The sequence below is a fragment of the Pseudomonas sp. RW3S2 genome, from assembly GCF_014268955.1.
GTDB lineage: Bacteria > Pseudomonadota > Gammaproteobacteria > Pseudomonadales > Pseudomonadaceae > Aquipseudomonas > Aquipseudomonas wayambapalatensis.
The window spans coordinates 173,015-228,795 of sequence record NZ_JABWRM010000005.1; the positions used below are offsets into that span (position 1 = coordinate 173,015).

The following is a 55,781-nucleotide window of genomic DNA, read 5'->3' on the forward strand; positions in this document are numbered from 1 at the left end:
AACGCCTGGCCAGCCCTGGAAAAACAAGGCCTGGCACCCGGCGCCGCACAAGCGCGGCTGAAGTTCGTCGCCACCATCGAAGAGTGCGTGCGCGACGCCGATTTCATCCAGGAAAGCGCCCCCGAGCGCCTGGACCTCAAGCTCGACCTGCACGCCAAGATCAGCGCCGCGGCCAAGCCCGATGCGATCATCGGCTCCAGCACCTCGGGCCTGCTGCCCAGCGAATTCTACGAGTCGGCCACCCACCCCGAGCGCTGCGTGGTCGGCCACCCATTCAACCCGGTGTACCTGCTGCCGCTGGTGGAGATCGTCGGCGGCAAGCACACCGCGCCTGAAGCCATCGAAGCCGCAAAGACCATCTACACCGCGCTGGGCATGCGCCCGCTGCATGTGCGCAAGGAGGTCCCGGGCTTCATCGCCGACCGCCTGCTCGAAGCGCTGTGGCGCGAGGCCCTGCACCTGGTCAACGACGGGGTTGCCAGCACGGGCGAGATCGACGATGCGATTCGCTTTGGCGCGGGTCTGCGCTGGTCGTTCATGGGCACCTTCCTCACCTACACCCTGGCCGGTGGCGATGCCGGTATGCGTCACTTCATGTCGCAGTTCGGCCCGGCGCTGAAGCTGCCCTGGACCTACCTGCCAGCACCAGAGCTGACCGACAAGCTGATCGACGACGTGGTCGACGGCACCTCCGAGCAACTGGGCGAACGCAGCATCGCGGCGCTGGAGCGCTATCGTGACGATACCCTGCTGGCGGTGCTGGACGCTGTGAAGAACAGCAAGGCCAAGCACGGCATGGCCTTTGGCGACTGAGGAGACTGCGATGCCCGCCCTGATCACCTACCGCACCCCGGTTCAACAGGACTGGGTCGATTACAACGGGCACCTGCGCGATGCCTTCTACCTGCTGATCTTCAGCTATGCCACCGATGCGCTGATGGAGCGCATCGGCCTGGACGCCGACAGCCGTGGCCAGAGCGGCAACTCGCTGTTCACCCTGGAGGCGCACATCAACTACCTGCACGAGGTGAAGCTCGGCACCGAAGTCTGGGTGCAGACGCAGATCATCGGCTTCGACAAGAAGCGCCTGCACCTGTACCACACGCTGCACCGTGCAGGCTTCGACGAAGCCCTGTCGGCCAGCGAGCAGATGCTGCTGCACGTGGACCTGGCAGGGCCGAAGTCGGCGCCGTTCAGCGAGCGCAGTGCCGCGTTGCTGCAAGGGCTGGTGGATGAGCAGCAAGACCAGGCACCCGCCGAGTTCGTGGGCCGGGTGATCGGTTTGCCCGCACGATCCTGAGCCCGCCCAGGTCCTTGTAGGAGCGGGCTTGCCCGCGAACACGGGCTTAGCCCGTGCCAGGCAGCGCGGTGTCTTTTTCGCGGGCAAGCCCGCTCCCACAGAATGAAGTGCCCCCCCGAAAAAAACCCCGGAAGCCGTGAGCGTCCGGGGCTGAGAGCGAGCAACATCCACTGTGCGTGAAGTGAGGGTGACCAAACCCTCGGTGCCGTGAATGACTCCAGTGTGCTCACTTCCCTTCTGCCTGATTTAGCCGGGAACGACCTGTTCTTAGCCAAAGCGGCCATCGCGACGTTCTACCCTTGCGAGGTTGTCGTACTGGTCACAGAATCAGTCGTAAATCACGGCACCAGACAAGGACTACAACCATGATGCATGCGGATTTGATCGACCAGGACGACCTGCTGGGCCACCTGCGCGCACGCGGCTTCGACATTCCGGCCGGGGCCAGCGCCGAGCAGGCCTGCGAGGTGGTGGTGCGCGGGCTGACCGAGCCCAATGCCCGGGCGTTGAAGGGAATGGTGGAGCAGATGTACACCGGCAGCGCGACCATCCTCCCGGCGGTACGTCAGGCGATCGACAAGCAGCTGTTGCCGGCGTTGGCGCAGTTCAGTCAGCGCGCCTGATTCTGAATCTTCATTGAATTCTTCGCGGGCAAGCCCGCTCCTACAAGGCCGATACAGGTCCTGTGGGAGCGGGCTTGCCCGCGAAGAATTCAGCGCTGCCTCAAAGTCTCACACTGGCAAAGGTCGACTCGTTACGCGCCTGGCTCAGGGCCGCCATCGGCCCGCTGTGCGGTGACAGCGCCATGGCCTGCGGAATCGGCATCATCGCCACCTGCTGCGCGGTATTGGAGCCCACACGCTCGTCACGCGGCGGAATACCGAAGTACTCGCGGTAGCACTTGGAGAAGTGCGGCGTCGACACGAACCCGCACACCGACGCCACCTCGATGATCGACATCGGCGTCTGCTTGAGCAGCTGCCGTGCCCGGATCAGCCGCAGCTTGAGGTAGTAGCGCGACGGCGAGCAGTGCAGGTACTTCTGGAACAGGCGCTCGAGCTGGCGCCGCGACACGTTGACGTACACCGCCAACTCGTCCAGGTCGATCGGCTCTTCGAGGTTGGCCTCCATCAGCGCGACGATTTCCTGCAGCTTCGGCTGGTTGGTGCCGAGCATGTGCTTGAGCGGCACGCGCTGGTGGTCCTGCTCATTGCGGATGCGCTCGTAGACGAACATCTCGGAGATGGCTGCCGACAGCTCACGACCATGATCGCGGCTGATCAGGTGCAGCATCATGTCCAGGGGCGCAGTGCCACCGGAGCTGGTGAAGCGGTTGCGGTCGAGGGTAAACAGGCGGGTGCTCATGTTGACCCGCGGGAAGGCTTCCTGCATCGCCGCCAGGCACTCCCAGTGCACGCTGCAGTCGAAGCCGTCGAGCAGGCCGGCACAGGCCAATGCCCAGCTGCCAGTGCACACCGCACCAAGCCTGCGCGACTGACGCGCCTGGGCCTGCAGCCAGGTGACATGTTCACGGGTCACGGTGCGCTGGATGCCAACGCCACCGCAGACGATCACAGTGTCCACCGGCGGTGCGCTGTGCATCGCCGCGTCCGGGGTGATCTGCAGGCCATCGCTGGCCCAGACCTGGCCGCCATCGACGGTCAGCGTATGCCAGCGGTACAGCTCGCGCCCCGACAGCTGGTTGGCCATGCGCAGCGGCTCGACCGCCGAGGCGAGCGAAATCAGGGTGAAGTTGTCCAGCAGGAGAAAGCCGATGGACTGGGGTGCTGTGCGGTTCTGGGTTGGGTTCCCGGAGGTGTACGACGTCATCGCGGTTTCTCCTCACACAATGCAGGGTGTGCCTCAGGCGGGCACCGTTTCTTGTAATGGCCCTGATTCGTATGCAGGGGCTTTGCCAATCTCAACGCAATCGCCGTGCCTGAAATTGAACGGCTATCCAAAAAAACCCAAAAACGACGTTGCCGCGCGAGTTGTAGGGCTTTTCCGAGAGCGCTGGACGATCATCGCAAACAGGCGTGCCAGCGCCTCTGCGTGTAACGGCTGAGCAGTTCGGTAGCACTTGTGGGAAGGCTGCCCAGAAGCGACATTCATAAGTGTCACCGACAATGACACCACTGGTAGCGACAGCCGACAGCCGGTCGGAACCGGCTGCTGCACAATAATGCGGCACAACCGCCGCAGGAGGGCCAGATCAGCGCATCAGCATTCGATGACGCTGACTGCCAACCCGCCACGAGAAGTTTCCTTGTACTTGTCGTGCATATCGGCGCCGGTGTCGCGCATGGTGCGGATCACCTGGTCGAGGGAGATGAAGTGCTCGCCGTCACCACGCAGGGCCATCTGTACGGCGTTGATCGCCTTCACCGCAGCGATGGCGTTACGTTCGATGCAAGGCACCTGGACCAGGCCTCCGACCGGATCGCAGGTCAGCCCGAGGTTGTGCTCCAGGGCGATTTCAGCAGCGTTTTCCAACTGTGCCGGCGTGGCCCCCAGCACTTCGGCCAGACCCGCTGCAGCCATGGCGCAGGCCGAGCCGACCTCGCCCTGGCAGCCCACCTCGGCGCCGGAGATGGAAGCGTTCTTCTTGCACAGGATGCCTACCGCCGCTGCACCGAGGAAGAACTCCACCACATTGGACTCGTCCACCGCGTCGGAGAAGCGCATGTAGTAGTGCAACACCGCCGGGATGATGCCGGCCGCGCCGTTGGTGGGTGCGGTGACCATGCGCCCACCGGCGGCGTTTTCTTCGTTGACCGCCAGGGCGAACAGGTTCACCCACTCCATGGCACTCATGGTCGAGCCGATCACGTTGGGCTTGCCGATCTCCTGCAGGCTGCGGTGCAGCTTGGCTGCGCGGCGCCGCACATTGAGCCCGCCGGGCAAGATGCCTTCGTGCTTGAGGCCGTTGTTCACGCACTCCTGCATGGCGCCCCAGAGCTTGAGCAGACCGGCGCGAATCTCGGCTTCGCTGCGCCAGACCTTCTCGTTCTCCATCATCAATTGCGACACGCGCATGTCGTTTTGCTTGCACAGGCGCAGCAATTCGGCGGCGCTGTTGAAATCGTAGGGCAGCACCGTCTGGTCGGCGTCCAGTACGCCGCGCGCGGCCTGCGCGGCATCGACCACGAAGCCGCCACCCACCGAGTAGTAAGTGTCGCGATGCAGCTCGCCCTCGGCACCTTCGGCCACCAGGGTCATGGCATTGGGGTGGTAGGGCAGGTTCTCGTCGAGCAGCAGCATGTCGCGGGCCCAGATGAATTCGATGGGCAGGCGGCTGTCGAGCTGCAATATGCCGGTTTCGCGCAGGTCGGCGATGCGTGGGGTGATCTGCGTCGGGTCGATTGCGTCGGGCCATTCGCCCATCAGCCCCATGATCGTGGCGTTGTCGGTGCCGTGACCGATGCCGGTGGCCGACAACGAGCCGTACAAACGCACCTCGATACGCCGAACCCGCTCCAGCTCGCCGCTCTCGCGCAGGCCCTGGACGAACAGCGCTGCGGCGCGCATGGGGCCGACGGTATGCGAGCTGGAAGGCCCGACGCCGATCTTGAACAGGTCGAACACGCTGATGGCCATTGTCGAATCACCTCTTGATGGGCTTGTCTCTGCGCGCCATGTGGCGGCGCAGCCAGCTGCTAGGCTGATAGCGGCGAGTTGCCGCGAATGCACGCATCATCGGGCTTTTACCCCACCCCTCGCCGTCTGCAACCGACGTACTTTTGTCCGGCAGCGCCCTGTTGCGACAGCCATCATTTCGCCGCTTTCAGGCGAACCGGTGACGCAAAGACACGGGCCGAGGTGTGGAAAAATCCGTAAGCGACATTGCCCGTACTGGATGCGACCTGTCCTGCACTGGTTACGACTCCACCAGTAGGCGATTGCCGAACGCTGGGGGATTATCGAAAGCGACTCGTATTGCACGGCCACGCAACCTGCCCTCTGCAGGCCAGATCGATCGACGCCCCAGAATGCGACGACGATTACGCGAACCCGAAGAAAAAATCACAGGAGTCCACCCATGAAAGGTTCACCCTCGCTGTTGTTGGTTGCGTTGCTCGCAGCACCTGTGTTCGCCCAAGCGGCCGAACCCGAACAGTGTCAAACGGTTCGCTTCTCCGATGTCGGCTGGACCGACATCACCGTGACCACGGCAACCACCAGCGTTGTCCTCGAAGCGCTGGGCTACAAGACCCACACCACCATGATCTCGGTGCCGGTGACCTACAAGTCGCTGGCCACCGGCAAGGACCTCGACGTTTTCCTCGGCAACTGGATGCCGACCATGGAAAACGACATCAAGCAGTACCGCGACGCTGGCACCGTCGAGACGGTCCGCGCCAACCTGGAAAACGCCAAGTACACCCTGGCAGTGCCCCAGGCGCTGTATGACAAGGGTCTGAAGGATTTCAGCGATATTCCCAAGTTCAAGAAGGAACTGGACGGCAAGATCTACGGCATCGAACCGGGCAACGATGGCAACCGCACCATCCAGAGCATGATCGACAAGAACGCCTTCGGCCTGAAGGACGCCGGCTTCAAGATCGTGCAGTCGAGCGAGGCCGGCATGCTGTCGCAGGTCGATCGGGCCCAGAAGCGCGGCGAGGCCATAGTGTTCCTGGGCTGGGAACCGCACCCGATGAACACCCGCTTCAAGATGCAGTACCTGACCGGGGGTGATGAGTTCTTCGGTCCAGAATTCGGCAAGGCCACCGTACTGACCAACACCCGCAAGGGTTATGCGCAGGAATGCAGCAACGTCGGCCAGCTGCTGAAGAACCTGGTGTTCGAGCTCAAGGATGAAAGCACCATGATGGGCTATGTCCTGGACGACAAGATGAAGCCCGAGGCGGCCGCCAAGAAGTGGCTCAAGGACAACCCCGGCAAGCTGGAGACCTGGCTGGCCGGCGTCACCACCGTGGATGGCAAACCAGGCCTGGAGGCAGCCAAGGCCAAGTTGACGCAGTAGCTGTCGGCTCTGGATGAAAAGTCTTGAGACGAAGGTCAGGCAAGGCGAAAACAGCCGAGGAACGGCCGGGGTCGCGCTCGACTTTACGGGTTTCAAATGGGTACTCCGAGGCTGTTTTCAACGCAGCATCACCGAGTATCAAGGCTTTCCATCCAGAGCCTAGGCACTACCTCGGGGTGGGACCGTGCTCACCCCGGACTGATTTCAATCATTGCAGGTGGAAGCTCGCTATCATGCTTATCGATCAAAAAATACCTCTGGGGCAGTACATCGCCTCATTTGTCGAATGGTTGACCCAGAACGGCGCCAACTACTTCGACGCTATCGCCCAAGGCCTGGAGTTCATGATCCATGGCGTCACCAGTGCCCTGACCTGGTTCAACCCCTTCGTTCTCGTCGCCCTGTTCGCCGCCCTCGCGCACCTGATCCAGCGCAAGTGGGCGCTGACCGTCTTCGTCGCCCTGTCGTTCCTGTTGATCCTCAACCTCGGCTACTGGCAGGAAACCATGGAAACCCTGGCGCAAGTGAGCTTCGCCACGGTGGTCTGCGTGGCCATCGGTGTGCCGCTGGGCATCATTGCCGCGCACAAGCCGATGTTCTATACCGCTATGCGTCCGGTGCTCGACCTGATGCAGACCGTCCCCACCTTCGTCTACCTGATCCCGACCCTCACCCTGTTCGGGCTGGGCGTGGTTCCGGGGCTGATCTCCACCGTAGTGTTCGCCATCGCGGCACCTATCCGCCTCACCTACCTGGGCATCTGTGATGTGCCCCAGGAGCTGATGGACGCCGGCAAGGCCTTCGGCTGCTCGCGTCGCCAACTGCTGACGCGCATCGAACTGCCGCACGCCATGCCGAGCATCGCCGCAGGCGTTACCCAATGCATCATGCTGTCGCTGTCGATGGTGGTGATCGCCGCCCTGGTCGGCGCCGATGGCCTGGGCAAACCGGTGGTCAACGCCCTCAATACTGCCGACATTTCGCTCGGCTTCGAAGCGGGCCTTGCGATCGTGTTGCTGGCGATCATGCTCGACCGTATCTGCAAACAACCGGAACTGCCGGCAAGGAGTGAAGCATGAGCATCATTCGCTTCGAAGATGTCGACGTCATCTTCTCCAGCAAGCCGCGCGAAGCGCTGTCGCTGCTCGACCAGGGCAAGACCCGCGAGCAGATCCTCAAGCAGACCGGCCTGGTGGTCGGCGTCGAAAAGGCTAACCTGGACATCGAGAAAGGCGAGATCTGCGTGCTGATGGGCCTGTCGGGCTCGGGCAAGTCGAGCCTGCTGCGCTGCATCAACGGCCTGAACACCGTCAGCCGCGGTAAGCTGTTCGTCGAGCACGAAGGCAAGCATATCGACATCGCTCACTGCTCCCCGGCAGAGCTGAAGATGATGCGCACCAAGCGCATCGCCATGGTGTTCCAGAAGTTCGCCCTGATGCCATGGCTGACCGTGCGCGAGAACATCAGCTTCGGCCTGGAAATGCAGGGTCGCCCCGAGAAGGAGCGGCGCAAGCTGGTGGACGAGAAGCTCGAGCTGGTGGGCCTGACCCAGTGGCGCAACAAGAAGCCGGACGAGCTGTCCGGTGGCATGCAGCAACGCGTGGGCCTGGCCCGGGCGCTGGCGATGGACGCCGACATCCTGCTGATGGACGAACCCTTCTCCGCGCTGGACCCCCTGATCCGCCAGGGCCTGCAGGACGAACTGCTGGAGCTGCAGCGCAAGCTGAGCAAGACCATCGTCTTCGTCAGCCACGACCTGGACGAGGCCCTGAAGCTGGGTAGCCGCATTGCGATCATGAAGGATGGCCGGATCATCCAGTACAGCAAGCCGGAAGAGATCGTGCTGAACCCGGCCGACGAATACGTGCGCACCTTCGTCGCCCACACCAACCCGCTCAACGTCCTGTGCGGCCGCAGCCTGATGCGCAGCCTGGACAACTGCAAGCGGATCAACGGATCGGTGTGCCTGGACCCGGGTGGCGACTCGTGGCTGGACCTGGGCGAAGGCGGCTCGATCAAGCGCGCGCGTCAGGGGCAGAATGGGCTGGACCTGCAGAACTGGGTGCCGGGGCAGGATGTGGAAAGCCTGGGCCGTCTGCCAACGCTGGTGCACGCCGACATCGGCATGCGCGAGGCGCTGCAGATTCGTTATCAGACCGGCAACAAGCTGGTGCTGCAGGAGAACGACAAGGTGGTCGGGATTCTGGGCGACAGCGAGCTGTATCACGCGTTGCTGGGCAAGAATCACGGCTGAAACCATCGCGGGGCAAGCCCGCTCCTACAAAATACTACGCGGCCTTTGTAGGAGCGGGCTTGCCCCGCGATTGGGCCGCATAGCGGCCCCCTTCACTGATTCAGCGCACCACGATCCCGCGCGACGCCATGTAGGCCTTCGCCTCTGGCACCGTGTACTCACCGAAGTGGAAGATGCTCGCCGCCAGTACCGCACTGGCATGCCCTTCCAGAATCCCGTCGGCCAGGTGCTGCAGGTTGCCCACGCCACCGGAGGCAATCACCGGAATCCCCAGCGCGTCGCTGATGGCACGGGTCACGCCCAGGTCGAAGCCATTCTTCATACCGTCCTGGTCCATGCTGGTCAGCAGGATCTCGCCGGCGCCCAAACCTTCCATCTTCTTCGCCCACTCCACCGCATCCAGGCCGGTAGGCTTGCGCCCGCCATGGGTGAAGATTTCCCAGCGCGGCGTATCGCCTGGGCCAGAAACCTTCTTGGCGTCGATGGCCACGACAATGCACTGCGAACCGAAACGGTCGGCAGCTTCGCCAACGAACTCCGGGTTGAACACCGCGGCGGTGTTGATCGAGACCTTGTCGGCACCAGCGTTGAGCAGGTTGCGGATATCCTGCACGGTACGCACGCCACCCCCGACGGTCAGCGGGATGAACACCTGGCTGGCCATGCGCTCGACGGTATGCAGGGTGGTATCACGGCCATCGACACTGGCGGTGATGTCCAGGAAGGTGATCTCGTCGGCGCCCTGCTCGTTGTAGCGACGGGCGATTTCCACCGGATCACCCGCATCACGGATGTTCTCGAACTTGACGCCCTTGACCACCCGGCCGTTGTCCACGTCCAGGCAAGGGATGATGCGCTTGGCCAGTGCCATGGTTCAGTCCTCAGCCTTGGTAGTTGTCGCAGAAGGCCTGGGCCTCGGCGACATCGAGGGTGCCTTCGTAGATGGCACGCCCGGTAATGGCGCCGATGATGCCCGGGGCCTTGGCGTCCAGCAGGGCCTTGATGTCACCCAGGTTGTGAATGCCGCCCGAGGCGATCACCGGGATCGAGGTGGCTTCGGCCAGGGCCTTGGTGAAGGGTACGTTGCAGCCCTGCATCATGCCGTCCTTGGCGATGTCGGTGTAGACGATCGCCGAGACGCCGTCGGCCTCGAAACGCTTGGCCAGATCGATGACCTGCACCGAGCTCACTTCGGCCCAGCCGTCGGTGGCGACGAAGCCGTCCTTCGCGTCCAGGCCGACGATGACCTTGCCCGGGAACGCCTTGCAGGCCTCGGCGACGAACTCAGGCTGCTTGACCGCCTTGGTGCCGATGATCACGTAGCTGACACCAGCCTTGACATAGTGCTCGATGGTTTCCAGCGAACGGATGCCGCCGCCGATCTGGATCGGCAGGTTCGGGTAGCGCTTGGCGATGGCGGTGACCACTTCGCCGTTGACCGGCTGGCCCTCGAAGGCGCCATTGAGGTCGACCAGGTGCAGGCGGCGGCAGCCACCCTCCACCCACTTGGCAGCCATGCTCACCGGGTCGTCGGAGAATACCGTCGAGTCTTCCATGCGGCCCTGGCGCAGGCGCACGCAGGCACCGTCCTTCAGATCGATAGCGGGGATAATCAGCATCTTGGAAACCTGTTCTAATCGGTGGAGTTCAGGGCTTCTCGAGCGCCCACAGGTCGCTTTCGATGCTCTCGAACCGCTCCTTGAGGTGCAGTTGAACATCGGCAATCGCCCTGTTGTAGTAATGGGGTGCAATTTCCTTGCTGAACAACTCGAGGACCTCGGCCACCTCGAACGAACCGAGCGTCAGCTCGAAGCGCTCTTCAAGAAAGCGCTTGAGCACATCGAGCGCCTCGCGCTCCTGCTCGGGGGCCAGGGTGATGACCGGGGCCTTGGTCTTCGACCTGCTCATTTACCAGCGCCCGTCCCAGGCGACGAAGTTCTGCAGCAGTTGCAGGCCGTGCGTGTGGCTCTTTTCCGGGTGGAATTGCACGGCGAAGCGCGAGCCGTCGGCCAGCGCAGCGGCGAAGTCGACGCCATAGTGGCCACGACCGACCACCTGGCCCGGCTTGCCGGCATTGATGTAGTAGCTGTGCACGAAATAGAAACGCGCGCGGTCCGGGATGTCGTGCCACAGCGGGTGGTCGATGCTCTGGCTGACCTCGTTCCAGCCCATGTGCGGCACCTTCAGGTGCTCGCCGTCTTCCTCCAGGCCTTTGCCGAAGAAGCGCACCTGGCCGGGGAACAGGCCGATGCAGTCGACGCCTTCGTTCTCCTCGCTGTGCTCGAGCAGCGCCTGCATGCCGACGCAGATGCCGAGGAAGGGGCGGTCCTGGCTGACTTCACGCACCAGGCTGTCGAAGCCCAGGCGACGGATCTCGGCCATGCAGTCGCGGATCGCGCCGACGCCTGGAAACACCACGCGATCGGCTTCGCGGATCACCGCAGCGTCGCTGGTGACCAGCACCTTGCCAGCGCCCACATGCTCGAGGGCCTTGGCCACCGAGTGCAGGTTGCCCATGCCATAGTCGATGACGGCGACAGTCTGCATCACAGGCATCCCTTGGTCGACGGCATCTGGCCGGCCATGCGCTCATCGAGCGTCACGGCCATGCGCAGGGCGCGGCCGAAGGCCTTGAACACGGTTTCGATCTGGTGGTGGGTGTTGTGACCGCGAATCGTGTCGATGTGCAGGGTCACCAGGGCGTGGTTGACGAAGCCCTGGAAGAACTCCTGGAACAGATCGACGTCGAAACCACCCACCGAGGCGCGGGTGAACGGCACATGCATCTGCAGGCCGGGACGGCCGGAGAAGTCGATGACCACGCGCGACAGCGCTTCGTCCAGCGGCACGTAGGCGTGGCCGTAGCGGAAGATACCCTTCTTGTCGCCGATGGCCTTGGCGAAGGCCTGGCCGAGGGTGATACCGACGTCTTCGACGGTATGGTGATCGTCGATATGCAGGTCGCCCTTGCATTCGATGTCCAGATCGATCAGCCCGTGCCGGGCGATCTGGTCGAGCATGTGTTCAAGGAAAGGCACACCGATATCGAATCGGGCCTTGCCGGTGCCATCCAGGTTGATCGAGGCCTTGACCTGGGTTTCCAGGGTATTGCGCTCGACGGAAGCCTTACGTTCGACCATCACCAGCTCCGCAAAATCATTGGGCGAAAAGGGCTCCATTATAGGCCCAGAATGCGCCGGCTTGAAACGCGGATGACGTGCGGCAGCACAAAGCATTCGCGGGCAAGCCCGCTCCCACAAGGGCAACATCACCTTGCAGGAGCGGGCTTGCCCGCGAAAGGGCCCTTTCAGGTCCGGCAAATCAGTGCATCAGTGGAACAGCACTGCCGTCTTCTGCAGAGTGATCCACACGCCCCAGGCCAGCGGAATCACCACCACGGCCCAGGCCAGCAGCACCAGCGGCAGGCTGCCCGGAGCGGCATGCCACTCCAGCGCCTGCGCGCCATCGGCGCCCTTGTCGTGGCTCAGCGCGCGCTCGGCAGCGAGCTCGGCGTCGGTCATGAAGTACTTGTCGGCCACCGGGCGCACCAGCAGGTTGCAGATGAAGCCCAGCACCAGCAGGCCGGCGAGGATGTACAGGGTCATGTCGTAGGCTGCCGCGCGCGGCACACCTGCCGCCAGCTGCGATTCGCGCAGGTAGGTGATCAACACCGGGCCCAGCACGCCGGCCGCAGCCCAGGCGGTCAGCAGGCGACCGTGGATGGCGCCGACCATCTGCGTGCCGAACAGGTCGGCCAGGTAGGCTGGAACGGTGGCGAAACCGCCGCCGTACATCGACAGGATGATGCAGAACGCCGCAACGAACAGCGCCACGTTGCCGATATGGCCCATGTTCGGCACCAGGGTGTAGAGGCCTACACCGATGGCGAAGAAGGCGAAGTAGGTGTTCTTGCGCCCGATATAGTCGGAGAACGACGCCCAGAAGAAACGCCCGCCGATGTTGAACAGGCTGAGCAGGCCGGTGAAGCCGGCAGCGATGGCAGCGATCTGCGCCAGTTGCGCGGCGTTCAGCTCGCTGAAGCTCAGGTCGTTGCCCAGCAGCTTGCCGCCGAACACTTCCTGCAGCAGCGGCGAGGCCATGCCGAGGATGCCGATACCGGCCGAGACGTTCAGGCACAGGACCAGCCAGACCAGCGCAAACTGCGGGGTCTTCCAGGCTACGCTGACGTGCACGTGGCGGTCGGTGACCATGGCGTTGGCCTTCTTCGCCGGCGGCGTCCAGCCTTCAGGCTTCCAGCCGGTCGGCGGCACGCGGTACGCCAGGGCGCCAGCGGTCATGAACACGAAGTAGATGGCCGCCATGGCGACGAAGCTCTGCCATACGCCGACTTCCTGGCCGTTGGCGAAGTGCCCCATCAGCGCAGTGGCCAGCGGTGCACCGACCATGGCGCCGCCGCCGAAGCCCATGATCGCCATGCCAGTGGCCATGCCGCGCTTGTCCGGGAACCACTTGATCAGCGTGGAGACCGGCGAGATATAGCCCAGCCCCAGGCCGATGCCGCCGATCACACCCGAACCCAGCCACATCAGCCACAGCTGATGGGTCTTCACCCCGATTGCCGAGATCAGCAGGCCGCCGCACCAGCACAGCGCCGATACCAGGCCGGCCTTGCGCGGGCCGGCGTGTTCCAGCCAGCCACCCAGCACGGCGGCCGAACAGCCGAGGAAGACGAAGAACAGGGTGTAGATCCAGCTGAGCATCGAGATCTGCCAGTCGCAGTCGGCGCTGAACAGGCGGGCGATGAAGCCCATGTCAGGCGAGCAAGCGACCGGTGCGGTGATGCCGATGGCCTGGGACAGGGGCAGCCAGAACACCGAGAAGCCATAGGCCATGCCGATGCACAGGTGAATGGCCAGGGCGGCCGGTGGAACCAACCAGCGATTGAACCCCGGCCGGGCGATGATGCGCTCCTTGGACAGGAAGCCCGGCGCGCTCGCCGCTGCTCCTGCCGTAATGCTGCTATTCATGGATTCGATCCTTTTATAGGTAGACTGCGCTTTCGGACCGGATCCTTGGCTTTTTCGCGGCACACAAGGCGAAATTGGCACCGTTTTCGGCGTCGTTGCCCCGCGACAATAGGTCGCGGTCACTCCGGAAGCTGCGCAAGGTTACCAGCATAAGATGACGGTGAGATCAATCTGACATCGTTATTTTTCATAAAACTGAACCGGTACAGGTCGGATGCGCAACCGTTTGCGATCTGCAGCGACCTTTTCGTAGGCTTCCATGGGAGCGGGCTTGCCCGCGAATGAGGCCAAAGCAGACCCAAGCGTGGAACTGCCCTGACCATAACTGTCGAAGCGATACTCAGAAGCGATGGTCACGGCGCTATACTCTGCCGCTTGAATTCACCTATCGGACTACAAGGACTCGCCCATGAAAGCGTTCGGCAAATTCCTGGGGCTGGGACTTCTCGGGTTGTTGCTGATCATCGTGGCGCTGGGCTTCGCCCTGACCCACCTCTTCGATCCCAACGACTACAAAGACGAAATCCGCCAGCTGGCCCGCAACAAGGCCCACGTCGAGCTCACCCTCAACGGTGACATCGGTTGGAGCCTGTTCCCATGGCTGGGCCTGGAACTGCACGAGGCGAGCATCGCCACGCTGAACAACCCCAAGCAGCCGTTCGCCGACCTGCAGATGCTCGGCCTGTCGGTGCGCGTACTGCCGCTGCTGCGCCGCGAGGTGCAGATGAGCGATGTGCGCATCGAGGGCTTGAACCTTACGCTGCTGCGCGACGAACACGGTCATGGCAACTGGGAGGATATCGGCAAGCCGCTCCCCGACCCGAACGCCAGCCCTGATGCGCCGCCCCCGGCTGCCGATGGCACCCCGACAGCGACCCAAGCGCAAGCCAGCAACGAACGCACGGTGAAACTGGACATCGACAGCCTGACCGTCAACAACGCTCGGGTGCAGTTCACCGACGAGCAGAGCGGCAAAAGCTATGGCGCCGAAAGCATCCAGTTGAGCAGCGGCCCCATCCACGACGGGGTCAACACCCCGATCAAGGCCAGCGCCTTCCTCAGCGCCAGTGAGCCGAACATCAAGGCCCGTACCGAACTGGTCGGCGATCTGCGCTTCGACCGCAAGCTCAAGCGCTACAGTCTCGAAGACATGCGCCTGTCCGGCGAAACCTCGGGCGAGCCGACCGCTGGCAAGACCGTGACCTTCGCCGCCCAAGGCCAGGTGCTGGTCGACCTGGGCGCCAACGTCGCGTCCTGGAGCGGCCTGAAGGTCTCGGCCAACCAGCTGCGCGCCCTCGGCGAGCTGAGCCTGCGCGACCTGGACAAGGCACCACAACTCAGCGGCGGGCTGTCAATCGCCCAGTTCGACCTGCGCACCTTCCTCGACGGCATCGGCCATCCGCTGCCGGCAACCGCCGACCCGACCGCCTTCGCCAAGCTGGAATTGGTCGGCCGCCTGCAAGGCACCCAGAACTCCATCGCCATGGAAGACCTGGCGGTGAAACTCGACCAGAGCACCTTCACCGGCCGCGTCGCCGTCGAAGACTTCGCCAAGCAAGCCTTGCGCCTCCAGCTCAAGGGCGACACGCTCAACGCCGATCGCTACCTGCCGGCCAAGAGCGAAGAAGCCAAGGGTGCCAAGGCCGCACGCCAGGCCGAGGTCAAGCAGCAGGAGGCCAGTGCGATCGCAGGTGCCGGTACCTCGCCACTGCCCAGCGCCCCCACTCAAGTAGCCTGGAGCACCGACAAGCTGCTGCCGGTCGATCGCCTGCGCGCCCTCGACCTGCAGGCCGACCTGTCGTTCGGCACCCTGACCCTCGACAAGCTGCCGATCACCGATGCACAGCTCAAGGCCAACGGCCAAGGCGGCCTGGTCACCCTGGAGACCCTGCGCGGCGGCCTGTACAACGGCACCTTCGAGGCCAAGGGTACGGTCGATGTGCGCCCTGCCGTGCCGCAACTGGGGGTGAACACCCGCATCAACCGGGTGCCGGTCGAGCACTTCATCAAGCGTGAAAGCCCCGATCAGGCGCCGCCGGTCAAAGGCCTGCTGACCTTGTCCAGCGACCTGACCGCCACCGGCAACAGCCAGAAGGCCCTGATCGACACGCTCAACGGCAACGCCAGCTTCACCATCAACGACGGTGTACTGGTCAACGCCAACCTCGAACAGCAGCTGTGCCAGGCCATCGCCACCCTCAACCGCAAGCAGCTCAGCGGCGAGCCACGGGCCAAGGACACGCCCTTCCAGGAACTGCGCGGCACACTGGTGGTACGCAATGGCGTGGCCAGCAACCCAGACCTCAAGGTGCGCATCCCGGGCCTGACCGTGAACGGCCAGGGCGATCTGGACCTGCGCGTGCTGGGCATGGACTACGGCGTCGGCGTGATGGTCGAAGGCGACCAGCGCGCCATGCCCGACCCGGCCTGTCAGGTCAACGAGCGCTACGTCGGCGTCGAAGTGCCGCTGCGCTGCCGCGGCCCGCTCGAGCTGGGGGCCAAGGCCTGCCGCCTGGACCAGGACGGCCTGGGCAAGGTTGCCGCAAAACTTGCCGGCAACCGCCTGAAAGACAAGATCGACGAAAAGCTCGAGGAAAAACTCGGCGACAAGGTGAGCCCTGAATTGAAAGATGCGCTCAAGGGGCTGTTCAAACGATGAGCCCCCAGCAGTTCTCCAGCGCCGTGCTGACGTGGTTCGATCAGCACGGCCGCCACGACCTGCCCTGGCAACAGGGCATCACTCCCTACCGGGTGTGGGTGTCGGAAATCATGTTGCAGCAGACCCAGGTCAGTACCGTGCTCAACTACTTCGACCGTTTCATGCAGGCCCTGCCCACCGTGCAGGCCCTGGCCGAAGCGCCGGAGGACGAGGTACTGCACCTGTGGACGGGCCTGGGCTACTACACCCGCGCGCGCAACCTGCAGAAGGCGGCGAAGATCGTCGTCGCCCAGCATGACGGCGAGTTCCCACGCAGCGTCGAGGCGCTGACCGAGCTGCCCGGTATCGGCCGCTCCACCGCAGGCGCCATCGCCAGCATCAGCATGGGCATCCGAGCGCCGATCCTCGACGGCAACGTCAAGCGCGTCCTGGCGCGCTTCACCGCCCAGGCCGGTTACCCCGGCGAGCCCAAGGTGGCCAATGCGCTGTGGGCCGCAGCCGAGCGCTTCACCCCCATGACCCGGGTCAACCACTACACCCAGGCGATGATGGACCTGGGCGCCACGCTGTGCACCCGCAGCAAGCCCAGTTGTCTGATCTGCCCGCTGCAACAGGGCTGCGAGGCGCACCTGCTCGGCGACGAGAAACGCTACCCAGAACCCAAGCCGCGCAAGGCCCTGCCCCAGCGCAAGACGCTGATGCCGCTGCTGACCAACAACGAAGGCGCCATCCTGCTCTACCGCCGCCCCTCCAGCGGTCTTTGGGGTGGCCTGTGGAGCCTGCCGGAGCTCGACAGCCTGGCGCAGCTCGACGACCTCGCCTACCAGCACGGCCTGCGCATGACCCAAAGCCAGGCGCTGCAAGGCCTGACTCACACCTTCAGCCACTTTCAGCTGGCGATCGAGCCGTGGCTGGTGCGTGTCGACCCGCTCGGCTCGCACGTGGCCGAGCCCGACTGGCTCTGGTATAACCTCGCCACCCCGCCGCGCCTGGGCCTCGCAGCCCCGGTCAAGAAGCTGCTCGCACGCGTGGCCGACGAATTGACTGCAGGAGACCCCCGATGACCCGCACCGTGAAGTGCCGCAAGTACAACGAAGAACTGCCAGGCCTGCCACGCCCGCCCTACCCCGGTGCCAAGGGCCAGGACATCTACGAGCACATCTCGCAGAAGGCCTGGGATGAGTGGCAGAAGCACCAGACCATGCTGATCAACGAGAAGCGCCTGAACATGATGAATGGCGAAGACCGCAAATTCCTCCAGGCGGAAATGGACAAGTTCTTCGCCGGCGAGGACTACGCCCAGGCCGAAGGCTACGTTCCACCCAGCGAGTGAACCCGATCAGGACGGTTGGCTGTACAAAAAACAGCCAACATGCGTAAGCGACGGAATTAATTTAAAAAATTTTCAAAAAGTCGTTGACGCAAGGTCTGAAAACCTTTTTAATTCGCCCCGTCGCCCAGATAGCTCAGTCGGTAGAGCAGAGGATTGAAAATCCTCGTGTCGGCGGTTCGACTCCGTCTCTGGGCACCACCATTAAGCATCGGGTGGTTGCAAAGTTACCCGAAGCGACACAAGAAACCCGCCTAGTGCGGGTTTTTTGTTGCCTGCGATTTCTCCCTCCTCCGTTGATCAAGAGTGGTCTTGCCTAACCGGCCACCATTGACCAGCATCAAAAAGCCACCAACCGCACCGCCCTAAACTGCGCCATGGACACCCGATCCCCGAAAGGACCTCCATGAGCGACGATTCTCCCCTCCCCCTTGCCAACCCCGTCGAAGCTGCCCCGGCTACGCCACTGCGCACACCGCGCCCTCGCAAGCGCAAACCGCAAGCATCCATCACCCGGATCAGCCAGCAACCTGCCGCCCTGGAAGTCGCCAGCGCCCGTAAAGGCAGCAACGAAGACAGCACCAGCGCGCGCCTGCCGGCCAGCTACCCCTATCGCACACGCATGCGCCGCCAGGAGTACGAAAAGGCCAAGCACGCGCTGCAGATCGAGCTGCTGAAGGTGCAGAGCTGGGCGAAAGATACCGGCCAGCGCATCGTGGTGCTGTTCGAGGGGCGCGATGCGGCGGGCAAGGGCGGCACCATCAAGCGCTTCATGGAACACCTGAACCCGCGGGGAGCCCGGATCGTCGCGCTGGAGAAGCCGTCCGAGCAGGAAAAGGGCCAGTGGTACTTCCAGCGCTACATCCAGCACCTGCCTACGGCGGGCGAAATGGTGTTCTTCGACCGCTCCTGGTACAACCGCGCCGGGGTCGAGCGGGTCATGGATTTCTGCTCACCGTTGCAGTACCTGGAGTTCATGCGCCAGGCACCTGATCTTGAGCGGATGCTGTGCAACAGCGGCATCCTGCTGTTCAAGTACTGGTTCTCGGTGAATCGCGAAGAACAGCTGCGCCGCTTCATCTCCCGGCGGGACGACCCACTCAAGCACTGGAAGCTGTCGCCAATCGACATCAAGTCACTGGACAAGTGGGACGACTACACCGCCGCCAAGGAGGCGATGTTCTTCCACACCGACACCGCCGATGCACCCTGGACAGTGATCAAGTCCGACGACAAGAAGCGCGCCCGGCTCAACTGCATCCGGCACTTCCTGCACTCGCTGGATTACCCAGGCAAGGATCACTGCGTCGCCCACGCGCCAGACCCGCTGCTGGTGGGTCGTGCCGCTCGCGGGTTCGAGGAAGAGGAGGCCACGGAGCTGGCCAGCTGAAACAAAAACGCCACCGTCGATACGGTGGCGTTTTCGTTGTGCGATGCCTTGCCTTCAGCGCCAGACAGCAACCAGAGCCTCGAGCTCCGCTTCGCTAAGCAGGCCTTGAGGGTAGCGACCATCCAGAAGGCGGCGCGTATCGGTCTTCCTGACCCGGATGTTTCCATGGTGCTTCAACCATTGCGCCAGCACCTTGAGCGATTCGTGATTGATCGCCATTGGAGACAAAGCCGACTCACTTGCTGCATTCATTTCGACACGTACTCCCCGGGGCCGTGAGCGGCTAAATTACTGTGGGATTGTTACAGAACAGCGTGGACCGCCGCCCCGAAACACCCCAGGGAAATGCAATACAAGAGCTGTGCCAGCGCGTGGAAAAATCGTTCGCGCAAACAAAAAGGGCCTGTCGTTCGACAGGCCCCTCCAGTGTTCGGCGATCAGCGCTTGACCGGTGCCGGTTGCTGCTGGGTGAGGCAGTGGATGTTGCCACCGCCCAGCAGCAGCTCGCGACCTGGGATCATCACCACTTCATGGTCCGGGAAGACCTTGGCCAGAATCGCTCTAGCCTGGGCATCTGCCGGGTCGTCGAAGCTCGGCGCGATGATGCCGCCGTTGACGATCAGGAAGTTCACGTAAGAGCCGGCCAGGCGCACCGACGGGTCACGCTCCTGGCTGCCGGCGACCTGGTCGACCCCGGCGCATTCTTCCTCGGTGGCGAACAGCGGCCCGGGAATGGGCATCTTGTGCACCACGAACTCGCGTCCCTTGGCATCACGGGTGTTTTTCAGCACCTCGTAGGCGGCGTGGCAGCGTGCATAGTTGGGGTCGTTGGAATCATCGGTCCAGGCCAGTAACACTTCGCCCGGGCTGACGTAACAGCAGAAATTGTCGACGTGGCCGTCGGTTTCGTCGTTGTACAGGCCGTCGGGCAGCCAGACGATGGTCTCCACTGCCAGATGCTCGCGCAGCACGTCCTCGATCTGCTCACGCGTGAGGTGCGGGTTGCGGTTGCGATTGAGCAGGCACTCTTCGGTGGTGATCAGGGTGCCTTCGCCGTCCACGTGGATCGAACCGCCTTCGAGCACGAAGCCTTCGGTGTGGTAGCGCTGGCAGCGTTCCATTTCCATGACCTTGGCGGCCAGCTCTTCGTCACGGTTCCAGGGCGCGTACAGGCCGCCGTCGAAACCGCCCCAGGCATTGAAGCCCCAATCCACGCCGCGCACTTCGCCGTGATCGTTGATCACGAAGGTCGGGCCGGTGTCGCGGACCCAGGCGTCGTCGTTGCTGATCTCAACCACGCGGATATTGGGCAGGTCGAGCTGGCGGCGGGCGTTTTCGTACTGGCCCGCAGATACCGCCACGGTGACCGGCTCGAAGCGGGCGATGGCCTTGGCCAAGGTGACGTGTGCCGCCTGCGCGGGCTTGCCGCCCAGGCGCCAGTTGTCAGGGCGCTCCGGCCAGACCATCCATACCTGGGTTTGCGGAGCCCACTCCGCAGGCATGTGGAAACCGTCGGCGCGGGGAGTCGAGTTCAGGGTCTTCATGAGTAGCCTCTGGATGGCCCGGCAGGCTGGTGCCAGGGTTGGTTGTTCAGGTGTCTGCAGGGCCCCTTCGCGGGCAAGCCCGCTCCCACAGGGGCAGCGAATACGACCAATCTAACCGATAGATATCGACTTTTAAAGCCTGAAATAAAATCGAAATAGATATTTCAGGAAATTTAATCGATATAAATCGGTTTAAATCAACTCAGCTCCGTCAGGACACGATCCACGCAATCGACGAAGTAGTCCACGCTCTGGCGCGTGGTGCACATCGGCGGCTTGATCTTGAGGATGTTCAGGTAGTCTCCCGTGGGCTGCATGAAGATCCCCAGGTCGCGCAGGCGATCGCACAGGACCATGGTCTCCTCGGTCGCCGGTTCCAGTGTCTGGCGGTCACGCACCAGTTCCAGCCCCAGGTAGAAGCCCGAGCCGTGGGCGGCACCGGCAAGCGGATGTTTATCGACCAGCGCTTGCAAGCGCGCCTTGAAGTGGCGGCCAACATCGCGGGCGTTGTCCCACAGCCCTTCGTCGCGCATCACATCCAGCACCGCCATGCCGATCCGGCAGCTCACCGGGCTGCCGCCGGCCGAGGAGAAGAAATAGCCCTCGGCCTCCAGCGCCTCGGCGATGTCGCGGCGGGTGATCACCGCACCCAGCGGCTGGCCATTGCCCATGCCCTTGGCCATGGTGATGATGTCCGGCACCACGCCCTGCTCCTCGAAGCCCCAGAAGTACTCGCCCAGGCGACCATAGCCCACCTGCACTTCATCGGCGATGCACACGCCGCCGCGCGCCCGCACCTTGGCATAGGCCTCGCGCAGGTAGCCCTTGGGTAGCGAGATCCCGCCGGCATTACCGTACACCGGTTCGCAGATCATCCCTGCCAACTGGCGGCCACGGGCATCCAGGTCGGCGAGCTTGGCGTCGACATCGCGCAGGTAATCGCTGGCGCTGTCGGCGCCGCGGTAACGGCCGCGGAACGTATTCGGCGCCTCCACCGGATGGACCCAGTCCGGCCGGGTTTCCAACGCCTGCGGATTGTCGGCGATCGAGGTGGAGATGGCATCGGTGGCCACCGACCAGCCGTGATAGGCCTCCAGCACGCTGAGCAGGTCACGCCCGCCGCTGTAGGCCCAGGCCAGACGAATCGCCAGGTCGTTGGCCTCGGTGCCGCTGTTGACCAGGAACACCCGGTCGAAGCCTTCCGGCGCCAGCTCGAGCAGGCGCTCGGAAAACTCGGCGATGGCCGCGTAGTGGAAGCGCGAGTTGGTATTGACCAGCGACCACTGCCGCGCCGATTCGGCGACCATGCGCGGATGCCCATGCCCGAGCACCGCCACGTTGTTGAGCATGTCCAGGTAGGAACGCCCCTGCATGTCGATCAGGTAGTTGCGCCAGCCGCGCTCGATATGCGGCGGCTGGGCGTAGTAGTGCTTCTGCGAGCGGGCGAAGCTGGCATCGCGCCGCGCCAGCAGGGCCTGGGCATCGACCAGCGGCTCGGCATCGCAATCGAAGCCCAGCAGTGCCGTCGGCGACGGGCAAAGCGCCAGCCAGGCCTGTGCCTGGGACGGTTTGGCGAAGAACGGCGGCGCAATGTTCGGATCCAGGCACAGCTGTACGCTCAGGAAGCCACAGGTCGAACCGAGCAGCTGCCCCTTGCGCACCGATTCGCCATCCTCTGGCGCCTGCTCCAGGCCGCTCAGCCACAGCCCCCAACCGGCGATGCTCAGACACCCGCGGCCATCCCCCGTGCTCAGCCAGATACCGGTTTGCGGCGCGTGCAACACCGTACCGCTCGGCAGGTTCAGTTCCACGCCCAAGGCACAGGTGGCAGGCTCGTCCGGGCGGTCAAAATGGGTTTGCGACAGACGGTACTGCCCATGCAGCGTGGTGGCGGGAGCCGGCTGGGCAAGCAACAGGCGCTGGTCGAATCCGGCCTGCTGCCAGTTTCCAGCCTCGCAGTGCGGGCTCAGCACACCGAGATCGAGCCGACCCACGGTCTGGCCGGCCAGGCTCGGCAGCAGTGCTGCGCAGTCGCCGAGGTCCAGGGTGTCGGGGGCAAAACCTGCCGTCTGCAGGATCGCCGCTTCCATCAATGCGGCAGGCACCGCAGTGGCGGTATCGAAGATTTCCCACTCATGGGCGATGTTGTCGCGGGTGTACTGGTTGTCCGGATCGACGGTGAGTTGCTGCTCGCTGCTCAGCACCAGCACTGCGGAACGGTTGAGCACCAGCGGCCACAGGGCGCGCAATTCGGCTTCGCTCAGCGGATTGACCGCCTGGTAGGCCGCAATCACCGGCAGGATGCGCAGCGGATCGCCTTCGGCATGGTGCAGCAAGGCTGCGCAGGTGACCGAGAGGTCGGCGATACGCCAGGTGTGTGACAGATCGCCGAAGTCGATCACACCTTGCGCCTGCCACTGACGTTGCTCGTCAAGCGACCAGACCACGTTGTCATCGGTGATGTCCAGATGCACCGCCTGCGTCGGAAGCTGTCCGACCAGCGGCTGCAGACGCGCCCGCGCCTGACTGGCCACACCCTCGACGCGCTCGCGCCGGGCCTCGTCCTTGATGACCGGCAGCAGGTGCTCGATCAACGCCTCGGCATGCCGCGGATCCCACTGCAGCGTGCGCTCCAGCCCCGGGTGCTCGAAGCCGACCAGGGCCTTGTCGAGTTGCGCGCACAGCGCCCCCAGCTCGGCCATCAGCCGATCCGGCATGTGCTTCAGGCGAGTCAGTGGCTGGCCGTCGATGTATTCGAGCACACGGCAACGCAGGGCCTGGCCGCCGATCTCCAGCGCCAGCAAGCCCTCGCCACCCAGCGCTGCACGCACCGCAGGCACCGGCAGGCCCTGGGTGCGCAGGTAGGCCAGCGCGGCATGCTGTGCCTCGAGCTCGACCTGGGCATAACTGCCGTGGCAGAGCTTGAAGACGAAGCGCCCCTGCTCGCTGTCCAGCCGGTAGTTCACGTCCTGCTGGCTGCCAAGGGGCACCAGCGCGCCGTGCAGGCCGTAATAGGCCTGCAGGGCATGGCTGGCCTGCGCCTCGGAAACCTCGGGACGTGGAAGGCTGGAGCGGTGGATCAGGGTGTGCAACGGCATGGTGCGAACCTCGGCCTCTTTTTTGCTTATATCGCCATTACCACTGCCCGGAAGCAAGGGGGTGAGACGCAGACAGTCGTTGCCAACCTGCAACGATCATTGCCAAAGGCGCGCCCCAGAAGGCCTGGTATCGCCCGCTGTCCATCAGGAGTTCGTTGTCGATGTCCGCTGCACCACTGTTGTTGTCGCCCCTCCCGCACCGGCTCCTTGACGCCGGGGCATCGTCGCGCAGGCTGCATGCGTCAGAAGTTCGTCACAAACGCGCGGGGGCATACGCATGAAGAAGGTCGCCATCCTGCAGTCGAACTACATCCCCTGGAAAGGTTATTTCGACCTGATCGCCGCCGTGGACGAGTTCATCCTTTACGACGACATGCAATTCACCCGACGTGACTGGCGCAATCGCAACCAAATCAAGACTCCCCAGGGCGTGCAATGGCTGACCGTGCCGGTTCAGGTCAGAGGGCGCTACCACCAGGCGATCCGCGAAACACGGATCGACGGGCACGACTGGGCCGCCAGTCACTGGCGGTCCCTCGAAGCGAACTACAAGCGTGCGCCGTATTTCGACGAAATCAAACAGTGGCTGCGACCGATCTATCTCGAAGAGCAGTTCGACCATCTCAGCCCGCTGAATCGCAGGCTACTCCAGGCCGTCTGCCACTACCTGGGCATCGGCACACGCATCAGCCACTCCTGGGACTATCGCCTGGGTGAAGGCAAGAGCGAACGCCTGGTCGACTTGTGCCTGCAAGCCGGTGCCAGCGAATACCTTTCCGGCCCGGCCGCACGCGACTATCTGGACGAAAGCCTGTTCGCCGCACAGGGCATCGCCGTCAGCTGGTTCGACTACAGCGGCTACCCCCAATACCCGCAGCAGTGGGGTGATTTCACCCATGGCGTGAGCATCCTCGACCTGCTGTTCAACTGTGGCCCGGACGCACCGCGCTTCATGAAGCACATACGGTCATCGGCTCCTGAATCCACCGCGCCGACGGGCGCAGCACCCGACATGCGAGTCTCCCCATGAGCAATGCACTAGACAGCTACATCGGCGCCTACAGTGATCGTTTCGGCTTCGCTTTCGACAACGACATCATGCTCAACTGGTATCCCCAGCGGATCATGAAGCTGTGTCAGGAGCACCACTCGATTCTGGAGCTGGGTGTCGGCCACGGTTTCTCGACCAACCGCTTCTCGCGCTTCTTCGCCTCGCACACGGTGATCGACGGATCGCCCTCGGTCATCGCCCAGTTCCGCGAAAACTACCCCGACAGCCCGGTCGAGATCGTCGAAAGCTATTTCGAGCATTTCGACACCGAGCGGACCTTCGACCTGATCGTGATGGGCTTCATCCTCGAACACGTCGACAACCCGCAGCAGGTCCTGGAACACTTCCGCCGCTTCCTCGCGCCTGGCGGCCGGCTGTTCGCCCTGGTGCCCAATGGCGAGTCGCTGCACCGGCGTATCGGCCATGCGGCAGGCAAGCTCGACGACATGATGAAGCTGGGCCAGGGCGATCTGGAACTCGGTCACCAGCGCACCTACTCGGTCAGCCGCCTGACCGATGAGCTGGAGCAGGCCGGCTATCGCATCGTGCGCAAGGAAGGGGTGTTCCTCAAGCCACTGATGACCTCGCAACTGCAGCCACTGGGGCTGTCCAACGAGATCATCGAAGGGATGTGCACGGTCGGCATCGACTACCCCGAGCTCTGCTGTGCACTCATGTTCGAGGCCCAGGTCGAGCCGACATGAGAAGCCTGTTGATCGGCAGCACCTCGGTCATCGGCCAGGCCATCGCCGCCCGGCTTGCCACGCTGGGCGAAGTCAGGACTGCGGGGCGTCGCGAAGCGGACTTCCCGTTCGATCTGGAGCAGGCAGACAACCCGCCCTTCGCTGGCGGGCACTTCGATACCGCGGTGCTGGTGGCCGCCGCCTTCGGCGGGACCTCCAGCCAAGCGCTGATCCAGGCCGAGCAGGTCAACGCGGTCGGTACCCTGCGCGCTTGCGAGCTTGCTGCGCAGAGCGGCGCCCGGCACTTGATCCTGGTGTCTTCGGTGTTCGCAGGCTTTAGCGCCGACGACCCTCACTACAACATCTATTCGCTGTCGAAGCGCCATTCCGAGGAGCTTGCACAGCTGTTCTGCAAGCAACGCGAAATCGCCCTGACCATCCTGCGCCCCAGCCAGGTCTACGATGCAGCCGGTGCCTGCCGCAAACACCAGGGGCTGCTGTACGTCATCGCCGAAACGGCGCGTGCAGGCAGGACAGTGCAGCTGTATGGCAACAACGATGCGCAGCGCAACTACCTGTTTCTGGACGACCTGGCCGAGATCGTGAAACGCGTGGCGCAGCGCACGGTGGTCGGTCGCTTCGACTGCGTGCACCCGCACAGCCCCAGGCTGTCCGAGATCGCCGAAGCGGCCTTTGCTGCCTGCGCCCGCCCTGCCGAAATCCACTTCCTACGGGACAAGCCGGACATCGCCGATATGCCGGCCATGCAGGCCGATGCGCAACTGCACCAGGCCATCGACTATTGGCCAGCCACTGACATCCGTACCGGCCTGCAACTGATGCAGGCTCATCAGGAGACCCAGCAATGACCACGGCAATGGTCACCGGCGTCGGCGCGATCATGGGCTATGGCCTGCTGAAATCGCTGCGCGCCGCCGACCCGACACTCACGTTGCTGGGCACCGACATCTACGACGATGCGGTCGGCCAGGCCTGGTGCGACCACTTCGAACAGGCACCGCTGACCGCCGACCCCAGATATCAGGATTGGCTGCTGCGGATGATCGAGCAGTATCGGGTCGAGCTGCTGATTCCCGGCATCGAGCAGGATGTGCACTGGCTCGACGAACACCGTGACGTGCTGGCTGCCAGCGGCTGCCGGATTGTGCTCAACGACGCCCGACTGATCAGCCTGTCGCGCGACAAGTACGCCATGGACCAGGCCCTGCTGGCACTTGAAGACGACGCCCGCATCCCCAGCTATCTGACCGGCGACTTCGCCTCGCTTTCGCAGCAACTCGGCCTTCCGTTCCTGCTCAAGCCGCGACGCAGCTATGCCTCCAAGGGCCTGGTGTGGGTCCGCGAAGAGCGCGATTTCATACCCTGGGCACCCCTTCTCGGGGAGGTGCTGATGGCCCAGCCGATCATCGGCAGCGCCAGCCAGGAGTACACCGTGGCGGTGTTCGGTGACGGCCAGGGCGGCATCTGCGCCGCGATCACCTTCCAGCGCAGCCTGGCCTCTGACGGCTCCACAGCCAAGGCCAAAGTGCGCCACGACGCCAGCCTGGATGCCGTGGTGCTGCGCCTGTGCCAGCACTTCAAACCGGTCGGGCCCACCAACCTGCAGTTCCGCCGGGCAGACGACGGCACCTGGAAGCTGCTGGAGATCAATCCACGGATCTCTTCCACCAGTTCCATCCGCACCGCTTTCGGCTACAACGAGGCCGCCATGTGCCTGGCCTGGTATCTCCAGGGCGAGAAGCCCCGGCAACCAGAGGTCCGCGCAGGTTTTGCGGTGCGCTACATCGAGGACTACGTGGTTCATGATCGGGATCATTTCTGACATCCACGGCAATTTCGCCGCGCTGTCCACTGTGCTCGCCGAGCTCGACCGGATGGGTGTGGACGAGATCATCTGCCTGGGCGACACCGCCGGTTACTACAGCCAGATCAACGAGTGCTGCGATACCTTGCGCGCTCGCGGGATCTTCTCGCTGATGGGCAACCACGATGCCTACATCGCACTCAACCAGCCCTGCCCACGCTCCAACAGCGCCAATGCCTGTCTGGACTACCAGCGTGAGGTGCTCAGCGCCGACAACCGCCGCTGGCTCGAAAGCCTGCCGGAGCGCGCCAGCCTGCATGGCCTTGAGCTGATCCACGGCGGCTGGAACGACCCACTGGACGAGTATCTCGAGCCCAGCGAGGCCTACTTCGCCGAACGCCCGGGGCGCTTCTTTGCCTCCGGCCACAGCCATGTGCAGTACCTCTGGCAAGGCCGCGAAAAGGCCTGGTGCAACCCTGGCTCGGTCGGCCAGCCCCGCGACGGCGACCCTCGGGCCGCCTTCGCCACCTGGGATGGCCAACGCTTCACGCTCTGTCGCATCGCCTACGACATCGAGGCCGCGCAACGCGCCATGGCACATGCTGGCTTCACCGAGTACTTCTACGAAAACCTTGCCAAGGGCACGCAGATCGGCGGGCGCATCAGCGCGATCCGCAGCGACCTTCCGCCCGCGAACGCTGCAGGAAACCGCCCATGAGCCTGGAAAAGATCCCCTTCAACCGCCCCTACATGACTGGCAAGGAGTTCCACCATATTGCCGAGGCCAACCTGGGCCAGATGCTTGCCGGCGACGGACCGTTCACCAAGCGCTGCCATGCCTGGCTCGAGGAACGTACCGGCAGCGGCAAGGCGCTGCTGACTCACTCCTGCACCGCGGCACTGGAAATGTGCGCGTTGCTGCTCGACATCCAGCCCGGCGATGAAGTGATCATGCCGTCCTACACCTTCGTCTCCACCGCCAATGCTTTCGTCCTGCGCGGCGCGGTGCCGGTGTTCGTCGACATCCGTGAAGACACGCTCAACCTCGACGAACGCCTGATCGAGGCCGCCATCACCCCCCGCACCAAGGCCATCGCCGTGGTCCACTACGCCGGCGTCGCCTGCGAGATGGACAGCATCCTGGCCATCGCCCGCACGCACGGCCTGAAGGTGGTGGAGGATGCCGCGCAGGGCGTCATGTCCAGCTACAAGGGGCGCGCGCTGGGCAGCATCGGGGATCTGGGCGCGTTCAGCTTCCATGAAACCAAGAACGTCATCAGCGGCGAGGGTGGTGCCCTGCTGGCCAACGATCCAGAGCTGGTGATGCGCGCGGAAATCATCCGCGAGAAGGGTACCGACCGCAGCCGCTTCTTCCGCGGTCAGGTCGACAAGTACACCTGGCAGGAGGTCGGATCGTCGTTCCTGCCCGGCGAGCTGACCGCTGCCTTCCTCTGGGCACAGTTGCAGGAAGCCGAAGCGATCACCAACAGCCGCCTGGCCACCTGGGAACGCTACTACCACACCCTCGCCGGCCTCGAGGCGGATGGCCTGCTGCGTCGTCCGATCATCCCGCAGGACTGCCAGCACAACGCTCATATGTACTATGTGCTGCTCGCCCCGGGCATTGACCGTCAGGCTGTGTTGCAGAGGATGCGAGACGAAGAGGTGTATGCCGTGTTCCACTATGTGCCACTGCATTCCTCGCCCGCCGGCGAGCGCTACGGACGTACACATGGCTCGATGCAGCTCACCGACGAACTGTCAGACCGCCTGGTACGCCTGCCGCTGTGGTGCGGCCTGGGCGATGAACGCCAGGACCGAGTGATTTCAGCCTTGAGTACCGCGCTCGCGCGCCGTTGAACCAAAGGCTGTTACGCGCCTGCAGCACAATGCCACCTACCACCAGCAGGATAGTCACACCCCATGCGTATTCTCATTACCGGCGGTGCCGGCTTCATCGGTTCGGCGCTGATCCGCTACTTGATCGGCCATACCGACAACGAAGTTCTGAACCTCGACAAGTTGACCTACGCTGGCAACCTCGAGTCGCTGCGCGGCATCGCCGACAACAGCCGCTATGAGTTCGTCCAGGCCGATATCGTGGATCAGGAGACCGTCAGCGCTGTCCTCGAACGTTTCCAGCCTGACGCGATTATGCACCTGGCCGCCGAGTCCCATGTGGACCGCTCCATCGACGGGCCGGCAGCATTCATCCAGACCAACATCACCGGCACCTATACCTTGCTGGAGGCCACCCGCGCCTGGTGGAGCCGCCAGCCGGAAGATGCGCGCGACGCGTTCCGCTTCCACCACATTTCCACCGACGAGGTGTATGGCGACCTGCACGGTGCCGACGACCTGTTCCGCGAAACCACGCCTTATGCCCCAAGCTCGCCCTACTCGGCCAGCAAGGCGGCATCCGACCACCTGGTCCGAGCCTGGCATCGCACCTACGGCCTCCCGGTGCTGATCACCAATTGCTCGAACAACTACGGCCCGTATCATTTCCCCGAGAAACTCATCCCGCTGATGATCCTCAACGCCCTCGCCGGCAAGCCACTGCCGGTGTACGGCAACGGCCAGCAAGTGCGTGACTGGCTGTTCGTCGAGGACCATGCCCGCGCGCTGCTCAGGGTGGTGACCGCAGGCAAGGTTGGCGAGACCTACAACATCGGCGGGCACAACGAACAGAAGAACCTCGATGTGGTGCGGGCGCTCTGCAATCTGCTCGAAGAGCTCGCGCCCCAGCGCCCCGCCAACATCGCCCACTTTGCCGACCTCATCACCTTCGTCCAGGACCGCCCCGGCCACGACCTGCGATACGCCATCGACGCGAGCAAGATCGAGCGCGAGCTGGGCTGGGTGCCGGAGGAGACCTTCGAGTCCGGCCTGCGCAAGACCGTGCAGTGGTACCTCGACAACCTGGAATGGTGCCGCCACGTCCAGGATGGCAGCTACCAGGGTGAACGCCTGGGCAATTCCGACTTCAAGGACCTGATCGCATGACCAAGGGCATCGTCCTCGCCGGAGGCTCCGGTACTCGCCTGCACCCCATCACGCTTGGCGTGTCGAAACAGCTGTTGCCGATCTACGACAAACCGATGATCTACTACCCGATCTCGGTGTTGATGCTCGCTGGCATCCGCGACATCCTGCTCATTTCCACTCCCCAGGACTTGCCGCAGTACCGCCAGCTGTTCGGCGACGGCAGCCAGTTCGGCATCAACCTCAGCTACGCCGAGCAGCCCTCGCCTGATGGCCTGGCCCAGGCCTTCCTGATCGGCGAACACTTCATCGGCGACGATTCGGTGTGCCTGATCCTCGGCGACAACATCTTCCACGGCCAAGGCTTCAGCGAACAGTTGCTGCGTGCGGTCAACCGCCCCTCCGGGGCGACGGTGTTCGGCTACCTGGTCAAGGACCCGGAGCGCTTCGGCGTGGTCGAGTTCGACGCGCAGGGCAATGCCCTGTCCATCGAGGAAAAACCGGTCGCACCGCGCTCCAGCTACGCGGTGACCGGCCTGTATTTCTACGACAACGATGTGATCGAGATCGCCAAGGGTGTGCGCCCTTCGCCTCGGGGCGAACTGGAAATCACCGACATCACCAACGCCTACCTCAAGCGCGGCGACTTGAGGGTCGAACGCTTCGGTCGCGGGTTCGCCTGGCTCGATACCGGCACCCACGACAGCCTGCTGGAGGCTTCCCAGTACGTGCAGACCATCGAGCACCGCCAGGGCCTGAAAGTGGCGTGCCTGGAAGAAATCGCCTATCAGAAGGGCTGGATCTGCCGGGAAAGGCTGCTGGCCAAGGCCAACGAACTGAAGAAAACCGGCTACGGCCAATACCTGAGCAAACTGGCTGAAGAAACGCCATGAACGTCATCAATACCGCAATCCCCGAAGTCCTCATCATCGAACCCAAGGTGTTCGGTGACAGCCGTGGTTTCTTCCTCGAAAGCTTCAATGCCCGCACCTTCGCCGAACGTACCGGGGTCGATGTCGAGTTCGTTCAGGACAATCATTCGCGCTCCCAGCGGGGCGTGCTGCGCGGTCTGCACTACCAGTTGCAGAACCCGCAAGGCAAGCTGGTCCGCGTGACCCAGGGCGAGGTGCTGGACGTGGTCGTGGACATCCGCCGCGGCTCGCCAACCTTCGGGCGCTGGGTCAGCGCACGCCTGTCTGCCGAGAACCACCACCAGATGTGGGTCCCTGCTGGCTTCGCCCACGGTTTCGTGGTGCTCAGCGAGTCGGCCGACTTCCTGTACAAGACCACCGACTATTACAACCCCGCAGCCGAGCGCTGCATTCGCTGGGACGATCCGCAGTTGGCCATCGACTGGCAACTTGAGTCGGAACCGCTGCTGTCAGCCAAGGACCAGGCTGGGGTGCTGCTGCGGAACGCGGAGCTGTTCCCATGAAGATCCTCGTCTGCGGCCGCAACGGCCAGGTCGCCCAGGCCCTTCAGCAGGCGCTGGCCGGGCTTGGCGAACTGCACCTGCTCGGCCGCGACCAGCTCGACCTGGCTCAACCCGAAGGCATGCGTGAGCCTCTGCGCCAGCTCGCCCCCGACCTGATCATCAACGCCGCGGCCCACACCGCGGTGGACCAGGCCGAGAGCGAAGCGCCGCTGGCCTACGCGATCAACGCCGAAGGTCCGCGCGTGCTGGCCGAGGAAGCCGCACGCCTGGGTACGCCGCTGATCCACTACTCCACCGACTACGTGTTCGACGGCAACAAGACAACCCCCTATGTCGAGGACGACCCGGTGCATCCGCTGGGTGTCTACGGCCAGAGCAAGCTCGCAGGCGAGCAGGCGATTGCCGCAGTGGGCGCCCAGCACCTGATCCTGCGCACCAGCTGGGTGTACTCGCTGCATGGACGCAACTTCCTGCTGACCATGCAACGCCTGCTGCAGGAGCGCCCGCAGCTGAAAGTGGTCGACGACCAGATCGGCGCACCGACCTGGGCCGGGACGATCGCCGCCAGCACCCGCGCCTTGATCGAGCGCTGGCAGGCCGGCCAGGCGGGTGCGTGGGGGACCTATCATCTGACAGCCCAGGGCGAAACCTCCTGGTTCGGCTTCGCCCAGGCCATCGCCGAGCAGTTGAAGGCCCGCGGCCTGCCCTGTGCCGAACTGCTGCCGATCCCCAGCAGCGAATACCCGACCCCGGCCCGCCGCCCGCTCAACTCACGCCTGGACTGCTCACGCCTGACACGCGAATGGCAGGTCAGCCAGCCGCATTGGCAGCAGGCGCTGATCGACTGCCTGAAGTAGCGCATAATTGCGCCAGTTCATTCTGGCGCACTTGGCGATGACCTCGACCCCTATCACTTCACGACGCCCCCGCTGGCGCAGCCTGGCCCTGCTGGCCCTGTGCCTGGCCCCGCTGCTGTGGCCGCTGCATCATCTTGCCGAGCGCTACTACCAGGACCAACTGGCCTCGCAGAACCGCCAGACCCTCGACCTCTACGTCGCCAACCTGCTCGGCACCCTGCACCGCTACGAGACCCTGCCGCAGATCCTCGGCGACCTGCCGGCCCTGCGCGGCGTGCTGGCCGACCCGTTCAGGCTGGAGGCGGTGACCAACGCCAATCGCCTGCTGCGCGAGATCACCCAGCAGACCGGCGCCGAAGTGATGTACCTGATGGACGTCAGCGGCAATACCCTGGCCGCCTCCAACTGGGACAAGCGCGACAGCTTCGTCGGCCGCAACTTCGCCTTCCGCCCCTACTTCATCGAGGCGATGGAAGGGCGCCTGGGCCGCTTCTTCGGCCAGGGCACCACCTCGGCCAAGCGCGGCTACTTCTTCGCGGCAGCGGTGCGTGACGGCGAACGTGTAGTCGGCGTGCTGGTGGTCAAGGTCGACCTCGACCACACCGAAACCCTCTGGGGCCGCACCCCGGAACAATTGCTGCTGACCGACCAGTACGGCGTGGTGGTGCTCACTTCGCGCCCGGAGTGGCGTTTCCGCGCTACCCGTGTACTGAGCGAAGCAGAACGCAAGGCGATGATCGCCATCCAGCCCTACCCGACCCAGGCACCGCAGCCGCTGCGCCTGGAACCCGACGCCTGGCTGACCCAGACCCGCGATATCAAGGAGACCGGCTGGCAGGTGAGCATCCTTGCGCCGCGCATCCTGGTCGATCGCTCGGTGCAGACCGTCATGGCCATCGGCGCCGGTGCGCTGCTGGTGACCATGCTCCTGGCCGGGCTGGTGATGCAGCGCCGCCGCCACTACATGGATCGCATCGAACTGGAGGCTCGTGGCCGCCAGGAGCTGGAAAACCGCGTGGTGGCGCGCACCGCCGACCTCGAATGGCTGAACAATCGCCTGAAGAACGAAGTGCTGGAGCGCGAGCAGGCGCAGCAGGAACTGGTACGCGCCCAGGACGAGCTGGTCCAGGCCGGGAAACTGTCGGTGCTGGGCACCATGTCGGCGAGCATCAGCCACGAGCTCAACCAACCGCTGGCGGCGATCCGCAGCTACGCCGAGAACGCCGAGATCCTGCTCGACCACCAGCGCACCGAGGATGCCCGCGGCAACCTCAAGCTGATCGGCGAGCTGACCGGGCGCATGGCCTCGATCATCGCCCACCTGCGCGCCTTTGCCCGCCGCGACCGCCATGCCCCGGAAAGCGTGGCCCTGCAACCGGCGCTGGACGATGCCCTGGCCTTGCTGGCCAAGCGTCGTCGGGCCATGGCGGTGGAACTGATCCGCGATCTGCCGGATGCCACCTTATGGGTCCAGGCCGGTGAAACCCGCCTGCGCCAGGTGCTCGGCAACCTGCTGGCCAATGCCCTCGACGCACTCACGGAAAAAGCCAACCCTCGCCGCCTCTGGCTGAGTGCCGAGACGCGCGACGACTGCGTCTACCTGTACATTCGCGACAACGGCCCGGGCTTTACCCGGCAAGCGCTGGAGCACGCCAAGGAGCCCTTCTTCACCACCAAGACCCGTACCCAGGGCCTTGGCCTGGGCCTGGCGATCTGCGAAAGCCTGATGCGCGCGCTCGGTGGCGAGTTGCTGATGGGCAACCACCCGGAAGGGGGCGCCCTGCTCACCCTGCAACTGCGCATGGCAGCACCCGGTGCCAACCTGAAACCTTCGGAGGATTCCTCGGCATGACCGAGACACTGATCGACAGTCAAACCCAGGTCATCCTGGTCGATGACGATCCGCACCTGCGCCAGGCCCTGAGCCAGACCCTGGACCTGGCAGGCCTCAAGGTTGCTACCCTGGCCGACGCCCAGGGCCTGGCCGAGCGCATCGAGCCCGACTGGCCCGGCGTGGTGGTCAGCGATATCCGCATGCCGGGTATCGACGGCCTGCAACTGCTGGAGCAACTGCACACACGGGACAGCGAACTGCCTGTGCTGCTGATCACCGGCCACGGCGACGTGCCCCTGGCAGTCCAGGCGATGCGTGCCGGGGCCTATGACTTCCTGGAAAAGCCCTTCGCCAGCGACGCCCTGCTCGACAGCGTGCGCCGGGCCCTGGCGCTGCGCCGCCTGGTGCTGGACAACCGCAGCCTGCGTCTGGCCCTGAGCGATCGCCAGCAGTTGTCGACACGGCTGGTCGGCCATTCACCGTCGATGCAGCGCCTGCGCGAACAGATCGGCGCCCTGGCCGGCACCCGCGCCGACGTACTGATCCTCGGCGAGACCGGCGCCGGTAAAGAGGTGGTCGCGCGTGCCCTGCACGACCTGTCGAGCCGTCGCGACGGCCCGTTCGTGGCCATCAATGCCGGCGCCCTGGCCGAGTCGGTGGTCGAGAGCGAGCTGTTCGGCCATGAACCCGGCGCCTTCACCGGTGCGCAGAAGCGCCGTATCGGCAAGTTCGAATTCGCCAACGGCGGCACGCTGTTCCTCGACGAAATCGAGAGCATGAGCCTGGACGTGCAGGTCAAGCTGCTGCGCCTGCTGCAGGAGCGGGTGGTCGAGCGCCTGGGTGGCAACCAACTGATTCCGCTGGATATCCGCGTGATCGCCGCGACCAAGGAAGACCTGCGCCAGTCGGCCGACCAAGGGCGTTTCCGCGCCGACCTCTACTACCGCCTGAACGTCGCACCGCTGCGCATCCCGGCCCTGCGCGAACGCGGCGACGACATCCTGGTGCTGTTCCAGCACTTCGCCGATGCCGCCAGCCAACGCCACGGCCTGGCACCGCACACCTTGCAACCGGCGCAGCGGGCCATGCTGTTGCGTCACGAATGGCCAGGCAACGTACGCGAGCTGCAGAACGCGGCAGAGCGCTTCGCCCTGGGCCTGGAGCTGGCCCTGGACGGCCAGGTGCCCCCTGCCACCGACAGCGCCGAACCGGCACGTGTCGGCAACCTCAGCGAGCAGGTCGAGCAGTTCGAACGCTCGCTGATCGCCGCCGAACTGAACCAGCCGCACAGCTCCATGCGCAGCCTCGCCGAAGCCCTCGGCATCCCGCGCAAAACGTTGCACGACAAGCTGCGCAAGCACGGCCTGAGCTTCGCCGACGGCAGCAGCCATGACGATCACGAGGAGCCGCGGCCATGACCACCGACAGCCAGTACCTGCAGGCAGTCCTGCACAGCGATATACCGCTGACACGAGAAATGGGCATGCAAGTCATCGACTGGCGCGAGCAGTGCCTGCGTCTGCAATTGCCGCTGGCGCCCAACGTCAACCACAAGAGCACCATGTTCGGCGGCAGCCTCTACTGCGCCGCCGTGCTGGTCGGCTGGGGCTGGCTGCACCTGCGCTTGCGTGAGTTGGGGATCGATGACGGGCACATCGTCATCCATGAAGGGCAGATCAGTTATCCATTGCCGGTGACAGGCACGGCGGTAGCACGCTGCCCGGCGCCGGACGAAAAGGTCTGGGAGCGCTTCCTGACGATGTACCAGCGCCGCGGCCGGGCGCGCCTGACCCTGGAGACGATGGTGAGCAATGCGGGGAGTGAAGAGGCGGCAGTGAGATTCAGCGGGCAGTATGTGCTGCACCGCTGATCAGGCGAGGAGCGAGGCGGCTTCGGTAATTACTGCCCGATAGCCGCTGCAATGACTTTTTGCCGCCATGGCGCCTTGGCCGGCAGCGCCAGGAAGAACGGATTGAGCAGCGACTCCCGCGCCGGATAGCGGAACGCCTGGCCATCCAGCCCGATCACCTCGCCCCCTGCCCCTTCGACCACCCCCTGCGCCGCCGCGGTATCCCACTGCGAGGTTGGCGCCAGGCGCGGGTAGAAATCGGCAGCGCCCTCGGCCAGCAGGCAGAACTTCAGCGAGCTGCCGATATTGGCCAGTTCCAGTTCGCCGACCTCGGCACCGAGCCCAGCCAGCAGGGCTTCCTGCTCGGGGCTGGTATGACGACGGCTGGCAACGACCGTGAAACGCCCATCGGCAGGTGGCGCGTTGCGCACGTGAATCGGCTGGGCGTCACCCTGGGGCTCGACGCGCCATGCACCCAACGCCCGGCCACCGAAGTAGCAGCGGCCATTGGTCGGCATCGACACCACACCGAACACCACCTCACCGTTCTCGATCAGGGCGATGTTGACGGTGAATTCCTCGCTGCCGGCGATGAACTCCTTGGTGCCGTCCAATGGATCGACCAGCCACCAGCGCGTCCAGGCTTGGCGTGTCGCCAGCGGGATGTTGCAATCTTCCTCCGACAGCACCGGAATCTGCGGCGCCAGCGCTTGCAGGCCGTCGGCGATGACTCGGTGAGCAGCCAGGTCGGCGGCGGTCACCGGCGAGTCGTCGGCCTTGTTGGTGACTGCGACGCCAGAGCGCCAGAATGGCAGGATCGCCTCGCCCGCCAGTTGAGCGAGCTTGACCACTTCATGCATCAGTTGCAGGTCGTTCATGCGCTCAGCAGCCCCCGCTGGATCAGCAGGTCACGCGCCAGGTACAACGCCGCCAGCGCCCGGCCTTCACTGAACTGCGGGTGCATGGCCAGGGCCGAGAGCTCGCGCAGGTTGACCTTGTCGACGCGCATCGGCTCAGGCTCGTCGCCCTCCAGGCGCTCTTCGTACAGGTCGCTGGCCAGCACCACCTGGATCTTCTGGCTCATGTAGCCGGGCGACAGCGACAGCTCGGTGAGGTGCTCCAGTTGTCGTGCCCCGAAACCGGCTTCTTCCTTGAGCTCACGATCAGCGGCGGCCAGCACGTCCTCGCCCGGCTCGATCAGGCCCTTGGGCAGCGACAGTTCGTATTCATCGGTGCCGCCGCAGTATTCCTCGACCAGCACCGCATGCTCGGCGTCGAGCATCGCCACGATCATCACCGCACCATAACCGTTGCCCCGACCGACCAGGCGCTCGTAGGTGCGCTCGTTGCCATTGGAGAAGCGCAACTGCACCGCCTCGACCCGGAACAGGCGGCTGCTGGCGACGATCTCGCGACTGAGGACGGTGGGTTTCTGGCGCATGGGTGCGGCTCCTTGGCGTGAACGGGTTACTATACCGTGGCTTGCCGACCGATCGAGAAATTCCAATGCCTGTTCTGCCCTGGTCCACCATCGATACCGTCCTGCTGGACATGGACGGCACCCTGCTCGACCTGCACTACGACAATCGCTTCTGGCTCGAACACCTGCCTCAGCGCTACGCCGAGCTGCATGGCGTGAGCCGCGCGATGGCCGAGCTGGAACTGCGGCCGCTGTTCGAGCTTCATGCCGGCACCCTGAACTGGTATTGCCTGGACTTCTGGAGCCGCGAACTGCGCCTGCCGATCCGCGAACTCAAGCGCGAGATCGCCGACCTGATCGCTCTGCGCCCGGACGCCGACACCTTCCTTGCCGCCATCGGCAAGGCCGGCAAGCGTGTGGTGATGATCACCAACGCCCACCGCGACTCACTGTCGCTGAAACTCGAAAAAGTGCAGCTTGCGCCGTATTTCGAACGGCTGATCAGCTCGCACGACTATGGCTACCCGAAAGAGAGCCCGCAGTTCTGGGATGCCCTGCGCGCCGATATCGGCTTCGAGCCCGCGCGCAGCCTGTTCATCGACGACACCCTGGCGATCCTGCGCAGTGCCCAGCGGTTCGGGGTGGGGCATCTGCTGGCAGTGCGGCAGCCCGATAGCCGGGCGGATGTGCGCGATACGCAGGAGTTCGCGGCGGTCGAGGATTACCGGGAATTGTTGCTGGGACTTTGAGGGCCTCATCGCGGGACAAGTCGGAGCGCCGAATCGCCGCTCCCACAAATATCACCCGGGTTTCAGGCGGGGGAGATATCCCTGTGAGAGCGGCGGTTCGGCGCTCCGACTTGTCCCGCGATGAGCGCAACACCGATCCTCAGTCTGGAATGCGCAGTACCTGCCCCGGATAGATCTTGTCCGGGTGTGACAGCAGCGGCTTGTTGGCCTCGAAGATCTTCTGGTATTGGCTGGCATCGCCATACTCAGCCTTGGCGATCGCACTCAAGGTGTCGCCCTTCTTCACCGTGACGAATCGAGCCGCCTGCGCCACCGGCCCGGTGACGGTGATCTGGTCATCCACCGAAGCCACCCCTGCGATGTTGCCTGCCGCCAGGATGATCTTCTCCTTCTCCTCCTGACTCGCCACCTCGCCCTTGAGGATGACCTTGTCACCCTCTACGGTGGCCGAAATATTCGGATTGCCCAGGCCCACGCTCTCCACGTGCTTCTTCAACTGCTCCTCGGCATTGGCATTGCCGGGGGTCAGCAGATCGATCAACTTCTCGCCGGCTTCCTTCACGAAACTGAACAGGCTCATGACGCGCTCCTTGTTGATGATTCCTCGGAACCTGAGAGTCTAGGCCAGGAATCCCCGGCCCGCTCCACTGCGACCAATCGACGCGGTCTATCACGGCATCGACCCTAGCGATTAGACGCGGCGCGCCCACAAGCCTAGGCTTGTGCTAGTAAAAAGCCGCCGGTGATCCGCCCCGATGAACAGCAAGCCTCCGGTCTGCGCGGCATCAGCACCTCTGTCACTGCCTGCCGCCAGCAACACCTACGATTACGTACAGCTCTGCGACCATGCGAGCGACAGCACGCCCCTGGCCGAAGAAGTCGCCCTGGCGATCGTCTACAACGGCCTGAACCAGGCGGTGATGCTGGTCAGCCCGACTGACCTGGAAGACTTCGCCGTCGGTTTCAGCGTCGGCAGTGGCATCGTTTCCAGCACCGAAGAGATCTATGACGTAAAGCTCTCCGGCAGCGGCTCGGCGCTGTATGCCGACCTGGAGATTTCCAGCCGCGCGTTCTGGAACCTCAAGGACCAGCGGCGTCAGATGGCCGGCACCAGTGGCTGCGGCCTGTGTGGTGTAGAGGCTCTGGAACAGGCATTGCCCGAGCTCGCGGCACTGCCCGGCGCGCCCCTGCCGCCGGTGGAGTGGCTCAAGGACCTGCGCCAGCGCATCGACGCCTTCCAGCCCCTGGGCCAGCACTGCGGCGCTGTGCATGCGGCGCTGTTCATGGACCGCAACGGCGAACTGCTGCTGGGCCGCGAAGACATCGGCCGGCACAACGCCCTCGACAAACTGATCGGCGCCCTGCTGCGCCAACGCATCGACACCTCCGGCGGCCTGGCCATCGTCACCAGCCGCTGCAGCCTGGAGCTGATCCAGAAAGTCCTGCGTGCCGGCATCCAGACCCTGGTCAGCCTGTCGGCACCGACCGGCCTTGCCCTGCAATGGGCACGCAAGCACAACCTCAACCTCATCCATCTGCCCAAACACAGCGCACCGCGGGTATTCAGCCCAGCGGCGGAGTCGTAAAAGCCGTGACCTCCTTCGAGAAACTTCCAGACAACGCCCCCGCTTCCACCCCACGCTACAAGCCCTATCACGGCCCAGCCGGCGGCTGGGGCGCGCTGCGCAGCGTGGCCAAGGCCTGGGTCGGCAGCGACAACGCGCTGAAGAACCTGCGTGCACTCCTCAAGACCAACCAGAACGGCGGTTTCGACTGCCCTGGCTGCGCCTGGGGCGACTCGCCCGAGAGCGGCATGGTCAAGTTCTGCGAGAACGGCGCCAAGGCCGTCAACTGGGAGGCCACCAAGCGTCGTGTCGACGCCGCCTTCTTCGCCCGCTACAGCGTCAGTGCGCTGCTCGAGCAGAGCGACTACTGGCTCGAGTACCAGGGCCGCCTGACGGAGCCGATGGTCTATGATCCGGCCAGCGACCGTTACCAGCCGATTGCCTGGGATGCAGCCTTCGAGCTGATCGCCAGCCACCTCAAGGCGCTGGAGTCGCCAGACCAGGCCGAGTTCTACACATCAGGCCGGGCCAGCAACGAGGCGGCCTATCTGTACCAACTGTTCGTACGCGCCTTTGGCACCAACAATTTCCCCGACTGCTCGAACATGTGCCACGAGGCCAGCGGCGTGGCCCTGGGGCAGAGCGTCGGCGTCGGCAAGGGCACCGTCACCTACGACGATTTCGAACATGCCGACGCGATCTTCGTCCTGGGCCAGAACCCCGGCACCAACCACCCGCGCATGCTCGACCCCCTGCGCGATGCAGTGAAGCGTGGCGCCCAGGTGGTCTGCGTCAACCCGCTGAAAGAGCGCGGCCTGGAGCGCTTCCAGCACCCGCAACATCCACTGGAGATGCTGCTCAACAGCGACCGGCCGACCAACACCGCGTTCTTCCGCCCGGCGCTGGGTGGCGACATGGCGCTGCTGCGCGGCATGGCCAAGTTCCTCCTGCAGTGGGAGCGCGAGGCTCAGGCCAAGGGCGAGCCGGCGATCTTCGATCATGTGTTCATCGCCGAGCACGGCCAGGGCGTGAACGAATACCTGGCAGTGGTCGATGCCACACCGTGGGAGCAGATCGTCGAGCAGTCCGGCCTGACCCTCGACGATATCGAGCTGTCGGCGCGCATGTACTGCAAAGGCAAACGCGTGATCATGTGCTGGGCGATGGGTATCACCCAGCACCGCCACTCGGTGCCGACCATCCAGGAAATCGTCAACCTGATGCTGCTGCGCGGCAACATCGGTGTACCTGGCGCCGGCCTGTGCCCCGTTCGCGGCCACAGCAACGTGCAGGGCGACCGCACCATGGGCATCAACGAACGCCCGCCGGTAGCCCTGCTCGATGCCATCGAGAAGCGCTTCGGCTTCCCGGTGCCACGCCACAACGGCCACAACACGGTCGAGGCGATCCACGCCATGCTCGAAGGTCGGGCCAAGGTGTTCATCGGGCTGGGCGGCAACTTCGCCCAGGCTACCCCGGATACCGAGCGCACCGCCCAGGCCCTGCGCAACTGTGCGCTGACCGTGCACATCAGCACCAAGCTCAACCGCAGCCACCTGATCCATGGCCAGCAGGCATTGATCCTGCCGTGCCTGGGCCGCACCGATATCGACCTGCAGGCCGAAGGCCCGCAGGCGGTCACGGTGGAGGACTCGTTCAGCATGGTCCACGCCTCCAACGGCCAGTTGCGCGCACTGTCCAAGCAGATGCGCTCGGAGCCTGCGGTGGTCGCCGGCATCGCCGCCGCCACCCTGGGCAACCATCCTGTGGACTGGAACTGGGTGGTGGCCGACTACGACCGGATTCGCGACCTGATCGCCGATACCATCCCCGGTTTTACCGACTTCAACCAGCGCCTGAACCTGCCGGGTGGTTTCTACCTGGGCAACAGCGCCGGCAGCCGCCAGTGGAAGACCGCGAGCGGCCGTGCCAACTTCAAGCCCAACCTGCTGCCCGACACCTTGCTCGACGAGCGCGTGCGCGCCAGCGGCCAGGTGCCTGACCTGATCATGCAGTCGATGCGTTCGCACGATCAGTACAACACCACCATCTACGGCCTGGACGACCGCTACCGCGGCGTGCGGGGCCAGCGCGAGGTGCTGTTCGCCAACGAGGCCGACATCATTCGCCTGGGCTTCCAGCCAGGGCAGAAGGTCGACATCGTGTCGTTGTGGGGCGATGAGCACGTGCGCCGGGTGGAGGGTTTCACCCTGCTGGCCTTCGACATTCCGGCGGGGCAGGCAGCCGCCTACTACCCAGAGGTGAACCCGCTGGTACCGCTGGAGAGCATCGGCGACGGCAGCCACACGCCAACCTCGAAGTTCATCGCCATCAAGCTGGAAGCCGCGCGCGGGGACGGTCGTATCATCTGATGCCACCACCGCTCCCATGCGGGAGCGGGTTCGTCCCACGACGGGACAACCCATACAAGAAAACCCGGCTAATCAACCGGGTTTTTTTGTACTTCCGATAACCTCAGGCCTGCACATTTATCACTGACGTAATGGTCAGCATAAGTTCGCTGCGCGTTTCAACTGATAAAGTTGCCAGTTGTGCAGCAACCAGCAAGGACACAGAGTCAAGGCTCCAAAAAACATCGACGCCAGTCGAGAGGGGATATCTGTGAGCACTGTGATCGACGAGTTCAATGATCTGCCGCTAGGCCAGGTATACGTCAAAGGCGATGTCATCGAACGCCCAAGATTTGGCTACAAGCTGAAAGTCATCAACGAACTGAAATGGACGGTAAAGCAAGAGAACGGCAAAAAGTTTCTGGAGGGCGAAGGGACCGACCGCGATCATCAACCGGGAGACACGCTGATAACGCTTGATGGGACGGCAAGCCGCATCAAGGTTGTCAAAGAAGGCACATTCGAACAGTTTGTAGTGAAGAATGCCAATGGCCAGGTAGTGGGCACAACCGCAGAAGTCAGTCAGCCAGGCATCAAGAGTGTCACGCTCATCCGCTCCATCGACCATAACAGCGCGCACACCAAATTGAAGTCTTTCGAATACGACCCAGAGTGACAGGGCATGGCGTTGCGGACTTGAGCCCGCTACCCTGTTCACTTCCTGTGGGAGCAGGCTCGTTTTGCGATAAAGCCATCACCCAACAAAAAGCCCCGAGCAAACGACCGGGGCTTTTTTTCATCTCAAGTAATCTGAGACCAGCAAAAACAGAGAAAGTTTCACAGCAAAATCAGCAAGTTAGGAAATTGTGTACAACTCGTGCTACTCGTCGGATTTCCATTGCCAGCCGCTTCGCTGAGCCTCAAATTCCGCCTCGTCATCCCTCTGAGGCTCTCTTGATGAAGAAGTACTCCTCGATTCTGTTGTTGTCTTTTGGTCTGCTCAGCGGCGCTGCCATGGCAGGCGGCACCACCGAGGCCGGCATTGGCGGCGCATTGGGTGGGGTACTGGGCTCGGTGGTCGGCCAGTCCATCGGCGGCAACACCGGCTCGGCCATCGGCGCAGGTCTGGGTGGCGCGGCGGGCAGTGCCGTCGGTGCCGACAAGCGCCAGCGCGGTGAAGCCGCCATTGGCGGTGCACTGGGCGCGGCGGGCGGCAATGTCGTCGGCCGTCAGGTCGGCGGCAGCACCGGTAGCCTGATCGGCGCAGCCGCAGGTGGCGGTGCCGGTGGCGCACTGGGTAACTACATGGGCAACAAGGCCGACGAAGACGATCGCCACGACCGCGATCGCGATCGGCGCTACCGCCGCGACGACCGTCGCCATTGGGACCACGGCCATCACTACGGCCATCGCAAGCACAAGCGCCACTGGCGTGACTGATCGGCGTCCACTCACCTACGCCTGATACCTAAGGCCCCGCCCTCACCCGGCGGGGCCTTTGTATTCCGACAGGTCGAGGGCGTAAGGGACACCCCGATATGGAGGCAGGTAGCCACTAGCTATCATTTCCCACCGCCATCACAACAGGGGACGCAGGGAATGCGCACGAGCCTCGTCGATCCAACACGCCAGCCCGAATCCGGGGAGGCAGAAGGATGACGGACGATACGCGCCCGCCACACCTCGACCACGCCTGCTTCCTGCGCATCCGCCGACGGGTTTCCCAGGCCACCGGCCTGCAACTGGCAGACGATCGCCAGAGCATGGTTGCCCATCGCCTGCACGCCCGCTTGCGCTTCCACCGGCTGGCAAGCTTCGAGGCTTACCTCGACCTGATCGATGCACACCCCGGCGAACAGACGCACCTGCTGCACCTGCTCATTGCCCGGGACACCTACTTCTTTCGCGAGCATCGCCACTTCGAACAGTTGCAACGCTGGCTCCCCAGGCTCGCTCACCCGGTACGCCTGTGGAGTGCTGCCTGTGCCAGCGGCGAAGAGGCCTGGAGCCTGGCCATGGTCGCGCAACAGAGCACATCCGCCGGCTGGCAGGTGCTGGCCAGCGACTACGACAGCGCCCTGCTGCGACAGGCTGAGGCCGGTGTCTACGACATCGCCCAGGCCCGCTACTTTCCCCACGGCTGGCTGGACTGCCATTGCCTGTGTGGCGCCGACGAAGCAGCCGGTCGTCTACGTATCGCACCGAGCCTGCGCGACCGGGTACGCTTCGAGAAGATCAACCTGATCGAGCCGCTGCCGACCGATCTGGGCGAGTTCGATGTAATCCTGCTGCGTAACCTGCTCGCGGGTTTCGACGCGCGGTGCAAGGCCGATGTCCTGCTGCGCCTGATGCCACACCTGCGTCCGGGCGGGCTGTTGATGATCGGCCACAGCGAGAGCATTCACGGCCTGGACCTGCCCCTGCGGCCACTACTGCCGTCGGTGTTCGAACGCCTATGATGAATAGCACTGCCGCATCGAACGGCAGACAAGGACTGGTCGCGCCCCCGCGCGGCAGTGCGCTTGTGGATCGAGCAGGCCTGCCGCCCCCCTTCCCTTGCGAAACAGGCCTTGACCCATGCCCTGCCGAATCCTGCTTGCCGACGACTCGCCACTTTTCCGCGCCGGCCTGCGCGCCCTGCTCGAACAGAAGAAGGAATACACCGTGGTCGGAGACACCAGCGACGGCATGAGCGCCGTGAGTCTGGCGGAAAAGCTGCGGCCCGAGATCGTCGTGCTCGACATGAACAGCGATGCACTGGATTGTCAGCAGGTGCTGCAGGAACTGTTTATCCGGGTTCCGGCCACACGCGTGCTGATGCTCTCGACACGCTCGGAACTGGAGCATGTGATGAGCTGCCTGCAACTCGGCGCCCAGGGCTTCCTGCTCAAGAGCGCCACCGTGGCAGAGTTCGAGCAGGCGTTGCAGACTTTGCGCAGCGGCGGTCAGTACCTGTCGTCGACGGTGCTGCCGATGGTCATCGGGCAGGCCCTCAAGCACAGTCGCAAGCGCACGCCCAGCCCCGCACAAGCGCCGCTGACCACCCGTCAGCTGGAAATCCTGCGCCTGATCGCCCGCGGCGAGAGCACCCGCTCCATCGCCGAGGGGCTGGGGCTGAGCATCAAGACCATCGAGGCCCATCGCTCGCAGATCATGCACCGCCTGCAGATCCACGATGTCCCGGGGTTGGTGCTGTTTGCCGTGCGCGAGGGGATCATTCGCCTCAACGATTGAGCGACAGCCCCGCCAGGATCAGTTGCAGGGTTTCCGGCAACACCGCCGGGTGCCCCGTGGCGCGTTCGATGAATACGTGCACCACAGTGCCCGCCGCACAGGGCTCGGCCTCGCCCGGCCGGTACAACGCCAGGCAAAACTCCACCGTGCTGCCAGACAGCCGCGTCACCCCCAGGCCGACCTCCAGCACATCGGGAAATCCAGGCAGGGCATAGAAGTCCGCGGCAGAGCTGACCACGAAACCCACCAGATCACCGTCGCGCAGGTCCAGTTCAGCCTGTTCGACGAGAAACGCCTGGATGGCCGTCTCGAAGAAGGCATGCACCGTGGAACCGGCAAGGTAGCCGTTGTGGTCGTTGTCCTGCGGGCGGGTGAGGATGGGGTGGAAATGAGAAAAGGCACTGCGCTTGATGGTCTCGGGCATGGGGTATCCAAGGCGGGTGGCAGGAAAGGAAAGCTTCCCACATCTGATCTGGAAAACCATAGACGCAAACACAGCCCTTGATCGCCAGACATGAAAAAGCCGCCCCGAAGGGCGGCTTTTTCAGTGCGGCCAGTACAGCTTACAGCTGTGGGCCAGCGGCCTTGATGGCGTCGGAAACTTCGAACTTCTTGAAGTTTTCGATGAACAGCTTTGCCAGGCCTTTGGCGGCCTCGTCGTAAGCGGCCTTGTCAGCCCAGGTGGCGCGCGGGTTGAGCAGCTCGGTGTCGACGCCTGGAACGGACTTCGGTACGTCCAGGTTGATGATGTCCAGGTGTTCGGTTTCAGCACCGACCAGAGCACCGCTCTGGATCGCGGCGATCACACCACGGGTGGTCGGGATGCTGAAGCGCTTGCCGACACCGTAGCCACCGCCGGTCCAGCCGGTGTTGACCAGGTAAACCTTGGAGTTGAAGCCATTGATGCGCTTGATCAGCAGCTCGGCGTACTCGCCTGCAGGACGGGCGAAGAACGGCGCGCCGAAGCAGGTGGAGAAGGTCGACTTGATGCCGCCGCCCGAACCCATTTCGGTGGAACCGACCAGCGCGGTGTAGCCCGACAGGAAGTGGTAGGCCGCCTGCTCGTTGTTCAGGATCGACACCGGAGGCAGAACGCCAGTCAGGTCGCAGGTCAGGAAGATGACCGCGTTCGGCTCGCCACCCAGGTTGGCTTCGGCGCGCTTGGCGACGTGCTCCAGCGGGTAGGCGGCACGGCTGTTCTGGGTCAGGCTGACATCGGTGTAGTCGGCTTTGCCGGTTTCGTCGATAACGACGTTTTCCAGCACCGCACCATGCTTGATGGCTTTCCAGATGACCGGCTCGTTCTTCTCGGACAGGTCGATGCACTTGGCGTAGCAACCACCTTCCATGTTGAAGACGACACCTTCGCCCCAACCGTGCTCGTCGTCACCGATCAGGTAACGGCTTTCGTCGGCGGAGAGGGTGGTCTTGCCGGTGCCGGACAGGCCGAAGAACAGGGTCACGTCGCCTTCTTCACCGATGTTGGCCGCGCAGTGCATCGGCAGCACGTCGACTTCCGGCAGCAGGAAGTTCTGCACCGAGAACATGGCCTTCTTCATTTCGCCGGCGTAGCGCATGCCTGCGATCAGCACTTTCTTCTGGGCGAAGTTGAGGATGACGCAACCATCGGAGTTGGTGCCATCACGCTCTGGAACGCACTCGAAGTTGGCGACGTTGAGGATCTGCCACTGATCGCGGCCGGCCGGGTTGAACTGGCCTTTTTCCGGATTGATGAACAGGCAACGGCCGAACAGGTTCTGCCAGGCGGTCTGGGTGGTCATCTTCACCGGCAGGTAGTGCTCGGCTGCAGCACCAACGTGTACGTAGGAGACGAAGTGTTCCTGGGCGTTGTTGAACGCCTCGACGCGGTCCCACAGGGCATCGAACTTGTCGGCTGGGAACTTGCGGTTGATCGGGCCCCAGGCGATGGCGGCAGAGGTGCTCGGCTCATCGACGATGAAACGGTCAGCGGGCGAACGGCCAGTACGGTGACCGGTTTTCACGACCAGTGCGCCAGTATCGGCCAGCACGCCTTCACCGCGTTGCAGCGCATGTTTTACCAGCTCGTCGACGGTCAGGTCGGTGTACACGGTGTTGTTGGCTTGCGTCATGAGATACCCCATCCGGCCCGAGGCCGAGTGCTCCAAACGTTTTGTAGTGGCCTGTTTCAAACTACTACAGCGAAAAAAGTGGCCGGATTATGCCAGAAACGCCCAAAAAAAGTAGGCCCCTCCTGTCGTAACTGCGCTTTTACGCAATTAGACAGGAGAATCTCCTGTAGTGAAGCGTTTCAGTGGCGAGTTTCTGACGCTTCGTCCGTGCCACCACCCGCAAACAATTGCGCTACATCGGTGGCATCGAAGAAATACCGCTCGTTGCAGAACTGGCAATCGATCTCGACCTTGCCACCACATTCCTCGACCAGCGCCTTGGCATCCGCCTCGCCGAGACTGACCAAAGCGTTGCCGGAACGCTCACGCGAGCAGCTGCAGTGGAAGCGCAGCGGCTCGATGTCGAAGAGGCGTACGGCGTCCTCGTGATAGAGGCGGTGCAGCAGGGTTTCGTTGCCTTCGGCCCACTCTTCGGGCTTCAGCGTGCTGGCCATGGCCACTACGTGTTGCCAGCTGTCTTCGCGCTCTTCTTCATCACGCTGGCGGTCGACAGGCAACTGCTGCAGCAGCAGGCCACGGGCCTTGCCCGACGAGGTGTCGAGCCAGAAGCGCGTGTTGAGCTGCTGGGATTGCACGAAGTAGTTGGTGAAGCATTCGGACAGGTTGGCGCCATCGAGGTCGACGGTGCCCTGGTAGCGCTGGCCCTTGACCGGGTCGATGGTCAGCGTGAGGTGGCCACCAGGCATCAGGTCCGCCAGGGTGGCGTCAGCGGCGATCTGATCGGCCTCGTAACGTGCCATGCCGCGGATGTCGCGCTGGCTCGAGCACTCCACCATCAGCAGCGGGATCGGCCCTTGCGAGCGCGCCTGCAGAATCAGCAGGCCATCGAACTTGAGTGCGCCGACCAGTAGCGAGGTGGCAGCCATCAGCTCACCCAGCAGAGCGGCAACCGGCTGCGGATAAGGGTGACGGGCAAGCACTTCGCGGTAGCTCTTGTCGAGCTCGACCCATTCGCCGCGCACATCGCGCTCTTCGAACAGGAAGCGTTGGGTGAAATCGGTATCCGGTAAATCGCTCATGGTTTTGGCTATCTGAAAATTCTGAAAAGGGTGACAAAATGATTACAGGAGCTTACAAAGGCCCGTCGTAAAGCGCGTCCGACGCGCAGAATTTCAGCTGGCAATCGAGGTATTTTATGGATAATCGACCACTGTTCCAGGAAAAGTGGTCCTGGGGACCTCTGGCAGCCTGCACGTTACTGCCCGTCGCTCTACTGTGTTTCTGGTTGTGGCCGTTTGGCCAGATCCTGTTCCTGACTTTCGACGAGTGGCTATTCCGTGCACTCAACGGCCCGCTGGCAGACAACACCACCTGGCGCTACATCTGGACCTTGGGCAGCCTGCGCCCCTTCGACATCGTCGTCGGCCTGATCCTGCTCCTGCTGCTGATCAAAGGCGACTGGGTGTTCAAGGCCGTACAGGTCCGACAGGCATTCTTCGGCTTTTTCGTCAGTCTGCTCCTCTTAGTGGTGGTTCGCGCGCTGTTTTCCAAGTGGGTGGATGCATCTGGATGGCAACATGACAGCCCGTCGATCGTATTCGACGACGCCGTGCGCCTGAGCCACTACTACCCGAACCTCGAAGCCCACTGGGAGCTCAAGGACCGTTCCAGCAAGAGTTTCCCGGGCGATCACGCCTCGGTACTGCTGCTCTGGGCCCTGTTCATGAGCCTGTTCAGTCGCCGACTGGTACAGAGCCTGGTGATCTGGGGGCTGGCCGTGTTGTTCATGCTGCCGCGTCTGGTTGCTGGTGCGCACTGGGGACAGGATGACTACATCGGCGGTCTGGGGATGGCATTACTGGCCCTGGGCTGGACCGTGCATACCCCGCTGGCGGCCAAGGCCAGCGCGGCACTGGTGCGCTGGACCTCACCGCTGTTCAGGGTACTCGGCAAGTTGCCGCTGATCGGGCGCATGAGTGTGATGCGCACGGCCTCTTAAGCGCAACTGAAGGCGCAGGTCTACTCGAAACTGCCATGCAACTGGTGGATCTGCCGCCGTTGCTTCTTGTTTGGCCGGCCGTCGGTGGTCACCCCCATCGCCCCGGCCTTGCGCAGTTCGGCGGCCTGTTCGCGGCGCTTCACGCTGTCGGCGGTTTCCTCGTAGAGAGTCTGCGCCTCGGGCGCCCCGCGACGCACCACCGACAGCGCCTTGACCACCACGGTCTTCTCGTCGAAACCGGTGCGCAGCACGAACTCATCGCCTACCCGCGGCTCCTTGCCCGGTTTGCAGCGCTCACCACGGCAATGCACCTTGCCACTCTCGATCGCCGCCTTGGCCAACGCACGCGTCTTGTAGAAGCGCGCCGCCCAAAGCCACTTGTCCAGGCGGACCTTATCGTCGTCTTCTGGTTTCTGCGCCATCCCTCTACCTCGAATTCTGTCTTTAACGGAACTGTACTACCGTAACTGTCGGATGCAAAAAGTCCGCGCCATGCTTACAGTTCACCACCTCATTCGCAGGGTGTGCTTCGTGAAAACATTTGACCATCTGACAGTGATCGGCCTGCGCGAGTGGATCGCCCTGCCCGACCTCGGTCTCGCCGGGCTTCGGGCCAAGATCGACACCGGCGCCAGCACCTCCAGCCTGCACGCCACCGACATCGAACCCTTCGAGCGCGACGGCCAGTCGTGGGTGCGCTTCACCGCACACCTGGGTTCGGTGGTGCAACTGCGCCATCGCCGCTGCGAGGCGCCGCTGGTTACCATGAAGACCATCAAGAGCTCCAACGGCCACGCCCAGACCCGCTACGTGATCCGCACGCCGCTGGCGTTGGGCGACCGGGTCTGGGAAGTGGAATTCACCCTGGCCTGCCGCAAGAGCATGCGCTATCGGTTGTTGCTTGGATCGAAAGCCTTGGTCCACGGTCAACTGGTCGTCAACCCCGGCCTCAAGTACGTTCAGGACAAACCGGCCTTCCCGGCCACTCTCTCCCCTGTCACAGGTGCTGCATGAAGATCGCCGTGCTTTCGCGCAACCCGCGTCTGTATTCCACCCGCCGCCTGGTCGAAGCCGGCACACAGCGCGGCCATGAAATGGTCGTGATCGACACCCTGCGCGCCTACATGAACATCGCCAGCCACAAGCCGCAGATCCACTATCGCGGCAAACCGCTGGAAGGTTTCGATGCGGTGATCCCACGTATCGGCGCCTCGGTGACCTTCTATGGCTGCGCCGTGTTGCGTCAGTTCGAGATGATGGGCGTCTATCCACTCAATGAATCGGTGGCCATCGCCCGCTCGCGGGACAAGCTGCGCTCTCTGCAACTGCTGTCACGCCGCGGCATCGGCCTGCCGATCACAGGCTTCGCTCACTCACCGGATGACATTCCCGACCTGATCCAGATGGTCAACGGCGCACCGCTGGTGATCAAGGTGCTCGAAGGCACCCAGGGCATCGGCGTAGTGCTGTGCGAAACGACCAAGGCTGCCGAGTCGGTCATCGAAGCGTTCATGGGCCTGAAGCAGAACATCATGGTCCAGGAGTACATCAAGGAGGCCGGCGGCGCCGATATCCGCTGCTTCGTGGTCGGCGACAAGGTCATCGCCTCGATGAAGCGCCAGGCCAAGCCCGGCGAATTCCGCTCCAACCTGCACCGCGGTGGAGTGGCCAGCCTGATCAAGATCACCCCCGAGGAACGCATGACGGCCATTCGTGCGGCCAAGGTCATGGGCCTTAGCGTGGCCGGGGTGGATATCCTGCGATCCAATCATGGCCCGCTGGTGATGGAAGTGAATTCGTCGCCGGGGCTGGAGGGTATCGAGGTCACCACCGGCAAGAACGTTGCCGGGATGATCATCGAACATCTGGAGAAGAACGGCGGGCCGAACCAGACTCGGACCAAGGGCAAGGGCTGATTCGAAACCGTTGCGGCCTCTTCGTGGCTATCCACGAAGAGGCCGCAGAACCTCACACCGCATCGCGCGGCAGCAACAACCCCAGCGGCAGGCGCACCCGCGCCTCGATCCCGCCACCGGAGCGGTTGCGCAACTCGACATTGCCGCCATGCTGGGCGGCGATACGTTTGACGATCGCCAAGCCCAGCCCGGTGCCCTTGCCCCCACGCGCGCGGTCGCCGCGAATGAACGGGTTGAAGATGGTCTCCAGTTCCGATTCGTCGATCCCCGTGCCCCGGTCGAGCACGCTGAGCACCACATACGGCGCGCCCTGCTCACCTGATACATAAGCCGCCACCTCGACGCCCTTGCCCGCATGGTGCAGGGCATTGCCGATCAGGTTGCCCAGCATGCGCTTGAGCGATACACGTCGTAGCGGGAAGGGTGGAATAGGCTCCAGGCACAGGCGCACGCGCTCTTCGGGCTGGTTATAAGGCGCCACCACCTCGCGAATCAGATAACCCAGGTCGACTTCTTCCACCGGCTCGTCGCGGCCATCGCGGATGAAGGCCAGGAACTGGTCGAGAATGGCGTCCATGTCTTCGATGTCGCGCACCATGTCGTCGCTGAGCTCGCTTTCGTTACCCATCAGCGACAGCGACAGCCGTAGCCGGGTCAGGGGCGTGCGCAGGTCGTGGGAGACCCCCGCCAGCATCAGCTCGCGCTCGCGCCCGGCCTGCTCGACATCCTCGGCCATCTGGTTGAACGCCCGGTACACCTCGGTCATCTCGCTGGGCGTATCGCTGATAGGCAGGCGCACACTGCGCCCCTGCCCGAGCTGGCGGGCAGCGAACACCAGGCGCTTGAGCGGCTGGTTGAGCTGGCGCACGAAGATCCAGGCCGACGCGGTGGACAGCAGGCCGATGGCCAGGAACCAACCGAGCACGTTCCAGATCTTCTGCCCCCGCAACGGGTGCGGGTACAACGGCACCTTCAACCACCCCGGCCCCAGGCTCGGCGCATTGACCCACAGTGCCGGCGGCGCGTGGATGCGCAGGCGCACCTCGGTATCCTCGCCCAGCTCGGCCTGCATCTGGCGCTGGTAGATCTCGCTGTACGGCCAGTGCTGCTCACCCTCAGGAACACCCGAGCCGGTCACGCGGATCAGCCCGGCCGCCTCGGCGATCTGGTCCCGGTTCTCTTCATCGGCCGCCCAATAGGCACGCAAGGTCAGCGCCACACCGTGGCTGTACTGGCGGTCGACCAGCACATCCTCGTTCATCAGCAGGTACACCAGCGTCAGCGCCTTGGAAAACAGGACGACGATCAGCACCAGCCACAGGGTGCGGGCGAAGAAGCTTTGCGGAAACCAGAGAGGCGTTTTCATTGGCGACGATTACTGCACGGCGGGGACAAGCATGGCGGGGACCACAGACGAAAACAGGGCGACCCTTGCGGGCCGCCCTGCCGTGTCATGGCAGCGGTTCATTTACCGGCATTTCCGTCCGGCACGAAGACATAACCCACACCCCAGACCGTCTGGATGTAGCGAGGCTTCGATGGATCGGGTTCGATCATCCGGCGCAGGCGCGAGATCTGCACGTCGATTGAGCGCTCAAGGGCATCCCACTCGCGGCCACGGGCCAGGTTCATCAGCTTGTCACGGGTCAGCGGTTCGCGAGCATGCATGACCAGTGCCTTGAGCACGGCGAACTCACCGGTGGTGAGCATGTGCACTTCATCGCCGCGCTTGAGTTCGCGGGTGGCCAGCGACAGTTCGTAGTCGCCGAAGGTGACGGTCTCTTCCTCGCTGCCCGGAGCGCCAGGAACGCTCGGGACCTGGCGCCGCAGCACGGCCTTGACCCGCGCGACCAGCTCGTCGGGGTTGAACGGCTTGGCGAGATAATCGTCAGCGCCCAGCTCGAGGCCCTTGATGCGGCTGAGCTCGTCGCCCTTGGCGGTGAGCATGATGATCGGGATCTGGTTGTTCGCCGCGCGCAGGCGGCGGCAGGCGGAGAGGCCGTCTTCACCCGGCAGCATGAGGTCGAGCACCACCAGGTTGAACACTTCACGGGCCAGCAGGCGGTCCATCTGCTCGACGTTCGGCACGGCGCGGGCACGGAAGCCCTTGCTGGTGAAGAAACGTTCCAGCAGGCTGCTCAGCCCTGGATCGTCGTCAACGATGAGAATCTTTTCGCCTTCAGCAATGTTTGCGGTGCTGGTCATCAATAACTCCTCTGATATCGCGGCGCATTATGGCGTAGCCATTGCGATGCGTGCCGTGTGCATTGTTAGCAGATTTTTCCCCGGGTGCCACTTCCCGTACCAGGAGCATGGCCAAGCGCCATCACCGCAAGCCGGACGCGATGGGTATAATGCGCGGCTTTCATCCAGTGCCGCCGGGCCTGAACCCCCACTGCGGCCCTAGTATTCACTATTTGTCAGGTGGTTCTCATGGACAGCATCAACAGCCGTATCGCCGAGGAACTGGGCGTGCGCCCACAGCAGGTCGAGGCGGCCGTGGGCCTGTTGGACGAAGGCTCGACCGTGCCCTTCATCGCCCGTTACCGCAAGGAAGTGACCGGCAGCCTGGACGATACGCAACTGCGCCACCTGGAAGAGCGCCTGCGTTACCTGCGTGAACTCGACGAGCGCCGCGCCAGCATCCTGGCCAGCATCGAGGAGCAGGGCAAGCTGACCCCGGAACTGGCCCGCGAGATCAAGCTCGCCGACACCAAGACCCGCCTCGAAGACCTCTACCTGCCCTACAAGCAAAAGCGCCGCACCAAGGGCCAGATTGCCCTGGAAGCCGGCCTGGGCGAACTGGCCGACGGCCTGTTCGACGACCCGCAGCGCGACCCTGAAAGCGAAGCCGCGCGCTTTGTCGACGCCGACAAAGGCGTCGCCGACGTCAAGGCCGCCCTCGAAGGCGCCAAGTACATCCTCATGGAGCGCTTCGCCGAAGACGCCGCCCTGCTCGAAAAGCTGCGCGGTTTCCTCAAGCAGGAAGCGGTGCTCACCGCGCGCGTGGTACCGGGCAAGGAACAGGAAGGCGCCAAGTTCCGCGACTACTTCGCCCATGACGAACTGCTGCGCAACGCCCCGTCGCACCGCGCCCTGGCGATCTTCCGCGGTCGCAACGAAGGCGTGCTGAGCGCTTCGCTCAAGGTCGGCGAGGAGCTGCCGGGCACCCTGCACCCGTGCGAGCTGATGATCGCCAGCCACGTTGGCATCGAGAACCGCAGCCGCCCGGCCGACAAATGGCTGGGCGAGGTGGTGCGCTGGACCTGGAAGGTCAAGCTCTACACTCACCTGGAAACCGACCTGTTCGGCGAGCTGCGCGACAACGCCGAAGGCGAGGCGATCAACGTCTTCGCCCACAACCTGCACGACCTGCTGCTGGCCGCCCCGGCCGGCCCGCGTGCCACCCTGGGCTTCGACCCCGGCCTGCGCACCGGCTGCAAGGTCGCGGTGGTCGATGCCACCGGCAAGCTGCTGGACTACACCACCGTCTACCCGCACGCGCCAAAAAACGACTGGGACCGCACCATCTCCGTGCTCGCCGCCCTGTGCGCCAAGCATTCGGTGGAGCTGATCGCCATCGGCAACGGCACCGCCAGCCGCGAAAGCGACAAGCTGATCGGTGACCTGGTGAAAAAATACCCGGCGCTGAAGATCACCAAGGTCATGGTCTCCGAAGCAGGCGCCTCGGTGTACTCCGCGTCCGAACTGGCTGCCCGCGAATTCCCGGATCTCGACGTCTCGATCCGCGGCGCGGTGTCGATCGCCCGCCGCCTGCAGGATCCGCTGGCCGAACTGGTGAAGATCGATCCGAAGTCCATCGGGGTGGGTCAGTACCAGCACGATGTGTCGCAGGTGAAACTGGCGCGCGGCCTGGACGCGGTGGTCGAGGACTGCGTGAACGCCGTGGGCGTGGACGTCAACACCGCCTCGGTGGCCTTGCTGACCCGTATCTCCGGCCTGAACGCCACACTGGCACAGAACATCGTCGCCCACCGCGACGCCAACGGCCCGTTCGCCACCCGGGCGGCGCTGAAGAAGGTCAGCCGCCTCGGCGAGAAGACCTTCGAGCAGGCCGCAGGCTTCCTGCGCGTGATGAACGGCGACAACCCGCTGGACGCCTCTGCCGTGCACCCCGAAGCCTACCCACTGGTGCAACGTATCGCCGCCGACACCGACCGCGACATCCGCTCGCTGATCGGCGACAGCAGCTTCCTCAAGCGCCTCGACCCGAAGAAATTCACCGACGAATCCTTCGGCCTGCCGACCGTCACCGACATCCTCCAGGAGCTGGACAAGCCTGGCCGCGACCCGCGCCCTGAGTTCAAGACCGCCACCTTCCAGGATGGCGTCGAGGACCTCAAGGA

The 55,781-nt window shown here is 63.9% G+C and carries 55 protein-coding genes and 1 tRNA gene (2 of these 56 running past the window's edge); 35 read left to right on the top strand and 21 right to left on the bottom strand.

Features of this window, described 5'->3' with window-relative positions:
* The 3 genes from HU748_RS09375 to HU748_RS09385 all read left to right on the top strand — a co-directional run.
* Nucleotides 1-813, top strand: partial view of an L-carnitine dehydrogenase gene (locus HU748_RS09375; protein ID WP_186710238.1) — the 3' portion only. The gene continues 153 nt to the left of window position 1, outside the view; only the last 813 of its 966 coding nucleotides appear in the window; its start codon lies off the left edge, out of view; its stop codon occupies nt 811-813.
* A 10-nt stretch (nt 814-823) separates the two neighbouring features.
* The gene (locus tag HU748_RS09380; protein WP_186710236.1) at nt 824-1,300 is read left to right on the top strand and encodes a thioesterase family protein; all 477 of its coding nucleotides are present in this window, start codon (nt 824-826) and stop codon (nt 1,298-1,300) included.
* 365 nt (nt 1,301-1,665) lie between these two features.
* Complete coding sequence (locus tag HU748_RS09385; protein ID WP_054891717.1) at nt 1,666-1,923, top strand: hypothetical protein; 258 nt, start codon at nt 1,666-1,668, stop codon at nt 1,921-1,923.
* A 100-nt stretch (nt 1,924-2,023) separates the two neighbouring features.
* On the opposite strand, the gene HU748_RS09390 is transcribed toward HU748_RS09385, so the two are convergent.
* On the bottom strand, nt 2,024-3,130 hold the full coding sequence (locus tag HU748_RS09390; protein WP_054891716.1) for a GlxA family transcriptional regulator: 1,107 nt from the start codon (nt 3,128-3,130) through the stop codon (nt 2,024-2,026).
* A 390-nt stretch (nt 3,131-3,520) separates the two neighbouring features.
* A complete protein-coding gene (locus tag HU748_RS09395) occupies nt 3,521-4,897 on the bottom strand; it encodes an L-serine ammonia-lyase (protein WP_186720173.1) in 1,377 nt (458 codons plus the stop codon).
* Nucleotides 4,898-5,339: 442 nt separating this feature from the next.
* Here HU748_RS09395 and HU748_RS09400 point away from each other — a divergent pair, with 442 nt between their 5' ends.
* The 3 genes from HU748_RS09400 to choV all read left to right on the top strand — a co-directional run bounded on the left by HU748_RS09400 (nt 5,340) and on the right by choV (nt 8,541).
* The gene (locus HU748_RS09400) at nt 5,340-6,287 is read left to right on the top strand and encodes a choline ABC transporter substrate-binding protein (RefSeq protein WP_151925524.1); all 948 of its coding nucleotides are present in this window, start codon (nt 5,340-5,342) and stop codon (nt 6,285-6,287) included.
* 230 nt (nt 6,288-6,517) lie between these two features.
* The gene (choW, locus tag HU748_RS09405; RefSeq protein ID WP_186667578.1) at nt 6,518-7,366 is read left to right on the top strand and encodes a choline ABC transporter permease subunit; all 849 of its coding nucleotides are present in this window, start codon (nt 6,518-6,520) and stop codon (nt 7,364-7,366) included.
* Nucleotides 7,363-8,541 carry a choline ABC transporter ATP-binding protein gene (gene choV, locus HU748_RS09410; RefSeq protein ID WP_186667456.1) on the top strand — a complete coding sequence of 393 codons (1,179 nt, stop codon included), beginning with the start codon at nt 7,363-7,365 and terminating at the stop codon, nt 8,539-8,541. The genes choW and choV overlap by 4 nt, the downstream gene beginning before the upstream one ends.
* A gap of 100 nt (nt 8,542-8,641) precedes the next feature.
* Here the strand turns inward: choV and hisF are convergent, their stop codons facing one another.
* From hisF to HU748_RS09445, 7 genes are all read right to left on the bottom strand, one after another.
* Nucleotides 8,642-9,412: an imidazole glycerol phosphate synthase subunit HisF gene (gene hisF / locus HU748_RS09415; protein ID WP_186720174.1), complete on the bottom strand. Its 771-nt coding sequence runs from the start codon at nt 9,410-9,412 to the stop codon at nt 8,642-8,644.
* Nucleotides 9,413-9,422: 10 nt separating this feature from the next.
* Nucleotides 9,423-10,160, bottom strand: a complete 738-nt coding sequence (gene hisA / locus HU748_RS09420; protein ID WP_023382794.1) for a 1-(5-phosphoribosyl)-5-[(5-phosphoribosylamino)methylideneamino]imidazole-4-carboxamide isomerase — start codon at nt 10,158-10,160, stop codon at nt 9,423-9,425.
* A 28-nt stretch (nt 10,161-10,188) separates the two neighbouring features.
* Nucleotides 10,189-10,449, bottom strand: coding sequence for a DUF2164 domain-containing protein (locus HU748_RS09425; protein ID WP_186667454.1), 261 nt, complete (start codon nt 10,447-10,449; stop codon nt 10,189-10,191).
* Nucleotides 10,450-11,088: an imidazole glycerol phosphate synthase subunit HisH gene (gene hisH / locus HU748_RS09430; RefSeq protein WP_186720176.1), complete on the bottom strand. Its 639-nt coding sequence runs from the start codon at nt 11,086-11,088 to the stop codon at nt 10,450-10,452.
* Nucleotides 11,088-11,681 (bottom strand): imidazoleglycerol-phosphate dehydratase HisB, encoded by a 594-nt coding sequence (gene hisB / locus HU748_RS09435; RefSeq protein ID WP_054891708.1) that lies wholly within the window; start codon nt 11,679-11,681, stop codon nt 11,088-11,090. Before hisB ends, hisH begins: the two co-directional genes overlap by 1 nt.
* Before the next feature lie 189 nt (nt 11,682-11,870).
* On the bottom strand, nt 11,871-13,529 hold the full coding sequence (locus tag HU748_RS09440) for an OFA family MFS transporter (RefSeq protein WP_186667453.1): 1,659 nt from the start codon (nt 13,527-13,529) through the stop codon (nt 11,871-11,873).
* A 180-nt stretch (nt 13,530-13,709) separates the two neighbouring features.
* On the bottom strand, nt 13,710-13,886 hold the full coding sequence (locus tag HU748_RS09445; protein WP_186720178.1) for a hypothetical protein: 177 nt from the start codon (nt 13,884-13,886) through the stop codon (nt 13,710-13,712).
* A 52-nt stretch (nt 13,887-13,938) separates the two neighbouring features.
* Between HU748_RS09445 and HU748_RS09450 the strand changes: the two genes are divergently transcribed.
* The 5 genes from HU748_RS09450 (at nt 13,939) to ppk2 (ending at nt 18,908) form a co-directional block, all read left to right on the top strand.
* The gene (locus tag HU748_RS09450; protein WP_186720181.1) at nt 13,939-16,188 is read left to right on the top strand and encodes an AsmA family protein; all 2,250 of its coding nucleotides are present in this window, start codon (nt 13,939-13,941) and stop codon (nt 16,186-16,188) included.
* Entirely contained in the window at nt 16,185-17,252 is a 1,068-nt protein-coding gene (gene mutY / locus HU748_RS09455; protein ID WP_186710232.1) for an A/G-specific adenine glycosylase, read from the top strand. Before HU748_RS09450 ends, mutY begins: the two co-directional genes overlap by 4 nt.
* Entirely contained in the window at nt 17,249-17,521 is a 273-nt protein-coding gene (locus HU748_RS09460) for an oxidative damage protection protein (protein ID WP_054891704.1), read from the top strand. The genes mutY and HU748_RS09460 overlap by 4 nt, the downstream gene beginning before the upstream one ends.
* 122 nt (nt 17,522-17,643) lie before the next feature.
* Nucleotides 17,644-17,719: transfer RNA gene (locus HU748_RS09465), tRNA-Phe, on the top strand.
* A gap of 205 nt (nt 17,720-17,924) precedes the next feature.
* A complete protein-coding gene (gene ppk2, locus HU748_RS09470; RefSeq protein WP_238343321.1) occupies nt 17,925-18,908 on the top strand; it encodes a polyphosphate kinase 2 in 984 nt (327 codons plus the stop codon).
* Nucleotides 18,909-18,962: 54 nt separating this feature from the next.
* Here ppk2 and HU748_RS09475 read toward each other — a convergent pair whose 3' ends face one another.
* From HU748_RS09475 to HU748_RS09485, 3 genes are all read right to left on the bottom strand, one after another.
* Nucleotides 18,963-19,160 carry a hypothetical protein gene (locus tag HU748_RS09475; RefSeq protein WP_186667450.1) on the bottom strand — a complete coding sequence of 66 codons (198 nt, stop codon included), beginning with the start codon at nt 19,158-19,160 and terminating at the stop codon, nt 18,963-18,965.
* A gap of 185 nt (nt 19,161-19,345) precedes the next feature.
* Entirely contained in the window at nt 19,346-20,452 is a 1,107-nt protein-coding gene (aguA, locus tag HU748_RS09480) for an agmatine deiminase (RefSeq protein ID WP_186710231.1), read from the bottom strand.
* A gap of 197 nt (nt 20,453-20,649) precedes the next feature.
* Complete coding sequence (locus tag HU748_RS09485; RefSeq protein ID WP_186720183.1) at nt 20,650-23,550, bottom strand: aminotransferase; 2,901 nt, start codon at nt 23,548-23,550, stop codon at nt 20,650-20,652.
* Nucleotides 23,551-23,827: 277 nt separating this feature from the next.
* Between HU748_RS09485 and HU748_RS09490 the strand changes: the two genes are divergently transcribed.
* The 13 genes from HU748_RS09490 (at nt 23,828) to HU748_RS09550 (ending at nt 36,090) form a co-directional block, all read left to right on the top strand.
* Nucleotides 23,828-24,580, top strand: a complete 753-nt coding sequence (locus HU748_RS09490; RefSeq protein ID WP_186720184.1) for a WbqC family protein — start codon at nt 23,828-23,830, stop codon at nt 24,578-24,580.
* A complete protein-coding gene (locus tag HU748_RS09495; RefSeq protein WP_054891698.1) occupies nt 24,577-25,305 on the top strand; it encodes a class I SAM-dependent methyltransferase in 729 nt (242 codons plus the stop codon). The genes HU748_RS09490 and HU748_RS09495 overlap by 4 nt, the downstream gene beginning before the upstream one ends.
* Nucleotides 25,302-26,153, top strand: a complete 852-nt coding sequence (locus HU748_RS09500) for an NAD(P)-dependent oxidoreductase (protein WP_186667446.1) — start codon at nt 25,302-25,304, stop codon at nt 26,151-26,153. The genes HU748_RS09495 and HU748_RS09500 overlap by 4 nt, the downstream gene beginning before the upstream one ends.
* The gene (locus tag HU748_RS09505; protein WP_186720186.1) at nt 26,150-27,127 is read left to right on the top strand and encodes an ATP-grasp domain-containing protein; all 978 of its coding nucleotides are present in this window, start codon (nt 26,150-26,152) and stop codon (nt 27,125-27,127) included. The genes HU748_RS09500 and HU748_RS09505 overlap by 4 nt, the downstream gene beginning before the upstream one ends.
* Nucleotides 27,108-27,827 (top strand): metallophosphoesterase family protein, encoded by a 720-nt coding sequence (locus tag HU748_RS09510; RefSeq protein WP_186667444.1) that lies wholly within the window; start codon nt 27,108-27,110, stop codon nt 27,825-27,827. The genes HU748_RS09505 and HU748_RS09510 overlap by 20 nt, the downstream gene beginning before the upstream one ends.
* The gene (rffA, locus tag HU748_RS09515; protein WP_186720187.1) at nt 27,824-28,969 is read left to right on the top strand and encodes a dTDP-4-amino-4,6-dideoxygalactose transaminase; all 1,146 of its coding nucleotides are present in this window, start codon (nt 27,824-27,826) and stop codon (nt 28,967-28,969) included. Before HU748_RS09510 ends, rffA begins: the two co-directional genes overlap by 4 nt.
* A gap of 63 nt (nt 28,970-29,032) precedes the next feature.
* Nucleotides 29,033-30,115 (top strand): dTDP-glucose 4,6-dehydratase, encoded by a 1,083-nt coding sequence (gene rfbB, locus HU748_RS09520; RefSeq protein WP_186720190.1) that lies wholly within the window; start codon nt 29,033-29,035, stop codon nt 30,113-30,115.
* Nucleotides 30,112-30,987: a glucose-1-phosphate thymidylyltransferase RfbA gene (rfbA, locus tag HU748_RS09525; protein WP_186720191.1), complete on the top strand. Its 876-nt coding sequence runs from the start codon at nt 30,112-30,114 to the stop codon at nt 30,985-30,987. The genes rfbB and rfbA overlap by 4 nt, the downstream gene beginning before the upstream one ends.
* Nucleotides 30,984-31,529: a dTDP-4-dehydrorhamnose 3,5-epimerase gene (gene rfbC / locus HU748_RS09530; protein WP_186720192.1), complete on the top strand. Its 546-nt coding sequence runs from the start codon at nt 30,984-30,986 to the stop codon at nt 31,527-31,529. Before rfbA ends, rfbC begins: the two co-directional genes overlap by 4 nt.
* Nucleotides 31,526-32,386, top strand: a complete 861-nt coding sequence (gene rfbD / locus HU748_RS09535; RefSeq protein WP_186720193.1) for a dTDP-4-dehydrorhamnose reductase — start codon at nt 31,526-31,528, stop codon at nt 32,384-32,386. The genes rfbC and rfbD overlap by 4 nt, the downstream gene beginning before the upstream one ends.
* Before the next feature lie 37 nt (nt 32,387-32,423).
* Nucleotides 32,424-34,238, top strand: a complete 1,815-nt coding sequence (locus tag HU748_RS09540) for an ATP-binding protein (protein ID WP_186720194.1) — start codon at nt 32,424-32,426, stop codon at nt 34,236-34,238.
* Nucleotides 34,235-35,638: a sigma-54 dependent transcriptional regulator gene (locus HU748_RS09545; protein ID WP_186710214.1), complete on the top strand. Its 1,404-nt coding sequence runs from the start codon at nt 34,235-34,237 to the stop codon at nt 35,636-35,638. Before HU748_RS09540 ends, HU748_RS09545 begins: the two co-directional genes overlap by 4 nt.
* A complete protein-coding gene (locus HU748_RS09550; RefSeq protein WP_186667438.1) occupies nt 35,635-36,090 on the top strand; it encodes a YiiD C-terminal domain-containing protein in 456 nt (151 codons plus the stop codon). Before HU748_RS09545 ends, HU748_RS09550 begins: the two co-directional genes overlap by 4 nt.
* A 29-nt stretch (nt 36,091-36,119) precedes the next feature.
* Here the strand turns inward: HU748_RS09550 and cysQ are convergent, their stop codons facing one another.
* Entirely contained in the window at nt 36,120-36,947 is an 828-nt protein-coding gene (gene cysQ / locus HU748_RS09555; protein WP_186710212.1) for a 3'(2'),5'-bisphosphate nucleotidase CysQ, read from the bottom strand.
* Nucleotides 36,944-37,510, bottom strand: a complete 567-nt coding sequence (nudE, locus tag HU748_RS09560; RefSeq protein ID WP_054891688.1) for an ADP compounds hydrolase NudE — start codon at nt 37,508-37,510, stop codon at nt 36,944-36,946. The genes cysQ and nudE overlap by 4 nt, the downstream gene beginning before the upstream one ends.
* Nucleotides 37,511-37,575: 65 nt before the next feature.
* Between nudE and yrfG the strand changes: the two genes are divergently transcribed.
* The gene (gene yrfG / locus HU748_RS09565; RefSeq protein ID WP_186667436.1) at nt 37,576-38,238 is read left to right on the top strand and encodes a GMP/IMP nucleotidase; all 663 of its coding nucleotides are present in this window, start codon (nt 37,576-37,578) and stop codon (nt 38,236-38,238) included.
* 139 nt (nt 38,239-38,377) lie between these two features.
* Here the strand turns inward: yrfG and lysM are convergent, their stop codons facing one another.
* Nucleotides 38,378-38,818, bottom strand: a complete 441-nt coding sequence (gene lysM / locus HU748_RS09570; protein ID WP_186667435.1) for a peptidoglycan-binding protein LysM — start codon at nt 38,816-38,818, stop codon at nt 38,378-38,380.
* Nucleotides 38,819-38,993: 175 nt separating this feature from the next.
* On the opposite strand from lysM, the gene fdhD reads away from it, so the two are divergent.
* The 6 genes from fdhD (at nt 38,994) to HU748_RS09600 (ending at nt 45,388) form a co-directional block, all read left to right on the top strand.
* Entirely contained in the window at nt 38,994-39,824 is an 831-nt protein-coding gene (gene fdhD, locus HU748_RS09575; protein ID WP_186667434.1) for a formate dehydrogenase accessory sulfurtransferase FdhD, read from the top strand.
* Between the two features lie 5 nt (nt 39,825-39,829).
* A complete protein-coding gene (locus tag HU748_RS09580) occupies nt 39,830-42,175 on the top strand; it encodes an FdhF/YdeP family oxidoreductase (protein ID WP_186720199.1) in 2,346 nt (781 codons plus the stop codon).
* Nucleotides 42,176-42,425: 250 nt separating this feature from the next.
* The gene (locus tag HU748_RS09585; RefSeq protein WP_186667432.1) at nt 42,426-42,830 is read left to right on the top strand and encodes a hypothetical protein; all 405 of its coding nucleotides are present in this window, start codon (nt 42,426-42,428) and stop codon (nt 42,828-42,830) included.
* Nucleotides 42,831-43,111: 281 nt separating this feature from the next.
* Nucleotides 43,112-43,594 (top strand): YMGG-like glycine zipper-containing protein, encoded by a 483-nt coding sequence (locus HU748_RS09590; protein ID WP_186667431.1) that lies wholly within the window; start codon nt 43,112-43,114, stop codon nt 43,592-43,594.
* A 215-nt stretch (nt 43,595-43,809) separates the two neighbouring features.
* The gene (locus HU748_RS09595; RefSeq protein ID WP_186667430.1) at nt 43,810-44,613 is read left to right on the top strand and encodes a protein-glutamate O-methyltransferase CheR; all 804 of its coding nucleotides are present in this window, start codon (nt 43,810-43,812) and stop codon (nt 44,611-44,613) included.
* A 118-nt stretch (nt 44,614-44,731) separates the two neighbouring features.
* Complete coding sequence (locus tag HU748_RS09600) at nt 44,732-45,388, top strand: response regulator transcription factor (protein ID WP_186710718.1); 657 nt, start codon at nt 44,732-44,734, stop codon at nt 45,386-45,388.
* On the opposite strand, the gene HU748_RS09605 is transcribed toward HU748_RS09600, so the two are convergent.
* From HU748_RS09605 to hslO, 3 genes are all read right to left on the bottom strand, one after another.
* On the bottom strand, nt 45,378-45,812 hold the full coding sequence (locus HU748_RS09605; protein ID WP_186710720.1) for an acyl-CoA thioesterase: 435 nt from the start codon (nt 45,810-45,812) through the stop codon (nt 45,378-45,380). The two genes, HU748_RS09600 and HU748_RS09605, sit on opposite strands and share 11 nt — an antisense overlap.
* 139 nt (nt 45,813-45,951) lie before the next feature.
* Nucleotides 45,952-47,499 carry a phosphoenolpyruvate carboxykinase gene (locus HU748_RS09610; RefSeq protein ID WP_186667427.1) on the bottom strand — a complete coding sequence of 516 codons (1,548 nt, stop codon included), beginning with the start codon at nt 47,497-47,499 and terminating at the stop codon, nt 45,952-45,954.
* A gap of 179 nt (nt 47,500-47,678) precedes the next feature.
* On the bottom strand, nt 47,679-48,578 hold the full coding sequence (gene hslO / locus HU748_RS09615; protein ID WP_186720202.1) for an Hsp33 family molecular chaperone HslO: 900 nt from the start codon (nt 48,576-48,578) through the stop codon (nt 47,679-47,681).
* Between the two features lie 116 nt (nt 48,579-48,694).
* Here hslO and HU748_RS09620 point away from each other — a divergent pair, with 116 nt between their 5' ends.
* Nucleotides 48,695-49,498 (top strand): phosphatase PAP2 family protein, encoded by an 804-nt coding sequence (locus tag HU748_RS09620; protein WP_186710724.1) that lies wholly within the window; start codon nt 48,695-48,697, stop codon nt 49,496-49,498.
* 20 nt (nt 49,499-49,518) lie between these two features.
* Here HU748_RS09620 and HU748_RS09625 read toward each other — a convergent pair whose 3' ends face one another.
* The gene (locus HU748_RS09625) at nt 49,519-49,920 is read right to left on the bottom strand and encodes a S4 domain-containing protein (protein WP_186667424.1); all 402 of its coding nucleotides are present in this window, start codon (nt 49,918-49,920) and stop codon (nt 49,519-49,521) included.
* A 109-nt stretch (nt 49,921-50,029) separates the two neighbouring features.
* On the opposite strand from HU748_RS09625, the gene HU748_RS09630 reads away from it, so the two are divergent.
* Together HU748_RS09630 and rimK are read left to right on the top strand one after the other, a co-directional pair.
* Nucleotides 50,030-50,512, top strand: coding sequence for an ATP-dependent zinc protease (locus HU748_RS09630; RefSeq protein ID WP_063542222.1), 483 nt, complete (start codon nt 50,030-50,032; stop codon nt 50,510-50,512).
* A complete protein-coding gene (gene rimK / locus HU748_RS09635; RefSeq protein ID WP_015268602.1) occupies nt 50,509-51,414 on the top strand; it encodes a 30S ribosomal protein S6--L-glutamate ligase in 906 nt (301 codons plus the stop codon). Before HU748_RS09630 ends, rimK begins: the two co-directional genes overlap by 4 nt.
* A 52-nt stretch (nt 51,415-51,466) precedes the next feature.
* Here the strand turns inward: rimK and HU748_RS09640 are convergent, their stop codons facing one another.
* Nucleotides 51,467-52,780, bottom strand: a complete 1,314-nt coding sequence (locus tag HU748_RS09640) for an ATP-binding protein (protein ID WP_186667423.1) — start codon at nt 52,778-52,780, stop codon at nt 51,467-51,469.
* Between the two features lie 98 nt (nt 52,781-52,878).
* Nucleotides 52,879-53,619, bottom strand: a complete 741-nt coding sequence (ompR, locus tag HU748_RS09645) for a two-component system response regulator OmpR (protein ID WP_186667422.1) — start codon at nt 53,617-53,619, stop codon at nt 52,879-52,881.
* Between the two features lie 228 nt (nt 53,620-53,847).
* On the opposite strand from ompR, the gene HU748_RS09650 reads away from it, so the two are divergent.
* Nucleotides 53,848-55,781, top strand: partial view of a Tex family protein gene (locus tag HU748_RS09650; protein WP_186720205.1) — the 5' portion only. The gene runs 391 nt beyond the window's last position; the window shows 1,934 of its 2,325 coding nt (coding positions 1-1,934); the start codon lies at nt 53,848-53,850; its stop codon lies off the right edge, out of view.

What these genes read in the sequence shown, in the direction of transcription:
- HU748_RS09380 (WP_186710236.1), top strand. Translation starts at nt 824, where the DNA reads ATGCCCGCCCTGATCACCTACCGCACCCCGGTTCAACAGGACTGGGTC.
- HU748_RS09385 (WP_054891717.1), top strand. Translation starts at nt 1,666, where the DNA reads ATGATGCATGCGGATTTGATCGACCAGGACGACCTGCTGGGCCACCTG.
- HU748_RS09390 (WP_054891716.1), bottom strand. Translation starts at nt 3,130, where the DNA reads ATGACGTCGTACACCTCCGGGAACCCAACCCAGAACCGCACAGCACCC.
- HU748_RS09395 (WP_186720173.1), bottom strand. Translation starts at nt 4,897, where the DNA reads ATGGCCATCAGCGTGTTCGACCTGTTCAAGATCGGCGTCGGGCCTTCC.
- HU748_RS09400 (WP_151925524.1), top strand. Translation starts at nt 5,340, where the DNA reads ATGAAAGGTTCACCCTCGCTGTTGTTGGTTGCGTTGCTCGCAGCACCT.
- choV (WP_186667456.1), top strand. Translation starts at nt 7,363, where the DNA reads ATGAGCATCATTCGCTTCGAAGATGTCGACGTCATCTTCTCCAGCAAG.
- hisF (WP_186720174.1), bottom strand. Translation starts at nt 9,412, where the DNA reads ATGGCACTGGCCAAGCGCATCATCCCTTGCCTGGACGTGGACAACGGC.
- hisA (WP_023382794.1), bottom strand. Translation starts at nt 10,160, where the DNA reads ATGCTGATTATCCCCGCTATCGATCTGAAGGACGGTGCCTGCGTGCGC.
- HU748_RS09425 (WP_186667454.1), bottom strand. Translation starts at nt 10,449, where the DNA reads ATGAGCAGGTCGAAGACCAAGGCCCCGGTCATCACCCTGGCCCCCGAG.
- hisH (WP_186720176.1), bottom strand. Translation starts at nt 11,088, where the DNA reads ATGCAGACTGTCGCCGTCATCGACTATGGCATGGGCAACCTGCACTCG.
- hisB (WP_054891708.1), bottom strand. Translation starts at nt 11,681, where the DNA reads ATGGTCGAACGTAAGGCTTCCGTCGAGCGCAATACCCTGGAAACCCAG.
- HU748_RS09440 (WP_186667453.1), bottom strand. Translation starts at nt 13,529, where the DNA reads ATGAATAGCAGCATTACGGCAGGAGCAGCGGCGAGCGCGCCGGGCTTC.
- HU748_RS09450 (WP_186720181.1), top strand. Translation starts at nt 13,939, where the DNA reads ATGAAAGCGTTCGGCAAATTCCTGGGGCTGGGACTTCTCGGGTTGTTG.
- mutY (WP_186710232.1), top strand. Translation starts at nt 16,185, where the DNA reads ATGAGCCCCCAGCAGTTCTCCAGCGCCGTGCTGACGTGGTTCGATCAG.
- HU748_RS09460 (WP_054891704.1), top strand. Translation starts at nt 17,249, where the DNA reads ATGACCCGCACCGTGAAGTGCCGCAAGTACAACGAAGAACTGCCAGGC.
- ppk2 (WP_238343321.1), top strand. Translation starts at nt 17,925, where the DNA reads ATGAGCGACGATTCTCCCCTCCCCCTTGCCAACCCCGTCGAAGCTGCC.
- HU748_RS09475 (WP_186667450.1), bottom strand. Translation starts at nt 19,160, where the DNA reads ATGAATGCAGCAAGTGAGTCGGCTTTGTCTCCAATGGCGATCAATCAC.
- aguA (WP_186710231.1), bottom strand. Translation starts at nt 20,452, where the DNA reads ATGAAGACCCTGAACTCGACTCCCCGCGCCGACGGTTTCCACATGCCT.
- HU748_RS09485 (WP_186720183.1), bottom strand. Translation starts at nt 23,550, where the DNA reads ATGCCGTTGCACACCCTGATCCACCGCTCCAGCCTTCCACGTCCCGAG.
- HU748_RS09490 (WP_186720184.1), top strand. Translation starts at nt 23,828, where the DNA reads ATGAAGAAGGTCGCCATCCTGCAGTCGAACTACATCCCCTGGAAAGGT.
- HU748_RS09495 (WP_054891698.1), top strand. Translation starts at nt 24,577, where the DNA reads ATGAGCAATGCACTAGACAGCTACATCGGCGCCTACAGTGATCGTTTC.
- HU748_RS09500 (WP_186667446.1), top strand. Translation starts at nt 25,302, where the DNA reads ATGAGAAGCCTGTTGATCGGCAGCACCTCGGTCATCGGCCAGGCCATC.
- HU748_RS09505 (WP_186720186.1), top strand. Translation starts at nt 26,150, where the DNA reads ATGACCACGGCAATGGTCACCGGCGTCGGCGCGATCATGGGCTATGGC.
- HU748_RS09510 (WP_186667444.1), top strand. Translation starts at nt 27,108, where the DNA reads ATGATCGGGATCATTTCTGACATCCACGGCAATTTCGCCGCGCTGTCC.
- rffA (WP_186720187.1), top strand. Translation starts at nt 27,824, where the DNA reads ATGAGCCTGGAAAAGATCCCCTTCAACCGCCCCTACATGACTGGCAAG.
- rfbB (WP_186720190.1), top strand. Translation starts at nt 29,033, where the DNA reads ATGCGTATTCTCATTACCGGCGGTGCCGGCTTCATCGGTTCGGCGCTG.
- rfbA (WP_186720191.1), top strand. Translation starts at nt 30,112, where the DNA reads ATGACCAAGGGCATCGTCCTCGCCGGAGGCTCCGGTACTCGCCTGCAC.
- rfbC (WP_186720192.1), top strand. Translation starts at nt 30,984, where the DNA reads ATGAACGTCATCAATACCGCAATCCCCGAAGTCCTCATCATCGAACCC.
- rfbD (WP_186720193.1), top strand. Translation starts at nt 31,526, where the DNA reads ATGAAGATCCTCGTCTGCGGCCGCAACGGCCAGGTCGCCCAGGCCCTT.
- HU748_RS09540 (WP_186720194.1), top strand. Translation starts at nt 32,424, where the DNA reads ATGACCTCGACCCCTATCACTTCACGACGCCCCCGCTGGCGCAGCCTG.
- HU748_RS09545 (WP_186710214.1), top strand. Translation starts at nt 34,235, where the DNA reads ATGACCGAGACACTGATCGACAGTCAAACCCAGGTCATCCTGGTCGAT.
- HU748_RS09550 (WP_186667438.1), top strand. Translation starts at nt 35,635, where the DNA reads ATGACCACCGACAGCCAGTACCTGCAGGCAGTCCTGCACAGCGATATA.
- cysQ (WP_186710212.1), bottom strand. Translation starts at nt 36,947, where the DNA reads ATGAACGACCTGCAACTGATGCATGAAGTGGTCAAGCTCGCTCAACTG.
- nudE (WP_054891688.1), bottom strand. Translation starts at nt 37,510, where the DNA reads ATGCGCCAGAAACCCACCGTCCTCAGTCGCGAGATCGTCGCCAGCAGC.
- yrfG (WP_186667436.1), top strand. Translation starts at nt 37,576, where the DNA reads ATGCCTGTTCTGCCCTGGTCCACCATCGATACCGTCCTGCTGGACATG.
- lysM (WP_186667435.1), bottom strand. Translation starts at nt 38,818, where the DNA reads ATGAGCCTGTTCAGTTTCGTGAAGGAAGCCGGCGAGAAGTTGATCGAT.
- fdhD (WP_186667434.1), top strand. Translation starts at nt 38,994, where the DNA reads ATGAACAGCAAGCCTCCGGTCTGCGCGGCATCAGCACCTCTGTCACTG.
- HU748_RS09590 (WP_186667431.1), top strand. Translation starts at nt 43,112, where the DNA reads ATGAAGAAGTACTCCTCGATTCTGTTGTTGTCTTTTGGTCTGCTCAGC.
- HU748_RS09595 (WP_186667430.1), top strand. Translation starts at nt 43,810, where the DNA reads ATGACGGACGATACGCGCCCGCCACACCTCGACCACGCCTGCTTCCTG.
- HU748_RS09600 (WP_186710718.1), top strand. Translation starts at nt 44,732, where the DNA reads ATGCCCTGCCGAATCCTGCTTGCCGACGACTCGCCACTTTTCCGCGCC.
- HU748_RS09605 (WP_186710720.1), bottom strand. Translation starts at nt 45,812, where the DNA reads ATGCCCGAGACCATCAAGCGCAGTGCCTTTTCTCATTTCCACCCCATC.
- HU748_RS09610 (WP_186667427.1), bottom strand. Translation starts at nt 47,499, where the DNA reads ATGACGCAAGCCAACAACACCGTGTACACCGACCTGACCGTCGACGAG.
- hslO (WP_186720202.1), bottom strand. Translation starts at nt 48,578, where the DNA reads ATGAGCGATTTACCGGATACCGATTTCACCCAACGCTTCCTGTTCGAA.
- HU748_RS09620 (WP_186710724.1), top strand. Translation starts at nt 48,695, where the DNA reads ATGGATAATCGACCACTGTTCCAGGAAAAGTGGTCCTGGGGACCTCTG.
- HU748_RS09625 (WP_186667424.1), bottom strand. Translation starts at nt 49,920, where the DNA reads ATGGCGCAGAAACCAGAAGACGACGATAAGGTCCGCCTGGACAAGTGG.
- rimK (WP_015268602.1), top strand. Translation starts at nt 50,509, where the DNA reads ATGAAGATCGCCGTGCTTTCGCGCAACCCGCGTCTGTATTCCACCCGC.
- HU748_RS09640 (WP_186667423.1), bottom strand. Translation starts at nt 52,780, where the DNA reads ATGAAAACGCCTCTCTGGTTTCCGCAAAGCTTCTTCGCCCGCACCCTG.
- ompR (WP_186667422.1), bottom strand. Translation starts at nt 53,619, where the DNA reads ATGACCAGCACCGCAAACATTGCTGAAGGCGAAAAGATTCTCATCGTT.